Here is a 57671-nt window from a genome sequence, read left to right as displayed (position 1 = left end):
CGCCGAGCGCCAGCGGCCAGGTGTTGGGCGCCGGCGGCAAGCCGTGCTCGTTCGCACCGGCGTGACCGGCTTCCAGCAATGGCCACAAGCAGAACGTCAGGTTCGCCAGCGGCACCAGGTACAACAGTCCCCACCAGCCGGACCGGCCCATGTCGTTCATGCGGCGGCGCGTGACGATCAGGGCCGCCACCAGCAATGGGATCGACACGACAGGCAGCGCCAGGCGCGCTGGCCAACCGGTCGCCGGCATGAGCGACGTGGCGCCCATGAACAGCGCCAGCAGCAAGGAGAGATACATCAGATAGCGCACACGTCCGATTCTTCCCGTCAAGGCGAACATGCGTGGCGCGTACACCGGCTGGCGTTGGACAGGCAAGCGCATGTCTGCGCCGGGCGGAGCGTATGGATTGTTCAAGAGAGCACGACGGTAAAATAGGCAGGGATGGCGGTTCCCCTATCATACCGATACCGGCGCGATCGCGTTCGGACATAAAAAATCCCGGCGCGGCGGCCGGGATGGCAAGCCGTCCTCGTGACGTTCAGTTGGCCGGCTTCGGCTCGGCTTGCGCCGCGGTGTCGGTCGCGGCGGCTTCCTCGCCGACTTCATTGCCCACGCCCGCGACCGAATCCGAATCCGCCGCTGCGGCTTCCATCTGCGTAGCGATGTCCGCGCTGCTGGCGGGCGTCATCATCTTCTTGACCAGCTCGTCTTCGAATTTCATATAGCTCGGCATCGACGCGACCATGGCGACCGGGATCAGCCAGGCGGCGATCACCAGCGGACGGGTGTTCGGCGCCGGCGCCGGACCGTACTGGTTGCTGCCCTCGTTGCCCCGGCCGAACAGCACCCACAGGAAAAAACCGAGGTTCACGAGCGGAATGAACTGCAGCAGCGCGAACCAGCCCGACTTGCCCATGTCGTGCAAGCGGCGGCGCAGGACGAAGAACAGGATCACGAAGATCGGCAGCCACACGATCAGGGCGATGGCGATCAGCACCATGAAGCCGACCACCTTGGCCAGCACGGCCAGCGCCACGCCCAGCACCACCATCATGGCGATCGATATGACCGAGGCATACACCAGGTAACGCACGCGGCCGATGCGGCCGTTCAGTTGAAACATCTTCGGCAGGTAGGTCTGGCTGTTGGCGAAGGGGGACGTCATGTCGGCCGACGGGGCGGCATACAGATTGCTCATGTGGGACTCCGGAAAAATTGATTTCGCTGATAAAGTAGCAATATCATACCGGCAAGATTGATTGTATCAATAGAACTATCGTCAAGTTTTTCCGGGAGCGTGGTGCCAGCGCGACAAGCGCCGGCCGTCAAGGACGGGCCGCCCCCGCAGGCGCGCCGCGCACGCTGAAGCGGGTCGTCGCCACCACCTTGTCGTCGGCGTCGACCAGCGCCAGTTCGTGTTCGCCGGCGACCGGCTGCCAGGCATGGCCGGCGCCGGCCGCGCCCAGCGCCACGCCGTCGAGGCGCCAGGACAGGCCCGCCGCGCCCTGCGCGCGGAACACCACCCGCTCGCGCCCGGCCGGAATGTCCGGGTCGAGCGCGATCACGCCGTCCTGGCCCGGATACACAATGGCGCTGCGGCGCTGCGCCGTGCCGACCAGGGTCAGCTGCGCGCTTTCGGTGCCGCGTACGAACCATTCGCGGCGCGGCGCTTCCAGCGCGGGCTGGTAGCTGACCATCTGCTGCACCAGCCCGGGCGGCGCGGCCGGGGCGCGGCTGGGCAAGGCGCGGTGCAGGCGCTCCATCACGTCGCGCCATACCGGCGCGGCGCCGCTCACGCCCGAGACATCCCACATCGGACTGCCGTCGAAATTGCCGACCCAGACCGCCACCGTGTATTTTTCGGAGTAGCCGACGCACCAGTTGTCGCGCATGTCCTTGCTGGTGCCGGTCTTGACCGCGCTCCAGAAGGCGGTGGCCAGTTCGTTGCGCAGCCCGAAGGTCAGGCTGCGCGCCGCCCGGTCCGACAAAATGTCGCCGACGATGAAGGCGGTCTTGGCATCGAGCACGCGCGTCTTCGGCTGGGGCGCGCGCGGCAGCAGGGTGACGCCGCCGTGCAGGCCGCCGTTGGCCAGGGTGCGGTAGGCGTTGGCCAGTTCCAGCAGCGAGACGTCGCCCGAGCCGAGGGCCAGCGAAAAGCCGTAGAATTCGGCCGGCTCGGACAGGCTGGCCATGCCGAGCGCGCGCAGGCGCGCATGGAAGCGCTCCAGGCCCGTCAACTGCAGCATGCGCACGGCCGGCACGTTGAGCGAACTGGCCAGGCTGGTGCGGGTGCTGACCCAGCCCTTGAACTGGCGGTCGTAATTCTGCGGCACGTAGGGACCGGCGGCGGTGGCGATCTCCAGCGGCGAATCGTCCTGCGGCGAGGCCGCCGTGATCCAGCCGCGCTCCATCGCCAGCTGGTACAGGAAGGGTTTCAGGGTGGAGCCGGCCTGGCGCAGCGCCAGCACGCCATCGACTTCGCTGGCGCCGCCGTTGGCGACGTAGGCGACAATCTCGCCGCTGTCGTTATCGATGGCCACCAGCGCGCCTTGCGTCACATGGCGCTCGCGCAGGGCGGCCAGGTGCGCGCGCAGGGTGTCGGCGGCGTCGCGCTGGATGCCCGCGTCGAGCGTGCTGCGCACCTGGCGCGCCGTGCCCGTCCCCATCCCCTTCAGCAGGCGCTGCGCCACGTGCGGCGCCTGGGTCTGCGCGGCGCTGGCGGACGGTCGGCTGAAGGCGGCCGCCACGTCCCATTCGATGCCGGCGCACTTGGCCGCCGGGTTGATCTCGCGCGCCAGCAGGCAGGCGCGCTGCGCCACCACGCGCGGCGCCGCCGAGGGCGCGCGCAGCAGGCTGGCCAGGATCGCCGATTCGGCCTGGTTCAAGCCCGACGGCGCCTTGCCGAACAAACCCTGCGATGCGGCGCCGATGCCTTGCAGTTCGCCCCGGAACGGCACCAGGTTCAGGTAGGCCTCCATGATCTGGGCCTTGCTCCAGCCGGCTTCGAGTTCGCGCGCGACCCTGGCCTGGTCCCATTTCTGGCCCCAGCTGCGTCCCCCGGCGCCGGCGCGCAGGCGCTCGTCGACCAGCGCCGCCAGTTGCATGGTGATGGTCGAGGCGCCGCGCGCGCGGGTGCGCAGCAGGTTGTCCCAGGCGGCCTTGCCGAGCGCGCCGACATCGACGCCATCGTGCTGCATGAAGCGGCGGTCTTCGGCGTGCACCAGCGCCAGGCGCGTGGCCGGCGAAATATCGGCCAGCCCCACCCACGGCGCGCGCCGCACCGTCATGTCGGTGCGCAGCGCATCGATCGGCACGCCATGGCGGTCCAGCAGCTGCACGTCCGAGGCGCGGTAGGCCGTTTTTACCTGCTCGGGCGTGGGCACCGCGCCCACCTGGCCGGCCCAGGCCAGCGCCAGCACGGCGGCCAGGCGCCGCATCAGCGTCCCACCTCGATCGCCGCGTTGGGCAGTTCGCCCGCCACCTCGGGGCTGTACAGCGCTTCGACCCGGGTCGGCGGCAGCGTGAAGCGGCCCTGGTTATTCAGGCGCACGGTGTACTCGATGCGCCATCTGCCTTTGGGGACGAAGTCGTAATACGCGCGGAAGGCGTCGAAAGTGCGTTCCTCGAAGACCGGCCGCACGCCAGCGGCATCGCTCTCGGCGCCGGGCAAGGCGATGGCGTCGCGTGCCAGGCCGTTGCCGAGCAGGGTGGCGCTGGCCGGAATCGGGTCGTCCAGCGCCACCCAGGTCATGTCGGCCAGCGCTTCGAGGTCGAGCCGCACGCGGTAGGTGTCGCCGCGCGACCATGCGCCCTTGACCTTCTGTTCGAGCGGAGTGATGGTCTTGGCGATCGTGTAGCCGTTCGCCAGCGGCGCCTTGAGTTCGACCGCCGCCAGGCTTTGCACGATGGCCCAGGGTTTGCCGCTGCCGTTGTGCGAGAGGACCAGGTCTTGCTGGCCCGCGCCCCACGGGTGGTGGATGACGGAGACGCCGCGCGCATTCCAGTTCGCTTCCCTGACCGTGTTGCCCAGGCCCGCGCTGCTGCTGCCGGTGACCGCCTCGCGTTCGAACTTGCGCGAGAATTTGTCCAGCGCCAGCACGCCCCAGGCGTTGGCCAGGGTCGAGCCCCAGCGCCCTTTCTGCTGGCGTCCCAGGGTGCCGCGCGCCAGGCGCCCCATGTCGCCCTGCCAGGCCGCGTCGTCGATCACGGCCAGCAGCAGGCGGTTGGCGTTGGTGTCGGGCGAGGCCATCAGCCACCACCAGTTATCGTTCTTCTCGGTCGAGAAGGACAGGCCCGCGCCCTGCAGGTTCAGGCGCGCGCGCAGGACCTGCTGCACCTGCGCCAGCTGGACCTCGCGCTGCGCCAGCGCGGGGCTGCGCTGGAGGATCGCATACCAGTCGATGACGGCCGAGGTGGGCCACAGGTTCGGCTCGATCGTAAACGATTCGAGCAGTTCCGGCGCCACCGGGCGCGTGCGCGACAGCGCTTCCAGCGCGGCGATCTTGCGCACCGCCGTGTCGACCCGGGCCACGCGCGCGGGACGCGTGAGCTTGCCTTCGACGAACTGGCGCAAGCCTTGTTCCATGCGCTCTTTCAGCGCCGGCGCGAGCGCGAAGCCGGCTTCGGCGCCGACCGACAACAGGTAGGCGGTCAGGCTGTCGCTGCCCTGCACCTGGCTCGGGTAGTACTTGACCAGGCCATCGGCGTCGAGCTGCGCCGGCAAGGCCGCCGCCAGCTTGTCCCACAGCGCGCTGTCGCGCAGGGCCACGGCGCGCGAGGCATCCTGCTCGATGCCGCGGTACGGATAGGCCGTCATGTAATCGCGCACGCCGGGCAGGCTCTCGCCCAGGCGCGCCACGAAGGTGGTGCGCACCCCGCCCTGCCCCGCGATGGCGCCGGCCGGGGCCTGCACCTTGACCGTCTGCGGCTGCTCGATGCGCACCAGGGTCGATTGCACCGTGCGCACCGATACCGCCGGCAGCACCTTCTGGCCGATGCGCAGCTTGTCGCTGGCGCCGGCGCTGCGCGCGTCGATGGTCCAGGCAAGCGCACCGGCGCCGGCCGGCACCTGGTAGTCCCAGCCGGCTTCCTGCGCCGCGCCCGGCGCCAGCGTCAGGCTCTGGCGCGCCAGCGCCTTGGGCGCGCCGCCGTCGGCCGCCACGCTGGCGCCGACATCGACGGTGAGCGCGGCCTCGGTGGTGTTACGCAAGGTGACGCCGGCGCGCAGGCGGTCGCCTTCGCGCACCAGCGCCGGCAAGCCTGGCAGCACGATCAGGTCCTGGCTGCTGCGGATCTCGGTTTCGCCGGTGCCGAACATGGCGCTGCCGCCGCTGGCCACGGCCACGATGCGGAAGGAGGTCAGCGTGTCGTTGAGCGTGAGCGGCACGCGCGCTTCGCCTTTGGCGTCGAGCACGATGCGGGCCTTCCAGAACAGCAGCGTGTCGAACAGCTCGCGGCTGCCCTGGCCGCCGCCGCCGCCGGCAGGCAGCGCCTTGCGTCCGAAGTGGCGCTTGCCGATCACCTGCATCTGCGCGGTCGCCGTCTGCACCTGCAGCATGCGTTCCTGCATCATGGCGTTCAACAGGCGCCAGCTACGGTTCGGCATCAGTTCCAGCAGGCCCGCGTCGACCGCCGCCAGCGCCACTTCGGTGCCGGCCGGGGCGGGCGAGCCGTCGGCGCGCGTGACTTTCAGGCTCACCGTGGCGTTCTCGCGCACCTTGTAATCCTGTTTGTCGGTCGTGACCTTCACGCTCAGTTCGTGCGCGCTCCAGCCCACCCGCACCGGCGCGATCCCGAGCTTGTACGATGGCTTGCCCAGGTCGACCATGGCGGTCGGCTGCACCCCGGCCACGCGGCCGCGCACCACCAGCGCCGACACGAAGGCGTTGGGCGCGTACTTGCCCAGCATGGGGATGGTGAATGTCGGCTCCTTGCCGTCCAGGCGCCGCACATAGGTGTCGAGGATGCCTTCGCGTTCGACCGTGATCAAGGCGGTGGCGTCGCGGAACGGGCTGCGCACCTGGAAGGTGGCGTCCTGGCCCGGCTCGTAGCGCTTGGCCGAGGGCAGCAGGTCGATGCGGTCGTTGTCGCCGGCCTGGAACCACCAGTCGCCGGCACCGGCCACCCACAGGTCGCGCTGGGTGACGGCGCTGCGCTGCTGGCCGTCGACGGCGCGCGCGCGCAGAATCAGGTTGCCGTCGGCGGGCGTGCGCACTTCGCAGCGCAGCAAGCCCTTGGCGTCGCTGCGGCCCTGGCAGGCCGGGCCCACGCGCGTGACTTCGCTGGTGTTTTCGTAGGCGTAGAAACCGCCGATCAGGCGCCGCCGGTGCGTGTAGCTGGTGCGCTGGAACAGGTCGACGTCGACCGCGACATCGGCCACCGGCTTGCCGTTCACGCCCAGCACCACCACCTCGAAGCTGGCCTTGTTGCGGGCCGCGACCGCGTCGTCGGCGCGGATTCCGAGCACGTACGACGAGGGCCACAGGGCGATCCGGGTCGAGGTCGACAGCGTCTCGCCGTTGGCGTCCTGGTAGGACAGTTCGGCCACCAGGTCGCGCGCGCGCTCGCCGCTGGGCAGCTGGTCGATGCGCACGCGCGCGCCGCCGGCCTTGTCGAGCACCAGGGCGCGCGTGCGCACGTCGCCGGCGGCGGGGGCGCCGTCGTCGCTGTCGCTGTCGGTGATGTAGTCGTGGTCGTAGCGTCCGTCGTCCTGCACGCCTTCACGCACGTCGCCCGCACCGAAGGTGAAGCTGTCGTAAGCGGGGAAGGACAGCATTTTTTCTTCGGTCAGGGTGCGCAGCTTGACCGGCGCCTTGGCGGCCACGCCGCCGGCCAGGTAGCCGACCTGCAGGTCCAGGTCGAAGGCGCTGGCGCCGACCAGCGGCGCGGACGGACCGTTCAGCAGCGCCTTCATGGTCGGCACGCGGAACTGCTCGACGCGGAAGGAGCCGGCCTGCTGGGCCCCGATCCGCACGTCGTACACACCGAGTTTGGCGCCGGGCGGGATGACCCAGTCGTATTCGGCCGTGCCGCTGGCATTCCAGCGCAGCGGCAGTGTGTAGGAGGTGCCGCTGCCCTGGTGCGAAATGGTGAAGGTGCTGGCCTTGGCCTCGACGCCGGTGGTGTCGAATTCGATGCCGCGGCTGGTGCTGCGGCGCAGGAAGTGCTTCATGTGCACCGTTTCGCCGACCCGCAGCAGGCTGCGGTCGAACACGGTGGCGACGATGCTGGTGCTGCCGCCGGGGTTGAACGGCAGGTTGAAGCGCCACGATTCGATGCCGTTGTCCCAGTCCGACAGGGTGAAGGTGTAGTCGGCGCCGCTGCGCGCGCTGATGAACATGCTGCCGTTGCCGCGGCGGCAGTCGCCGCGCGCGAGCGGCCTGTCGATGCGGGCCACGCCGGCGTGATCGGTCGTGCCCTGCCACAGCAGCTTGCCGCCGCAGTCGCGCACCGCCACCGCCGCCTTGGGCACGGGACGGCCCTTGTCGAGCGAGGTGACCCACACCAGCGAAGAATCGGCGCCGTGCTTGAAGTGGGCCGCCATATTCGTCACCAGCGCGCTGGCGCTGACGTAGGCGGTTTGCTGTTTGTCGAACAGGGCCACCCCCAGCTTGGGGCTGGCGAATTCGACCACGTAGAAGCCGGGCTTGGGCAGCGGGATGCCGATCACTTCGAACGGGCGTCCGCTCGCCGGCGCGGGCAAGGTGAACGCTTCCGGCTTGCCGCTCTTGAGGCCCGCAAACACGGATCTGGTGTGGACGTCGGGGGCGTTGGCGTTCATGCGATTGAGCCAGTCGATGACGTCGAGGTCCTGGCGCTCGCCCTGCACGTCGACGCGCAGCATGGCGCCGGCGCCGCGCAGCTTGCCCGCCAGCTTGGTTTCCACATTGCGCACGGTGACCGGCAGCAGGCGTTCGGTGCGCGCTTCGATGATGCCGAAACTGGCCGGGAACTTGATCAGCGGCGGCAGCACATCCATCCGGATGGTCATCGGGAACTCATGCTGGTTGACCAGCGCGCGCCCGTCGTCGTTCTTGAACCCGGGCGGCAGCGCCAGTTGCAGGACGCTCTTTTCGGGGAAGGGACCGTTAAATTGCAGATAGCTGAGCGGCGCGCCGCGCGCGCCGCCGCTGTCCCGGTAGGGGCTGTACAGCTTGCCGTCCGGACCGGTGAGGGTGATCTTGTCGGCCTCGGCGCGCGCGACCGGGTCGTTGAAGGACAGGCGCAGCGGCATGAGCGGCACGCAGGGGCCGCCGGCGGTCAGGAAGTCGCAGCTGAATCTGGCCGTAAAATCGGCCCCGGTCTTGAACGCCAGCGACTGGTCGGCGCTGGAGGCCACCCCGCCCATGCCTTCGATCCCGGCGGCCCAGACCAGGGTGACGCCGGCGCTCGGCGGCAGCTTGCGCTTGCATTGCAGCAGCGCCAGCGGCAGCTCGTCCTTGCCCTTGGGCTGGGCGCCGCCCAGCTTCACGTAATCCTTGAGGTAGCGCTCGACGTAGCCCTTGCGCGCGGCCAGCACCTGCTCGCGTTCGGCGCCGGCCAGCACGCGCACGCCGATCCGCTCGTTGATGCCGTCCACCGTGCAGTACGCCTTGGCGGCGATGCTGGCTGGTCGCGCCGGCGCGTCGAGCCCGAGGATGAATACCTGCTGCTCGTCGGCCAGGCCGCCCCTGGCCGGGGCGCTGTCGCGCACGCTCGGGCCGCCCGTATCGAAGCCGAAGCGCGCCGTGCCGGCCAGCGGCCGGGCCGCCAGGTCGCGCAGCTCGGGCTTGAGCGTGAAGCTGCAGCGCACGCCGGGCGGGACGTCGCGCGCGAAGTCGTAGGTCCAGATGCGGGCGTCGATCCAGCGCCCGTTGCCGGCCTCGGCGCAATCGATGGCGAAGGGTTCGGCCAGGCGGGCGTCGCCGAAGGCCACCATGGGGGCGGAGAAGCGCGCCGTGACCTGGCGCACGGCCTTGACCGTGCCGGCCGGCGTGAACGCCTCGACCGTGGTCTGCGCCTGCGCCGCCAGCGCCAGGCAAGCGAGGGGAAGCAGACTCAAAAGTGTGGACGGGGCGCGCATGGTTTCTCCAGGTAGGACGATGTTCCAGCTTGGACCCGCGCGTTATCGGCGGGCTTGGCAGGAATCAAGACAAGGCGGCGAGTGTTGCAAACATCGGGGACGCTGTCAACGATATTAACGTTTTGATACGCCCGCTCACGGACGAGCTGGTGTGCAGTACAGCAGCTTTATGGTTAGAATGGTCCGTTACATTGCCGCCGCACAGCATCTTCCGCGCGCAGCGCCCACTCAAGAGGCCCGCATGACCCTGAATTTCCCCGTGATCCTGAACCTGGCCATCGCCCTCGGCGTGTGCTTCCTCCTGTATAAGATGCAGCAAGCGCATGCCTCCTTCACCAAGCGCGTATTTACCGGCCTCGGCCTGGGCGTGCTGCTGGGCGCGGCGTTCCAGCTGATGTACGGGGCGCCCTCCCCCACGATCGCCGAGACCGGCGCCTACCTCGACATCGTCGGCACCGGTTACGTCAAGCTGCTGCAGATGATCGTCATGCCGCTGATTATGGTGTCGATCGTCGCCGCCATCCTCAAGCTGCGCGACGCCTCCTCGCTGGGCAAGATCAGCGCGCTGACCATCGGCATCCTGATGGCGACCACGATGGTGGCGGCCGGCATCGGCATCCTGATGGCCAAGCTGTTCGGCCTGTCCGCCGTCGGCCTGACCGCCACCGCCGCCGAAGTGGCGCGCGGCGACTATTTGAAAGGACACCTGAACACGGCGCAGGCGATCTCGCTGCCGGGCATGATCATCAGCTTCATTCCCGCCAATCCCTTCCTCGACATGACCGGCGCGCGCAAGACCTCGACCATCGCGGTGGTGCTGTTTTCGATTTTCGTGGGGATGTCGGCGACCGGCATCGCGGCCAGGCAGCCGGAGATCTTCGACGCCTTCGAGCGCTTCATCAAGGTGGCGCACGCCATCGTCATGCGCATGGTGACCCTGGTGCTGCGCCTGACCCCGTTCGGCGTGTTCGCGCTGATGACCCAGGTGGTGGCCGGATCGAGCCTGGAGAGCATCGTCAAGCTGCTCGGTTTCGTCACCGCCTCGTACAGCGCCCTGCTGCTGATGTTCTGCGTGCACCTGCTGCTCATCAGCGCCTCCGGCCTGAACGCGGCGCGCTACGTGAAGAAGATTTTCCCGGTGCTGGCCTTCGCCTTCACCTCGCGCACCAGCGCCGGCTCGATCCCGATGTCGGTGCAGACCCAGACCAGCCGCCTCGGCACCCCGGAAGGCATCGCCAACTTCGCCGCCTCGTTCGGCTCGACCATCGGCCAGAACGGCTGCGCCGGCATCTACCCGGCCATGCTGGCGGTGATGATCGCGCCCACCGTCGGGATCGACCCGATGACCCTGAACTTCATCGTGCCGCTGATCGCGATCATCACGGTCGGCTCGGTCGGCGTGGCCGGCGTGGGCGGCGGCGCCACCTTCGCCGCGCTGATCGTGCTGTCGGCCATGGACTTGCCGGTGGCGCTGGCCGGCCTGCTCATTTCCATCGAGCCCTTGATCGACATGGGCCGCACCGCCCTCAACGTGAGCGGCTCGATCGCCGCCGGCACCGTCACCAGCCGCGTGCTCGGCCAGACCGACATGGCGGTCTTCAACAGCGATGCCGCCGCGAATCTCGATGCCGACGAGAAAGCAGCGTAAATCGCGCGTAACGTGCGCTGAGCCGCTGCCGAATCCGTCTATGATGGCGCCGTGTCAACATGTCAACGACAGGCGAATCGATGGAACAAAAGTGGCCCCAACAGATCTGGCTGGTCAGGCACGGACAAAGCGCCGGTAACGTGGCGCGCGACGCGGCGGATGCGGCCGGCGGCTTGCATATCGACATCGCCGAGCGCGACGTCGACGTGCCGCTCTCGGCCCTGGGCGCCGAACAGTCGCGCGCCCTCGCGGCCTGGTTCGCGGCCATGCCGGAACACCAGCGGCCCAACGTGGTGCTGCATTCGCCCTATGTGCGCGCGGCCGACACCGCCCGCATCATCATGGAACAGCTGGGCCGCGACAGCCTGATGGCGGTGCACGTGGACGAGCGCCTGCGCGAAAAGGAATTCGGCATCCTCGACCGCCTGACCACGCTCGGCATCGAGCACAAGTACCCCGAGCTGTACGAGCAGCGCCAGCACGTCGGCAAGTTCTATTTCCGCCCGCCCGGCGGCGAGAGCTGGTGCGACGTCATCCTGCGCCTGCGCAGCATCATCGACACCATCACCCGCGAGTTCTGCAAGGAACGCGTGCTGATCGTCGGCCACCAGGTGACGGTCAACTGCTTCCGCTACCTGTTCGAACGGCTCGACGAGTCCTCGATCCTGGCCTTCGACCGCGCCGGCGACGTGCCGAACTGCTCGGTGACCTCGTACAGCTTCAATCCGCACGACGGCAAGCACGGCAAGCTCGGCTTGCAATTGACTAACTTTGTCGCTCCGCTGGAAGCGGCAGGCACGCCGGTCACGGCTCAAAAAGATGTGCCCGCTGCTCCGAAAGCGTAGGCGCGCCGGTCCCATGGACATGCCGCTCGCCAGCACCCACATGATCACCATCGACAGTGCGGCCCTGCGCGCCTGGCCGCTGCCGATGCCGCCGGCCGAAGGCGACAAGGAACGGCGCGGCCACGTCCTGGTCCTGGGCGGCTCGTGCGAAATGCCGGGCGCCGTGATCCTGGCGGCCACGGCGGCCCTGCGCGCCGGCGCCGGCAAGCTGACCATCGCCACCGGCGCCAGCGTGGCCCAGCTGGTGGCGCTGGCGATGCCGGAGGCGCGCGTGATCGGCCTGCGCGAGACGGCCGAAGGCGGCTTCGAGCGCGAGGCGCTGGCCACGCTCGACCCGCTGGCGCGCAAGATCGACGCCGTGCTGATCGGACCCGGCATGCAGGATGAAGCGGCCACGGCGGCGCTGGTGCGGGCCCTGCTGCCGCGCCTGGCGGGGATCGGCGTGGTGCTCGACGCCAACGCCATGGGCATCGTCGCCAATCCCGACCAGGGCGGCGATGCGGCGCCGTTCCGCTTCGCCGAGCCGGTCATCCTGACCCCGCACGCGGGCGAGATGGCGCACCTGAGCGGCATGCCCAAGGAAGACATCCTGGCCGACCCCGACAGCGCGGCGCGCACGGCGGCGCAGGCGTGGAACGCGGTGGTGGCGCTGAAAGGCGCGCGCACCGTCATCAGCGCCCCCGAAGGCGGACCCTGGCAGCACGAAGGCGGCAATGTCGGCCTGGCCATTTCGGGCTCGGGCGACACCCTGGCCGGCATCATCGCCGGCCTGGCCGCGCGCGGCGCGACCCTGGCCCAGGCCACCTGCTGGGGCGTGGCGTTGCATGCGCAGGCCGGCGAACGGCTGGCCTTGCGCTTCGGCGCGCTGGGCTACCTGGCGCGCGAGATTCCGGCCGAAATTCCGGCCCTGATGGAGCAGGCCGCGCATTCCGCATCGTGATGGCATCGGCGCGGCCGGTTACAAAGTTTGATCCGGATCAAATTGCGCGGACATGGAGCTCAATCTACATCAGAAGCGCAAATAAAGATGAACCGGCGCAGAGCTTGAAAGTCTAAATTTTACAGTCGAATCGCGCATCAGAAAATGGGACCGCGTTACCCACGACGTCGGTTCCCTGATGGTCCTGGCCGGGCGGCGCGGCATGTCCGGCAGGATCGACCTGGCGCCGTTGCCTTCGGCAAGCTGGATGGACAGGCAGCGGTACTCAATTGACGTGACCGAGGAGTAAACAATGAAACCATTCACAAGCGCACCAAAAATCCTGTTGACCGCGGCGCTGCTGGCGTCGATGCTCGTTGCCTGCAAGCGCAACGACACCCCTGCCACGGGCACGGGCGACACCACCACGACCACCACCACCCCGGGCACCACCTCGGGCACCAGCGGCACCGGCGGCACGACCGGCACGGGCGATACCGGCACCGGCGGCACGGGGACCGGCGGCACGGGGACCAGCGGCACGGGGACCAGCGGCACGGGCACCGGCGGCAGCGGCGGCACGAGCGGCGATACCGGCACCGGCAGCTCCGGTACGGGCACGGGCGGCACCGGGACCTCGGGCACCTCGGGCACCTCGGGAACGTCCGGCACCGGCGGCACCACGGGCACGGGCGGCACCACGGGCACCGGCACCACGGGCAGCACCGACACCACGCCGCCGCCCGACAAGGACAAGCGCTAAGCGCGCGCCGGCACGGCCAAGCTGCATGCCGCCATCGAACCGCATGGCGGCCTCAGGCGGCGTTGCCGGCGTTGACCGTTCCGGATGCGGCGCTGCCTCAGCAAGCGGCGGCATCGTTCGTCACGCCGGTCCAGCGCTCGCCGTCGCGGCTGTAAGCGACATGCCGTTGGCCGATCGACCAGAGCATGCCATGTCCGGCCATCAAAAAGGACGCGCAGCCCAGGCCCGATGCGCCGATGTCGCACGGACTCAGCGCCGTCCCGGTCCACCGGTAGACGCCCCTGTTGCTGGCCACGTACAGATGGCCGTCGAACCAGGCGCAGCCCCACAAATCCTGGCGCTGCTCGCCCGTGTCGAGCACGCGCCACTGCGCATGGCGGCCGGCCAGGATCAGTCCACCCTGCCCGACGATGTACACCAGCCCATCGCCGGCGCACACCATCCGGTGCAGGACCAGCGTGCCTGGGGTGGCGAGCCGCTGCCACTGCTGTCCGTCGAAACACCAGACTTCGCCAGCCATGCCGGCGGCGTAGATTTCCTGCTGCGAATAGCCATCGAGGCAGTTGAAGCCGAGGATGCCGTCGGTATTGAGGATCGACGCGCCGAGCGGCTCCCAGGCGCCGCTGTCGTGGCGGCGGAACACCTGGCGCTGCATGCCCACCGCATAGTTAATGCCTTCAATCATGCGCATGGCGCGCAAGGGGCCGTGGCGATCGGGGCCGGCGATGGTTTCCCGCCGGCGCCCACCGGGCGCGAAGACGTGGATATCGCCTTCCGGTCCCATCGAGTACAAGGCCAGCGGATCGGCGCATGCGGTCAGGGACGTGGTCGGCCAGTCGATCATGAAATGCGCACATGCGCCATCGCGCCACCGGATCACCTTGGTGCCCTCGTCCACCAGCGCACTGACGAACACCAGGTCCGGCCGCACGATCACCCCTTCCAAGAAAGCCATCGCTTCCTCATGCATTGACATCCTCCTTGGCGCCTGGCGGCGCGATTGTTACAGACTGGCATCGGCGCATGCGCGCCCTTGCCCTATTCCGGCATGCCATGGCGGACCCAGGTGGCGCCATCGAACACCAGCACGCTTTCATTGCCGGTGCACCAGAGCGCATCGCCGCAGGCGGACAGCCGGTTGAAAGTCTTGCGCCCGTCCAGCGCAATGGGGCACGGGGCCAGCGTGGCGCCGTCGTAGACGAACAGGGTGGCGCCGCCGGCGAGGTAAAGCCGTCCCTGGAACCAGGCCATGTCGTTGAACACCGCCGCGCCGCCAGCCGCTGTGCCGGCCACGGTCCAGCCATCGGCCCTGGCGCCACGGAACAGGCGGCCGCACGAGCCGGCCAGGTAGACCTGGCCGTCGCCGCCGCACAGCACAGCGTTGAGCTGCGCCGTCGTGGGCGAAGCGAGCGCGCTCCAGCTGGCGCCGTCCCAGTGCCACAGCGCACCGTTCCAGCCGACCGCATACAGATCGTCGTGCGCAAAGCCATCGATGGCGAGCAGCATGCGCTCGACCTGGCCGTCCAGCGGAGCGTACAGGCCGGCGTCCTGTTCGTGCCAGCGCCCCTCCTCGTCGCTGTAGCGGTACAACTGGTTTTGCGTGCCGGCCGCGTAGAGGACGCCGTCGACCTCGTTCATGCACGCGAGATAGCCGGCCTTGGGCGTCAGGGCGGCCTCGCGCGGCAGCTGGCCCCGCGTTCTCATGCGCAAGCGACCGGACCTGCCCAGTGCGCAGATATCGCCCAGCGCGCCAGCGCCGGCACGGCGTGCCAGAAAGGCGTACACCGGCGTGTCGATATCTTCCACGTGATACCAGGTCCGGTCCCGGATCATCATGATGCGCGAGATCGACGGGTCGCCGCCCTCGCAGTACAGATGGGTGACGAACAATGCCTGGTCGCCGGTGTCGGCGATCACGCAGGTGATGTAGCTGTCGGGGTGCGCATCGGCCATCGGATGATCTTCTTTCTATGTTGGGCGGGGAGGCCGCGGCCTTAATCGATGCGCGACCAGGTGTCGCCGTCGAACGCCATGATATCTTTGGGGCCGATACTCCACAGCACGCCGTCGGCTGCGCTCAGGCCATAGCAGGTGGCGGGCCGGTCGGCGCCGAAGTCGATTTCGCGCAACTGGCCGCCATCGAGGCGGTACACGGCGTGAGCGCTGGCCGCGTACAGCGCGCCGCCGAACCAGGCCAGGCTCCACAAGTCGTCGCGCACGGGCTGGGCCAGCACTTCCCAGTCGGCGCCGCGGCCGCGCACGAGGGCGCCATCCTGGCCGCAGGCGTAGACAAGGCCGTCGGGCGCGCAGCACAGCGCGGTGAGGATCGCCTTGACCGGACTGCGGCATGGCTGCCAGCGCTTGCCGTCGCACTGCCAGATCTCGCCATGCCAGCCGGCGGCATACAGGTCATCGTGCGCAAAACCGCCGATCGCTTCGAAGCCGGCGACGGCCGCTCCTGCGCCCTTGCCCGGCAAGCCCTGCTCCAGGGCGCGCCACTTGCCCCCGGCATCGCGCCGGTAGACCTGGTACTGCATGCCGCAGGCATAGGCCTGGCCGGCGACGCTGCCCAGGCCGCGCAGCGGACCCCGGCGCGCGCCGGGAATGCGTTCGTGGTGGGTGTCCCCCGAGCCCATGCACAGCACCTCGCCCTGGGCGCCGAGAAACAGCGCCTGTTCCAGCGGCTGCCGCACCAGCGTGGCCGCTACCGCCTCCCATTCTTCGATATCGTCGTCGGCGTCGCCCACGCGCCAGGTGCCGGCATCCCACTCGGTGAGGTAGGCATGGACGACGCGCCGTTCCCCCAGCTCGTCGGACACGGATGCCACGTAAGCGAGGTCGTGGTAGCGCACCACGCCGGCGATATGCGAAAAAAGGGCGCTCCAGGGCTGGGCCACGCGGTCTCCTGACAAGAGGGTGAAGTCGAGCCGGAAAGTATACGCGCTGTGCCGCCGGGAAACCAAGTGCAAAATGAAAAGGTCCGCCCTGCGCCGGGCTGCCTCAAAAGTGCAGGTTCAGCCTGCGCTTGTACACCGCGAGCCGGTTGCGGGCGCGCGTGACGAAATGCTCGTAGAACAATAGCTCGGAGTAGAGTTCGCCATACTGGCGCCCGGTCTTCGGATCGTCCAGGCGGGCCGTCAGGAAATAGCCATCGCTGGCCGGGAACCTGGTCCAACCGGGCGGCATGCGGCTTTCGTCCATGCAGTCGCCCACCAGATAGCCGTAGAACCGCTTGATGCGCCCATCGGACTTTGCCGCCAGCAAGCGCGCATATTGCGCCAGGTCGTTGATGTGCTCCTGCAACTGCACCCCGGGGGCCTTGAACTCGATGATGATCGCGGCGCCTTCCTTGTTGAATATGGCGATATCGGGACGTTTTAGATGATGCACTTCATTATTGATGCGGAACAGGCGTTCAAGGCTGTCGTCGATATCCGCGTCGAACAGCTGTTTGCCATCCCAGGAAATCGAGGACAAGGCCTTGTCGGAAGCGATGTGATCGTAATAGTGATATTCCTCGTTGAGTATCCAGATGTCGTGATCGACGGTATCGTCGCTGTCCTTCCCTGTCGGGAAAAAGATATTGTGGAGTATTTTTTCGTGATCGCGCCGTTTTCCCGGCGCATCCTGCTGGCAGTCGAGCATGCGTTCGGTGGCGCGCTGCAGGATGTCGAGCATGGCGGTGCGGCGCACGACCAGTTGCGACAGGTTCGCCATGTCCATTTTCTGCAAGCTGCTGGTGTAGCGCCACGATAGCTCGCTGAGCACGTCGCGAAAGTCGCTGCTGCGGGGATCGAGCTTGAGCAGTGCCTGCTTCATGTCGATGATGCTGGAGGTATCGTGCACGATCTCGTCCTGGAACTTCCTCAGCGCACGTTTGGCGATATTTTCCTCGGTATCGCCGTAGTGAATCTTGATGTTCGCGGACTCCAGCATGGACCTGGAAATGCCGAATTTTTCTTGCGTCGCGTCGATCAGTTGGTCACGATCGAAGTCCGGCGGCGTCAGGATGGCATAGACCGTGTCTTCCAGCGACTCGATGATGTCCTGCATCGAGAAATCGTCGTCGAACTCGCGCGCAGGGCCGCATTCCTTCGGCAGGTCGAAACCGTCGCGCTGCACGTTGACCGTCCGGTCGAGCACGTCTCCCTCGACCAGCAACAATTCGATCTTGCCGCCGATCGGCCTGCGCCGGTCCGCCGCAGAGCGCAGGAAATGCCTGCTCAGCGACATCACCATCGCGGCATTGGCGCACAGCGCCACCTCGTGCTCGAGCGAGGGACTGTCCGCCGGGTCGAGCGCATAGCGGGTAAGCGTCAGCGCGCAGGCGCCGATATCGGCGCGATGCCCGCAACGCAAACCGATGGGCACGACCCCGACCGCCGTGGGCAGTTGGCCTGACGCGATCAGCTGTTCGGATCGGGCGGCGCCGGCCACCTCGACAATCGCGACCGTGAAGTCGCCGATGATTTTCTTGAGCACGATAAAGCGCTGCAAGAAAGCCGTGTAAAGGACATCGTGAATGGTCCGAGCGGAAAAATCGCTGCGGAAGGTCGACGGATCGAACAAGGCGGCGAAGCTGCGCTTGGTCATTCGCTTGAGCATCACGCACGTCTCGACATCGCCGTCCGGCTCGGACTGCGTGACGAAATCGGCCTCCGTGATTTCACGCGCCTCGGCGTTTGCCCTGAGGGTACGCCGCCAGCGGCCGCCAGCGGATGCGATCACGCTGTCGATATGCAGCTGCGAAAAGTAATGAAAAAACTGAATCCGTCCGGCGCCCTTGCACTTGCCGATGCCCTGGATGTTCAGATAGTCTTTATACGTCGTGTCTTTCGTCACGAACGCCTTGACTTGCGCGTCACCGAAGCCCGCCCCGTTATCCTTGCACCAGACCACGATCTGGTCATCCGCATCTGGAAACAGGGAACTGTTGACGAACTCCACGCCGATCTCGATGCGCAGGCCTGGCGCTTGCGGGTCCGCACTGCGGCGTATCAGGTAGGAGTCGATTGCGTTGGACAACAGCTCCTCGAACACCGCATACCGATTACGGCTGATGGACGTGTTCTTGAGGCCGCCTTTGATGTCGAGCGTCATGGTCAATCGTCTTGTCGATGGTTCGGCGCTCCAGTATGAATCCGATTCGACCGGCGTGCAATGCGCAGCACGCCCGCCGGCGCATCGCTGACGATGCGCCGGCGGGGTTTTCCTTAGCCGCGCTTGTCGAGCGCCACCGCGCCCGGCGCCGCCACCACCGTGCGGCGTCCGGTCGCCAGGCGCACCAGCCACATGAGCACGCGGTAGATGAAACGGATAAAGGTGAGGAAGAAAATCACCTCCACCAACGTCATCACGAACGCCAGGAACACGCCGAAGCGTTGCGTACGGCGGTGGAACTTGAGGCTCATGCTGTCGACCTTGATTTCGATGCTGTCGTAGAAGGTCGGCACCACCAGCAGGGTCAGGATGGTCGAGGTGATCGTGCCGCCGATGATCGCAATCGCCAGCGGACGGTAGAACTCGCCGCCCTCGCCCAGCCCCAGCGCGACCGGGAACATGCCGGCGATCAGCGCGAAGGTGGTCATCAGGATCGGACGCAGACGCGCGCGCCCCGCATCCATCAGCGCATCCTCGCGGCTGTGGCCTTCGCGCTCGCGCGCCCGCGCCGCGTCCAGCAGCAGGATGGCATTCTTCGCCACCAGTCCCATCAGCATGATGATGCCGATGAAGCTCATCAGGTTGAGCGTGTTATTGGTGATCAGGAGCGCCACCACCACGCCGATCAGCGACAAGGGCAGCGACAGCATCACCGCCAGCGGCGCCGTGAAGGAACCGAACTGCATCACCAGGATCAGGTACATCAGGCCGATGCCGGACACCAGCGCGATGCCCATCTCCGTGAACAGTTCGTTCTGGTCCTGGCCGGCGCCGCCCAGTTCGCGGGCATAGCCGGGCGGGTAGTCGAAGGTATCTGCCAGTTTCATGGCGTCGGCCGTGACTTCGCCGGTCGAGCGCCCCTGCGCATTGGCCGACACCGAAATGATGCGCTTGCCATTTTTGTGAGAAATCGCCGATGGCCCCTTGCCCATGGTAATGGTGGCGATCTGGTCGAGCGGCACCATCTGGTTGGTGCCGGTCACGGCGATCGGCAGGCGTTCGATATTGTCGGCGCTGACCCGGTCGTCCGGATGCAGGCGCACCGCCACGTCGCGCGTCTCGCCGGTCGGATCGACCCAGTCGCCCACCTCGACTCCGGCAAACGCCACCCGCAGCGATTGCGCGGCATCGTTGACGGAAATCCCCATCGAATTGGCCAGGCCGCGATTGAGTTCGATCTGCAATTCGTTCTTCGGATCCTGTTCGGACAGGCCGACGTCGATCGCGCCCGGCACCAGGCGCAGCTTATCCATGTAGGCGGTGGCGATTTCGAGCAGCTTGCGCGAATCCGGTCCGCTGAACTGGATCTGGACCGGCTTGTTGGCGCCGTTGTTCATGTCGTCCAGCACCACGTATTCGGCGCCGACCAGTTGCGACACCTTGCTGCGCAACTCGACGGCGATTTCCTTGGCGCTGCGCGAGCGCGTTCCACGTTTGCCGATATCGACATACACCTTGCCGCCGCCAGTGTTGATGAAGCTGTTGGTATCCTTGGTTTCCTTGATCGAGCGCGCCAGTTCGGCCGCCCGTTCCAGCTTGGCGCGCGAATACTCGACGCTCGACGAGGCCGGCGTGCGCACATCGATCAGCAACTGGCCGTAGTCCGCCTTCGGCAGGAAATCGGTGCCGCCTTTTGTCGCCTGCAGCGCCAGCGCACCGACGAAGGTGGCCACGGCGATCAGGGTCATCCAGATGCGGTGATGCAAGGCCCAGGCGATCACATGGCCGTAGCGGTCGGCCTGGCGGTCGAACCACTCGTTAAAGTGGTGCAGCACCAGCGACAAGCCTTTTTTCGGCGCCGTGTGGTGATCCGGCGGATCGCCCCAGTAGGCCGACAGCATCGGATCGAGCGTGAAGGAAATGACCAGGCTGACCAGCACCGAGCAGGTCACCGTCAGGGCGAACGGACGGAACCATTCACCGGAAACGCCCGGCATGAAGGCCACCGGAATGAACACGGCGATGATCGAGAAGGTGGTCGAGGCCACCGCCATGCCGATTTCGGCCGTGCCTTCGAGGGCGGCCTTGCGGCGGTCGGAACCGCGCTGCATGTGGCGCACGATGTTTTCGCGCACCACGATCGCATCGTCGATCAGCACGCCGATCGCCAGCGACAGCCCGAGCAGGGTCATGAAGTTGAGCGTGAAACCGCACAGCCACACCGCGATAAAGGAAGCGATCACCGAGGTCGGCAGGGACAGCGCCGTGATCAGGGTCGAGCGCCAGGAATTGAGGAAGGCATACACCACGAAAATGGTCAGCACGGCGCCGAACACCAGCGATTCGATCACATTGTTCAGGCTGCTCTGCGCTTCTTCGCCGCCGTCGCGCGTGACTTCCAGCTTGGTGCCTTTCGGCAGTTCTTTTTCGAGTTCCTTGATCAGCTTCTTGGCCCGCTGGGCGACGCTGACGGTGCTGGCGTCGCGCGAACGGGTCAGGGTGATGCCCACGTTCGGTTTGGCGCTGCGGATACTCAGGTTATTGACTTCGGCAAAGCCGTCCTGGATCTCGGCCACCTGCGCCAGGCGCACGACTTCCTCGCCGCGCCGCTTGACCACGATCTGCTGGAACTCATCGGGCGACTCGATGCGGCCCACCAGGCGGATGCTTTTTTCGTCGAGCTCGCCGCGAATCTTGCCCACCGGCGCATTGGTGTTTTGCGTGCGCAAGGCGTTGACCACGTCGGAGACGGCCACATTGTATTCACGCAGCTTTTCGGCGCGCAGCAAGACCGACAGTTCGCGCCGCAGGGCGCCGTTGACGCTGACGGTGGCAACGCCGTCGATGCCGCGGAAGCGGTCGGCCAGCACGTCCTCGGCCAGGCGCGAGATGTCCGCATGCGTCTGGCTGGTGGAGGACAGCGCCAGGTTCAGGATCGGCTGGGTGGCCGGGTCGAGGCGCTGCAGGATCGGTTCGCGCATTTCCGTCGGCAGCTTGTAGCGCACCGTGGCGATGGCGTTGCGCACCTCGTCGGAGGCTTCGATCAGGTTCTTGTCGAAGTTAAACTCCAGCCAGAACTGGGCATTGCCTTCGTTGGCATTGGCGTGCACGTCGGTCACGCCGGAGATGCTGAGCAGGGACTTTTCGATACGGTTGATCACTTCCCGCTCGACCGTGTCGGGCGACGCGCCAGGATACGGAATATTGATCTGCAAGACCGGCACTTCGACGTCGGGATTCTGGTTGACGCGCAGCTTGGTCAGCGCGATCAGGCCCATGCACATCAGGGCCAGGATCAGGACGATCGTCGCGATCGGCCGCTTGATACTGAAATCGGAAAGGAACATGGCTTATTTCCCCTGCACGGCCGGCGCGGCGGCGGCGACCTTGGCCGGCGCCATCTGGACTTTCTGGCCTTCCTTGAAGGAGGAGCTCGGGTTGCGCATGACGATGTCGCCGGCGGCCAGGCCCTGCTTGACTTCATAGTTGCCGGTGCGGGTGTCGCGCGGGCCGATCGCCAGGTCCACCTTGCCGAGGGTCATGTCCTTCAGGCGCCAGGCATACGATTTGTCGCCGGCCTTGACCAGCGCGCCTTCGGGCAGCATCAGCGCGGCCTTGGTTTCGGCCTCGATGCGCCCTTCCCCGTACAGGCCGGACACTTTCGGCACCGCCGAGCCCGGCGCAAAGGCGACCAGCACCTCGACCTGGCGCGTGACTTCGTTGGCGGCCGGGTCGACCCGCTTCACGACGCCGCGAAATTCCTCGCCGGCATAGCCGTTGATGCGAAAGCTGACCGGCTGGCCGACCTTGACCGCGCTGATGCGGTCGGCCGAGACGCGGCCTTCGAAACGCATGCTGGTCGGATCGATCACTTTCAGCAATTCCTTGCCGATGGAAGCGGTGTCGCCGGCCGAGACCTTGCGTTCGCTGACCACGCCGTCGAAGGGCGCGCGCACCACGGTGCGGGCCAGTTGCTGGCGCGCCAGCGCGGCGCGCGACTTGGCGGCCGACACTTCGCTCACCGCATTGTTGCGCCGCACTTCGGCGTCGTCCATGGCCTGGGCCGAGGTCATGCCCGAGGCGCGCAGGGTTTTCATGCGTTCGAGCTGGCGTTCGGCCTGGTCGAGCGCCTGGGCGGCGGCGCGGGCCGTCTGGTCGGCCGAGCTGAGGCTGTCGCGGATGGCGGTTTCGTCGAGCTTGACCAGGATGTCGCCGCGCTGCACCAGGTCGCCGTTTTCCTTGAGCACCTGCAAGACCACGGCCGAGACTTCGGCGCGCAGGTCAGCCTTGCGTTCGGGCTGGACCGAGCCGGTGACGACCGGTCCGGAGGCGAGTGCATTGCTTTGGATGGTGAGCAGGTCTTCCGGAGCCACCAGCAGCTGGACCGGTTTGGCGTCCTTGCCGTCCTTGGCGGGATCTTTCTCGCCTTTGCCGCAGGCGGAAAGCGCCGTGGCGATAGCGAGGACGAGCAGTGTTTTGCGCAGCATGGGATTCTCCGGGATCAATTCGGTCAGACGTCTGTATTCGGAATGAAAACAACCAGCGCCAAAGTATCCTTGAGACGGATATCGACGTCAATTAGCGATCTTTCAACCTGCCGGATTCGATGGCTGAACTGCAAATTTGCGGGACTGAACTGCAAAGTTGCCGTTATGAACTGCGCCTCCCCGTGCCAGCCCGGGGCCGCTTTACATGCGCCCGAACAGGTGAAACACCACGAAGCCCATGCCGATCCCGGTGCCGATGCCGCCGCAGATTTCGACCAGGGTGTGTCCCATGCGTTCGCGCAGGTGGGTGTGGCCGGCGGCGTTGCCGGCCAGGCGGTTGATGGCGGCGGCCTGGCGCCCCACGTGCTGGCGCAGGCTGTTGGCATCGATCATCACGATAAAGGCCAGGGTCACCGCCACGCCGAAGGCCGGGCTGCCCATGCCCTCGCGCAGGGCGATCAGGGTGGCCATGCTGGTCACCACCGAACTATGGTTGCTCGGAAAACCGCCATTGCCGACCAGATTGAAGGCCCAGCGCCGCTGGCGCGCGCTGTTGATCAAAAATTTGATGGGACCCACCACCAGCCAGGTCAATACGGGCGTGATGAGGTAGCTGATATCCATGCATGTTCCTTGTTGTCGATCAAGCGCAAAGTTGCTGCGCAATTGACAATTATCGCAGATCGCGCCCGCAGCGAGGCTGCCTAAAAAGTTCTCGAACGATCACTCTAGATGCCGTGCGGCAATTTGTGAGAATGTGTGGTAATCTGACGCTCGTGCTGTTTTAATCCGAAACCCCGATCGCAGGATGTCGAGCCTGGCGCCGTAAGGCCAGTTCTCCCCGGACACTCTGCCATGCATTGTGAGAAATCATGAAAAGCCTGACGCTGAGCCTCGTCCTTGCCAGTTTGTGCGCCCTCCCTGTCCTGGGCAGCGCCGCCACCGCGACCGCCTCCTTCCAGGCCAGCCTGACCATCATCGAAAGCTGCGCGATCGACAACAGCGCCAAGGGTCCGGCCCCGGCCCCGACCATCTCGTGCAGCCATGCGAGCGCCTACCGCATCGATGCCGCGCCAGCCGGCGCGCCGATGCAGCAAAATAGCAACGGCAACATTCTCACCGTCACCTTCTAATCTTTCGCCTTCAGAACACCACCGTCGCCGTCACCGTGTCGCTGTAGTCGCCCGGCCGCGGCGATGCCTGCACGGGAACGCGCCCGTACAGTATCATCGGCACCACCTCTCCCGTTCCCGTTCCGGACAACATGCTCGTGCCCAGGGTGCCATCGCCCCACAGCGGCCCGTCGAGCGATCCCGACAACTGATAATTGATGCGCTCGCTGCCGCCCACCCGGCGCATCTGGCGCGCGCCGACCGCGCCGGCCACGCTGCCGCCGTTCAGGGCGATCTGGAAAGCGTTGTTGTTCACACACTGGACCGACAGGCTGCCCTGGGCCCGCACCGGGCCGGCCAGGAAGCTGCCCGAACCGAAATGCAGGGGCGCGGTGCTGATATTGCAATTATTTACCACGGTCGCCTGCACGTTGAACGGAAAACTGGCCGACGCCCCGCCGCCGCAGGCCGGGGTCACCAGGTTGAAGAAGGTATAGGTGATGTTGGCCGCGGCGGCGAAGCTGGAGCTGTATACAGTGTCCGAATTGCCAACGGTTTTCACGGCGCGCAGGGCGGGACCGGCCGGAATCTTGCCGAACAGGGTGAACGGCGCGTTGAGCGTGCCGCCGATCAGCAGGTTGGGCGAAATCAGCACCATGGCGATCGGGCTGGTCCCGGCGATTGCGCTGCCGCCGGCCACCGAGGCCGGCGAATAAGTGGCGTCGCGGTACAGATTGTATTCGAGGCGGTTGGCGCCGTTGCCCAGGGTGCGCGGGCTGGCGCTTGTCGCATTGGTGCCGATCCCGATGTTAATGCAGACCAGCACCTTGGGCAGCAGCAGGATGTAGGGCGGCAGCGGCGTGAGCAGGTTCCAGGTGCATTTCACGTTGCCGCTGGCGCTGGCATAGGCGTCGGCCGGCGAAATCGGGCTGACCCCGGCAAACACCACGTCCGACATGGTCACGCTGCAGGTGTCGGCGCGCGCCTGGCCGGCCCACAGCAGGCAGGCGAGCAGCGCCAGGCTGGCCAAGGCGCGCCCGGCCCTCATCGCGCCCCCGCGCCAGCCGGCGCGCAGCGCAAGGGGCCGATGGTGGGCAAGGTCCCGGCGTCGGCCCGCACATAGCGAAACGTCACGCTGCACGCCGTCTCGCCCTGCCCCACGTCGAGCGTATTGTCCTGCCCCAGGTTGTCGACGAAGGCGATGCCGTCGTGGCCGACAATCGTTTCCAGCCCGCTTTCGCGGTGGCGCAGCGGGGTGCCGGCCGCCAGCGGCGCGCCGTCGGCGCCGCGCAGCAGCACGCTGGCGGCGCGGTAGCGCTCCACCGGAAAGCGCGCCAATACCCCCGACAACTGGCGCGGCACCACATTCATGCTTGTGGTCGCCACGCGCGCGTCGGCCGCCAGTTCGGCGATATCGATGGCGACCCGGTTGCTGCCGTAGGCGTTCAGGTTCGGCACCAGGAGGTGGCCGCCGCTGTCGGTCACGCCGATGCGGCGGTTTTCGTGGATCACCGGCACCCCGGCCACGCCGCCGGTCGAGACCAGCGCAAAACCGCTGCCGACCTGGCGCGTGGCGGCCAGCGCGCCGTCCATCAGCACCACCGCGCCGGAAGCGTCGAGCGAGGTGGCGCGCTTGCCTTCGCTGACCTGGGCCAGCGCGCCGATGCGCCCGTACGAGCCCAGATACTGCAGCTGCCCCTGGCCGAGCGCGCCCGCGCCGGTCTGGCTGTGCTGCAAGTCCCAGCCCAGGCCGCCGTCCAGCGGCGGGCTGCGCAACAGTTGAACAGCGCGCCGGGCGATCCCGTTCTGGCGCCCTCCCCCGGCGCTGGCCGAGGTACGGTTGCCGAAGGCGAACGACACATTCAGGTAGACCCCGCGGCTGGCGCGCTGGCGCAGGTCCTGGAAGGCGCTGGCGCTGATAAAGACGCGCTGGCCCAGGGTCGCGCCCCAGGACAGGCTGGCGATATGGGCCGCGGCCGCGCTGCTCTTGTAGCCGACATAGCTCAGGCCCACGCTCTGGCCGCCGAACAGGGCCGCGCTGAGCGCCACCCGGTCGATGCTGCGGGTAATCACGCTGCCGTCGCGCGAGGCCAGGTCGGCATAGCCCGGGCTGGCGCGCATGCTGTACAGATCGACCCCGGCGCCGCGCCCCAGGTACTGGTAGCCGAGCGCGGCCAGTCCTCCCCGCGAACGCCCGGCGCTGGCGGCCAGCGTCGCGCTGAGCACGCCGCGCCCGTCCAGGCTGGCGAGGACGCCGGCCCCGCCGTTGAGCAGGCCGGCGGCCGCCTCGCCATGCCCCTCCAGCGTGATCAGCGGGCTCAGGCCGTAGCGGACCGAGGCGCTGGCCACCGGCTGCGAGGCGTAGCCGAAGGAGCGGGTGCCGAAGTCGCGCCGCAGCACGCCGGCCTCGGCCGAGTAATCGAACAGGCCGGGCGCCAGCAGGCGCGTGTCCACATACAGCGAGACCACCTTCAGTTCTTCGCGCCCGAGCGCGTCGCGGGTGACGATGCGCGCCTCGCCGGCGCCGCTGATGCCGGCCACCTGGTTCACCTCGAACGGACCGGCCGGCACCGCCGAACTTAACTGTTGTACGCCGTTGACATACAGGTTCAGCGCCGACGGCACCAGCGCCGAGCCGCGCAGGGACGCCACCGGAAACGTGGTCAGCTCCGGCTGCAGGGCGAAATTGCGGCGCCACTGAACCCCGCCCAGGCGCACCGAGCGGCTCCACGGGAGGGACGAGGAAATCAGGTCGCCGGCCTGGAAGGCGCGCAGGGTCAGCGGGTCGGCCGTGCTCCAGGAGGTGTTGTAGCGCAGGTAGCGGCTCTTGCCGCGCTCGATGCTGGCCAGGCCGCTGGAACTGAACACCCCGGCATCGTTGAAGTAGCGCAGCTCGTTGGCGGCCAGGACGGCGCGCGTGGCGCCGGTCTGCACCAGCGCATCGTAGTTGAGAACGGCGCCGCTGCCGCCGCCGACGCCGTCGCTTGGGGCCGGGGAGCGCGCATCGAGCTTGAACGGGGCGCGCAGCGCGTCCGCCACCTGCAGGCTGATGCGCTGGGCGGCGACATCGTACTCGTAGCGCAGGCCGGGGATGGCATCGAGCAAGACTTCCTGCTCGCCCGGCATGGCCAGCGGATCGAGCGCAATGCCCAGTTCGCGCAAGCTGGCCGCGCTCGCGCTCAGGCCGGCGGAGCTGTTGTTAAAACGCACGATCAGACCGGTTGCCAGGGTATTCATGCGTACCTCCAGGTACAGGGTTTCAGGCGCCGGCGCCTGGGCCGAGGCGGGCGCGCAGGCCAGCGCCAGCAGCGCCAGCAAGAGGCAGGCGCCGCATCGCCTAGTCCCCCTGCGCACTGGCCTGGACCGGCTTGGCGTTGATGACGGCGCTGACGGCCAGCGCGCCGGACAGGTCGGCCGGCGGCGTGATCGGCAAGCGCCACTCGCGCCAGCGCCCGGCCAGCACATAGCCGAACAGGCCCTTGCTGACCACGAACTGGGCGCCGCCGGGCGTGGACAGGGTCAGCGCCCCGATCTGGGCATGGCGGGCGCCGCGGTTATCGACGCGCAAGGACCAGCCGCCCTCTTTTTTGGACACGCGCCAGGTCAAGGCCTCGCTGCCGGGCGCGCCGGGCAGCACGAACACCGGCACCGAATAGCGCAGGCGGATATCGACCCCGGTGCTGGCCGGGCCGTCGTCGCGCGCCAGCTCGTCGATCAGCACGCGGTAACTCAGTTCGGCGCCGGGCGCGGCCGCGCCGGTGCGCACCAGGCGGATGGTCTGGGCCGCGCGCGCGGCGATCTGCACGATCGGCGGGCTGGCCACCAGTTGCTGGGTCGGGGTCAGCACGTCCTCGCCCCCCTGCTGGTCCCACACATACACCCGCACCTGGCCGTAGATCGGCGCCTGGCCCAGGTTTTGCAGCTCGATCCCGGCCGCGCCCTGGTCGGCGCGCAGGCGCAGGGTGACCGGCGAAATCTGCAGGTTGGCCGCGCGCGCCACGCTGCCCAGGCAGCTTGCCAGCAGGATCAGGAAGAAAAAACAGCTCGTCAGGCGCGCGCTCATTACCTTGTCAGAAGTAGACCGTGGCCGTGATGGTCGATTTATAGGTATCCGGCGCCGGCGTGGCCTGGGCCGGCACTTCGCCGTAGACGGTCAGGGCCTGGGCGCTGCCGGTACCGGTGCCGCCCAGGGTATTGGTGCCCTGGGTATCGCCCCACGGGGTGCTGCCGGCCGCCTGGAACAGGTTGAAGCGCACGGTCGCCGCATTGCCGCCGGTACCGGAGAGGAAGCGGTTGGTGCCGGACGAACCGGCGCCGCTGCCCGCATTCAAGCCCACGTTATACGGCGTGGTATTGCTGCAGGTAACGTTGATGCTGCTGTTGACCGACACCTTGGTGGCCAGCACGCCCTGGGCCTGGCCGAAGTCGAGCGGCGTGGCGGCAACGATACAGTTAGCCACCACCGTCATCGTCACGTCGAAGGTCGAGGTGTTGCTGCCGTTCGAATACGTGGCCGCGCTGGTGGCGACAGGAATGCTGACGGCGGCCAGGATGGCGACGGTAGCGGCGCGGGTCAAAACAGTTCGAAACATGAAACCTCCCAGTGACTAAGTCATGCGCCGGCCACGCGGTGGCAGGCAAGGAAAGTCTCGGTAGGAACGGCGATGTCAGGGACGCGCTTACCAGGACGGCGGCCGGCGCCGGGCGCGCCTTGGTCGGGGGCGCGCAATGGGGCGGAACGGTCGCATGCTCGTTGTCGATCTGCCTGGGCATGCCGGGTTCAAGGGCACACTTTGTCTAGCACAAAGACACATTGTCGGTATTTCGTATTGCTGCAAATCAATGCATGAACAGATTATGGCGAGCTTGCCGCGTTTCGGCTTTTGCCAAGCGAGAAAAAGGTTTTGAAGCACGCGAAAAATCCAAAATAATTCAAAAAGTGGGCATAATGAATATTCACAATTGACTAAAAACCTAGCCACGTGACGACAAGCCCCGCCCCTCGCGCAAGGATACTGATCGTGGACGACTCGCCCTTCGAGCAACGTCTGCTGGCGGACCTGCTGGCCGAGCGCGACTACCTGATCAGCTCGGCCTACAACGGGCGCCAGGGCTACGAGGTGGCGGCCAGCGCCCATCCCGACCTGATCCTGCTCGACGTGCGCATGCCCTATATGGACGGGTACGCCGCCTGCCGCCTGCTCAAGGCCAATCCCGACACCCAGGACATCCCGGTCATCTTCGTGAGCGGCGCCGACGCCGAGGAAGAGCGCGTGTTCGGGCTGTCGGTCGGCGCGGTCGACTTCGTCACCAAGCCGTTTTCCGGTCCGGAACTGGCGGCGCGCATCCAGGTGCACCTGTCGCTGATGCGGCGCGCGGCCGCGCCGGCGCCGGCCGGGCGCAACGACGACGCCGAGCCCGACATGGTGCTGGTCAACGCCGCGCGCCGCCTGATCGACGAGGACCTGGCCAATGTCCCCAGCCTGGACGAAATCGCCGAACGGGTCGGCACCTACCGCGAAAAACTCTCGCTCCTGTTCCGCGAACGCATGGGCACCACCGTGTTCGCCTACATCCGCGACCAGCGCCTCGAACGCGGCGCGCGCCTGCTGCGCGACACCGACATCGACGTGCAGGGCATCGCCCTGATGGTGGGCTTTAACAATGCAGGCAATTTCGCCACCGCCTTCCGCGAGCGCGTCGGCGTGCCGCCGAGCGCCTACCGCAAGGCCAGCCTGGACGGCAACAGCCACTGAGCGGGCAGGCCCGCCTTTTGCGCGCTCATCGGGCAGGAAAACCTATTAGAATGACATCAGACCGCCGCCCTGCCGGCGCCCGCCATTCGATTCGAAGTTTTCCTAGGGAATTTCCGCATGCGCCATTTCAGACTCTCCTTCCTCGTCACCTTCATCCTCATGTGCGTCGCCGCCTGGTGGGGCTATTCGCGCGGCGGCATTCCCGGCATGCTCACCGCGCTGTGGATTTCCGCCGTGCTGGGCGTGCTGGAAGTGTCGCTCTCCTTCGACAACGCGGTGGTCAACGCCTCCGTGCTGCGCCACTGGAACGCGTTCTGGCGCAAGCTGTTCCTGACGGTCGGGATCCTGGTGGCGGTGTTCGGCATGCGCCTGGTGTTCCCGCTGGTCATTGTCTCGGTCGCCACCGGGCTCGGCTTGCTCGATGTCTGGACCATGGCGATCAACACGCCCGACGAATACTCGCGCCACCTGACCGAGAACCACGCCGAAGTGGCGGCCTTCGGCGGCGCCTTCCTGCTGCTGGTATTCCTCAACTTCTTGTTCGACGAAGAGAAGGAACTGCACTGGCTCGGCCTGCTCGAAGAAAAGGTGGGCAAATACGGCAGCGAGAGCCTGTCGGTCATGCTGACCCTGTGCGCGGCCTTCATGGCCATGTACCTGGTGCCCGAAGCGCGCAAGCTGAGCGTGCTGATGGCCGGCGTATTGGGCGTGGTGATTTACGTGGGGGTGAACTGGATCAGCACCCTGCTGGAAGAAGAGGAAGCCGACCCCACCCTGGGGCAGATGGTGTCGCGCGGCAGTATCGGCGGTTTCCTGTACCTGGAAGTGCTCGACGCCTCCTTCAGTTTCGACGGCGTGATCGGCGCGTTCGCGATCACCAGCGACGTCGTCATCATCATGCTGGGCCTGGCCATCGGCGCCATGTTCGTGCGTTCGATGACGGTCTACCTGGTCGACAAGGGCACCTTGCAGGAGTTCGTGTACCTGGAACACGGCGCGCATTACGCGATCGGGATCCTGGCCGTCATCATGTTCGCCAGCGTGCGCTATCACATTCCGGAGTGGTTCACGGGGCTCTCGGGCGTGGCCTTCATCCTGGTGTCGCTGTGGTCCTCGCTGCGGTACAAGAAGCGGCAGGAGGCGCTGGGGGTGGCGTGATGGCGCCGCCCGCCGCCGCCCTTGCTGCGGCGCGGCGGGCGCGGCCGGCGGTCTAGAGTTTCTCCAGCTGCTGCTTCACATACGCCGCGCCGGCGCTGGCCGGCGCCAGTTCCATGAAGGTCTTGTAGGCGAGTTTGGCCTTGGCCGCGTCGCCCGCCTGCAGATGGGCGTCGCCCAGGTTGCGGTACGCCACCGCGCGCGACGGGTCCATCTTCACGGTATTGTCGAACCAGCGCGCCGCCTCGGCGAACTTGCCCTGCTTGTAATACACGAAACCCAGGTTATTGGCCGCCAGCGCAAAGTCGGCGCGCAGTTTGAGGGCCTCGGTGAACTCGGCCTCGGCCGCCGCATACTGCTTTTCCCTGAACAGCTGCAAGCCGCGGTCGTTGGCGCGCTGGGCCAGCTGGCGCGCCGAGGACGGCACCGCCAGCGGCGTCACCAGCTTCTGCTCCTTGCCCTGCAAATCCCTGACCGCGACCGGCGCCACCGTCGGCGCGGCACCCGGCTTGTCGTCCGCCCTGGGCGCGTCCGGGCGCGCCGCGTCGAGCTTGGCGTTGAGCGCGATCGCCTCGCTCGACAGCTGCGCGGTCTGGGGATTGAGGAACTCCGCCTCGACCGGCAGTTCGAACACGAAGTCGCCCCCTTCCGAGCCCGGCAGGCTGCCGAAGGCCGGGGTCTGGTTCGACACGCCCGCCACCGCCGGCGCCACGTAGGCCGCCAGTTCGGTGGCCGTGATCAGGCCGTCGCCATTCAGGTCGCCCTTCCCCGCCAGGCCCTGCAGCAAGGTCCAGGTGAACACCGAATGCCCGTTCGGCCCGCCGTCCGACACCAGCTGGTCGGCCCCGCCGGCGGTCAGCATCTGGCGTCCGATGCGGCGCGCGTTATCGCGCAAGAAGGCGCCGGCGCCGCCGCCGCGCGTCAGGCCCAGGCCGCTGTAACAGGCATCCATCACGAACAGCGCATGCTTGGCGCTCAGGCTTTCGGCGATATTCTGGATCTCGCTCATGGGAATCGCATCGGTGGCGAACTGGGCCGGGTCGGAATCGTAGGGCACGATGTAGCCGAGGTCGCGGCCCGAACTGAGCTGGCGGGTCGCGCCATGGCCGGCGAAGAACACGAAGATGCGGTCGTTCTTCTGCACCCCGCCGTGCGCCAGGCGGTCGTGGAAGGCGCCGAGGATGCCGGCGCGGGTGGCGTCGGCATTGTTGAGCGAGACCACGCGCTCGGCCGCGAAGCCGAACTTGCCGATCAGCGTTTCGCGCACGCCCTGGGCATCGCGCACCGCGTACTGCAGCTTGGGCCACTTGGGATAGCTGTCGATCCCGATCACGATGGCCCAGGAATTGGCGTAACCGGTGCTCACCGCCACTTTCCCGGCGGGCGCGGCGGCCGTGTTGGCCGTACTGGCCGTATTGGCGCTGGTGAAATTGCTGCCATCCCAGCCGGCGAACTGATAGCCCTCGGCGATCAGGCGGTCGAGCACGGCGGGCAGCGCCTTGACCGTGCGCGCGTGGATATCGTGGAACAGGATGATGCCGCGGCCCTCCTTGTCGACCGTGCGCAGGACCCGTTCGGCGATCGAGGCCGGGACCGGATCGGCCCAGTCGAGCGAATCGATATTCCACATCACCGAGCGCAGATGGGCGCCCTCGAGCGCGTGCAGGCCCTCGCTGTTGCGCGCGCCGTAGGGAAAGCGGAACAGCGGCGAGCGGCCCGCGTCGATGGCCTTGAGCAGCACATCGGTGTTGAGGATTTCGGCCTTGAGCCTGTCGCCGGTTTCCTTCGACAGCTGGGCGTGCGTGTAGCTGTGGTTGGCCAGCGTGTAGCCGCCCGCCTTGAGCTTGCGGCTGACCGCCGCGCCATCGGACAAGGTGGGCTTGCCGGCGGCATCGACGCTGCCCAGGTTGCGGCCGACGTTGAAGAACACCGCCGGCACCCCGTACTGCTTGAGGATGGCCGCGATTTCCTCGCTGTAGCGCTTGTGCGGGCCGTCGTCGAAGGTCAGCACCACGGTTTTCCTGGGCAGGGAATTGCCGAAGATTTCGTTCGGATCGGGCTCCACCCTCTTCGCCTCGGGAGGCAGGGCCGAGGCCGGATACGGCATGACCACGCCCTGCTCTTTCAGGATGGCCTCGCGCGTGTAAAGGGTCTGGAGGTGGGCCAGGTAGCTGTCCCAGCGCTCGCGTTTGAGCTCGATCGCGCGCGACTCGTAGCGGCCGAAGACTTGCCGGATTTCCTTCTCATAATTGCGTTCGATCTCGGCCAGGGCATCGAGGTCCTCGGACAGGCGCTTGTGGATCTTAATGGCCGGCAAGCTCGAATCCTTGGCCACCTCGGCCAGCAAGCCTTGCAACAGCTCGCGGAAGGCCAGGCGGTCGGCGTCGAACAGGGATTTATCGGACTCGATGTAGCCGAGCAGGCTGCCGATGGCATCGAAGCGGGTGGGCTGGGTTGACGCCAGCAGCGCGGCGAGCTCGCGTTCCAGCGCGTCGGTGCGGGTCTGGTTCTCGTGGAACAGGTTCTGGCCGATACGCTGGGCCTGTTCGCGCTCGTTGGCGGGCATGGCTTTCTCGTCGGCGAGCAGCACGATGATCTTGCGGTAATTGGCCAGCAAGGCCTGCATGCCCGTCATCAGCGGCGCTGTATCGACGCGCGCTGCGGGGGTGGCGGCTGTGTTGGCGGGAGCCGGTGGCGGCGGCGTCGGCGCCGGCTTACGTGCGGCAAACAGCAAGCTCGCCCCGGCCGCGCCCGCGATGGCAAGCGCGGCGGCGATTTTAATGGGAGTGGAAGTCACGACAGACACACCTGTTGGAAGAAGTCCGTCGATTGTATTGCAAATGTCCAAGCCCCACCAAATTCCCACACCCCGCCGTTCAACAACCCTACAACCGGGGTCAGAGCTCTGACTAGCAACAATGTTCGTTTCTCAACCGGGGTCAGAGCTCTGACTCGAAACTTTGCAAACCCCGAAAATCAAAAAACGCGTTAAATCCACTTTCGAAGGCAATCGTCTGCCAACAGTCGACAATCCGATCATTCTTTTGCTCAGCTTGCTTAACAATGTTTCGAATTAAAGCTCTGACCCCGGTTCAAAAAGGAAAGCAAACGAATACGTGTTGCCAGTCAAAGCTCTGACCCAAAGCTCTGACCCCGGTTGGAGCGCGCAGTTATTGGTAGCGGGCGAAGATGGTGGCGACGGCGTCGTCGGCGATCAGGCGGCGGATGGCTTTGTCGACCTCGGCCAGCTTGACCTTGCCCTTCGGCGAGACGGCGCATTGGCCCATGTAGCTCTTGACCGGCAGCGGCGGGTGCAGCACCAGCACCGGGTCGCCCAGCTTTTGCCGGTAGTCGAGAAATACCCTGGCCGTGACCACGTGCCTCACCCGCCCCACCGCCAGCTTGCGCAGGTTGATCAGCGAACTGGCGCTGTCGTCGCGGATGAAGCCCTTGCCCAGCATCTCGTCGAGCTCGGGATGGGAGTAGCCCAGCACCGTGCCGATCGCTTGCCCCGACACGTCGGCCACACTCCGCGGCCGCGTCACATTGCGCGCCGTGATCAGCACTTCGGTAATGGGAATGAATGGCTGGCTCCAGCCGAACGCGCCGTTCAGCCATTCGGGCACGTAGCTGCACAGTACGTCCGCGCCGCCGTCTTCCAGCGCGCGCACGATCCGCTTGCGCGGCAGCGCGACGAACACGGCCGTGCGGCCCATGGCCGCCGCCAGCGCCTGGCCGATGTCCTTGTGGATGCCTTCGGCCAGCCGGCCGCGCTCGAAGCGCGCCATCGGCATGTCGGTACTGGTGTCGACCAGCACGGATAGTTCGGCCGCCTGCAAGCCCAGCGGGATCGGTAGCAACATCGACAGCAACAGCTTGGAAATCGTCATGCCGCCGATCTTACCTCATCGGGACCGGCCCCGTGGACAGCCGCCCGGTTCCGGCGCTCGCCGGCGCCGGCGCTCAGCCCTTGTTGGGCGCGGTCAGGCGCCCGAGCACCTGGTGCGTCATGGTGGCGGAGGTGGAGCGCTGGGCCGCGCCGGTGGCGCTCTCGCGCTTTTCGTCGTCGATCGCGCGCCGCGTGACCATCAGGGTGCGCGTGTCGGCTTCGAGGCGGCGCGCTTCGAGGGCCACCAGTTCGCGCCGCGCATCGGCCATTTCCTTGGTGGTCAGGGCGCTCTTGCGCTGCATGTCGGCCTGCGCCTGGGCGCTTTCGAGCAGGACGCGCTGGGCGTCGCGCTTGTCCTGCGCGGCCAGGGCGGCGATTTCTTGCGCGACCTGGAACTGGCGCGCCATGCTGGCCGCTTCGTGTTCGGCTTCGGCCCGCGTGCGCGCCGACAGGCAGGCCGCCTGTTCGGATGCCAGCCGCGCCGCGATCGCCTGCTCGGCGCGCTGGTCGGCCGCCAGCTGCTGGCGCTGGGTCGCGAGCTTTTGTTCGATCAGCGCCAGCGAGGCGCGCTCGGTCTGGAGGCTGGCCCGCTCGGCTTCGGCGCTGTCGCGCTCCAGGGCCAGCGCTTCCTCGGCCAGCGTGCGTTTTTGCTGTTCGGCCTCGGCCCGCGCTTGCTGGACCTGGGCCCGCTCGGTGGCCACGCGCGCCTGCGCGGCGACGGCGTCGGCGGCGCGCGCCGCCTGTTCGGTTTCGACCTGGGCCTGCTGCGCCAGCACGCGCGCGGCCTCGGTTTCGGTGCGGCGGGCCTGCTCGGCGCCGCTGGCGGCGAGGGCCTGCTGGCGCTTGGCGGCCAGGGTCTGCTCGGCCAGCATGACGGCGGCCCGTTCGCTGTCGGCCAGCGCCCGTTCCTGCGCCAGCGTTTCTTCGGCCAGTGCCAGTTTTTGCTGCTCGGAGCGGGCCCGCTCGCGCTGCGCTTCGGCCAGTTCGGCGGCGACGCGCGCCTGCGCGCTGGCGGCGTCGGCCGCGCTCTGCGCCTGCACGCTCTCGGTTTCGGCCTGCTGCACGCGCTCGCGCACGGCCTCGGCTTCGGCCCGCCTGGCTTGCTCGGCGTAGGCGGCGGCGACCGCCATCTGGCGCTGGTCGGCGGCCATCTGTTCGGCCAGGGCCAGGGCCGCCGCTTCGCTCTCGGCGCGGGCGCGTTCGTCGGCCAGGGCTTGCTCGGCCACGGCCAGCTTTTGCTGTTCGGCGACCGCGCGCGCGCTCTGGGTCTGGGCCAGGTCGATGGCGGCGCGGGCCTGGGCGGCGATGGCGTCGGCGGCCTGCTGCGCCTGCACGCTTTCGATTTCGGCTTGCTGCACCAGGCGGCGCGTGGCTTGCGCTTCGCTGCGTTTGGCTTGCTCGGTGGCGGCGGCCAGCTCGGCCAGTTGACGCTGTTCGGCGGCGTGCTGCTCGGCCAGCGCCAGGGCGTTGCGCTCGCTCGCGGCGCGCGCGGCTTCATCGGCCAGGGCTTGTTCGGCCAGTGCCAGCGCCTGTTCGGCCATGGCCAGGGCTTGCTGTTCGGCGTCGGCACGCGCGCTTTGCGCCTGCGCCTGCGCGGTGGCAGCGCGCGCCTGGGCGGCGAGGGCCTCGGCGGCGGCGTGCGCCTGCGCGCTCTCGATGTCGGCCTGTTCGGCCAGCACGCGCAGGGCCTCGACTTCGGTCCGCTTCGCTTCGGCCAGGCGCTGTTCGGCATCGGCCTTCTGGCGCAGCAGCACCGCTTCGGCCTGTTCGGCGTCGGCGCGCGCCTGGGCCACCTCGGCGGCCCGGGTTTCCGCATCCAGCCGTTCCTGCAAGCTGAGCAGCGCGGCTTGTTCGGCCTCGGCGCGGGCTTGTTCGGCCTGCGCCAGCGCGGCCGCCTGCGTCGCTTTCTCGGCGGCCAGTTCGCTGGCGCGGCGCTGCAGGTCGACCTGTTCGGCGATGGCGGCTACGGCCGCCTGTTCGGAGGCGTTCTGGGCGGCGGCCAGGTCGGCCGCGGCCTGGGCCAGGCTGGCGCGTTCTTCGGCCAGGGCCCGTGCACGTTGCTGTTCTTCGGCGTCGGCCAGGGCGGCGGCGGCGGCGGCCTGGTCGGCCTGGGCGCGTTCCGCCGCTTGCGTGGCGGCCAGGGCTTCGGCCTCGACCCTGGCTTGCACGACGGCGCTGGCGTCGGCTTCGGCCCTGGCGCGCGCCAGGGCGACTTCGCGCAGGCGCTTGTCGACTTCGATGCGTTCTTCGGTGGCGGTCAGGATGCGCGCTTCGGCATCGCGCCGGGCGGCGGCGCCGGCGGCGGCCATCTTTTCCAGCCGCTCGCGCTGGGCGGCGGCGTCGCGCAATTCTTTTTCGGATTGCAGGCGCAGGTGCACCGACTGGGCCGCCACGCGCTCGGACTCGGCCTGGGCGATGGCGATCGCTTCGCGTTCCTGTTCGATGTGGGCCAGGGCGCGCGCTTCTTCCAGCGCGCGCGCTTCGGCCACGGCGCGGGCAAAGGCCGAGTCGAGGGCGATCTGGTCGGCTTTTTCGCGCTGGACGGTCAGTTCCAGCGCCTCGGCTTCGGCTTCGGCCAGCAGTTCGGCGGTCTGGCGCGCGCCCTTGGCCTGGCGCTCGCGTTCGCGAGCCAGGGTGGTCATGCGGGCGTCGGCGTTGGCGATGTGCAGCACTTCTTCCTGGGCCGCGTGCACGGCGGCGACCCGCTCGACCGCTTGCAGACGCGCCTGCTCGGTCTGGGCCAGCAGGGCTTCGGTGGCGCGCGCCGCCTGTTCGGCCAGCTCGGCTTCGGCGGCGATCTGTTCGGCGGCGCGGCGGCGCGCTTCTTCCTCGGCCTTGAGGCGGGTTTCGGCGGCCAGCTTGATCTGGGTGTCGGCTTCGACCCGGGCGCGCAGTTCGGCGGTCTCCTGGCGCACCGCTTCCAGGCGTTCCAGGCTGGCCTGGGCGGCCGCGCGCAAGGTTTCCAGGCGGTCGCGGTTGGCTTCGATGGCTTCTTCGGAGGCTTGCGCGTTTTGCAGGGCGGCGGCAGCGGCGGCGGCGTCCATGGCGGCGCGCTCTTCGGCCAGGCCGCGCGCGCGCGCTTCGGCATGGGCCCGGCTTTCGGCGGCGCACGAGGCCTTGGCTTCGGCTTCGACCCGGGCGATGGCTTCGTGGATGGCGCGCATTTCGGACTGGGCGCGGTCGGGGGCGGCTTCGGCGGCAGCCGCCGGAACGGCGCTTGCCTGCGGCGCGGCGCCGTCGGGCGGCAGCGCGATCGTCAGGTTGGCATCGTCGTGCGGGGCTGGTGTGGTTTCCATCTTGTTCTCGCTTGGGCTACCGTCCCGGCATGGGAAGGCCTGACGTTGATTATCTGTCAGGCCGCCCCGCCCCGGCGCACGGATCAGACGCGGAAAAACCGGTCAATTCGACCATTTGCTCTACAACAACGTCACCACAGCGCCGGCTCGTCCATCAGGGCGATCTGTTCGCGCAGTTCGAGGATCCGGTCTTGCCAGTAACGTTGTGTATTAAACCACGGAAACGCAACGGGGAAGGCCGGGTCGTCCCAGCGCCGCGCCAGCCAGGCCGAGTAATGGATCAGGCGCAGGGTGCGCAGCGCTTCGATCAGGTTCAGCTGGCGCTCGTCGAAATCGGCAAAATCGTCGTAGCCGGCCAGGATGTCGCTCATCTGGCGCACCATGTCGCGCCGCTCGCCCGAGAGCAGCATCCACAGGTCCTGGATGGCGGGGCCGGTGCGGCTGTCGTCGAAGTCGACGAAGTGCGGACCGTCCGGGGTCCACAGCACGTTGCCGGCGTGGCAATCGCCGTGCAGGCGCAGCCGGGCCGATTCGCCGGCCCGCGCGTAGCAGTGGCGCACCCCGTCCAGGGCCTGGTCGAGCACGCTGGTGTAGGCGGCCAGCAGTTCGGGCGGGATGAAGCCGTTCGCCAGCAGGTAGTCGCGCGGTTCGCGCCCGAAGGTCTCCGGCGTCAGCGCCGGCCGTTCCCTGTAACTGGCCAGGGCCCCGACCGCGTGGATGCGGCCGATGAAGCGGCCGGTCCATTCGAGCACGGCCGGGTCGTCCAGCTCGGGCGCGCGTCCGCCGCGCCGGGGGAACACGGCAAAGCTGAAGCCGCCGAAGCTGTGCAGCGTGCGGCCATCGAGCGTGAGCGCGGGCACGACCGGGATTTCGCGTTCGGCCAGTTCCTGCACGAAGGCGTGCTCTTCCAGGATGGCGGCATCGCTCCAGCGCTGGGGACGGTAGAACTTGGCCACCAGCGGGGCGGCGTCTTCCATGCCGACCTGGTAGACCCGGTTTTCGTAGCTGTTGAGCGCGAGCAGGCGGCCGTCGGCGCGCAGGCCGACGCTGTCGAGCGCGTCGAGCACGCATTCCGGGCTCAGCTTGGCGAACGGGTGGATGGCGGGTGTGTCGGGGTCGGAAAAGGGCGTCGTCATGGCCGCTATTGTACGGCGCGCCGCAATTTAACAGTACGTCCCGCTGCGCGAACGCGTTAAACTAGCGGCTTCAACGATCAACAAGAGCACGCCATGCAACTCGACCAGCCCCTTTCAGAAAAAGAATTCGACGAACTCGACCAGTTCCTCCTGTCCGACCGCAGTGCGGAAGACGCCATGACCATGGACACCCTGCACGGTTACCTGACCGCCGTCGCCATGGGTCCGGAAACCATCATGCCGGCCGAATGGCTGCCGAAGGTGTGGGGCGAGGATGCCAAGAGCGTCCCCAAGTTCAAGAACGCCAAGGAAGAAGAGCGCATCGTCGAGCTGATCATGCGCTTCATGAACGAAGTGCTGGTGACCTTCGAGATCGCGCCGAAGGAATTCGAGCCGCTGTTCTGCGAAGCCGAGCACGAAGGCACGATGCTGCTCGACGGCGAAGCCTGGTGCTGGGGCTTCTGGGAAGGCATGGAACTGCGCCCGGGTTCGTGGGACCCGATCTGGGAATCGGACCTGGAGCCGCTGATGCGCCCGATCTACCTGCTCGGCGCCGACGAGATCGAGGAAGAAGAGCTCAAGGAAGTCGATACGCCGATGAAGGGCCACAAGCTGGCCCTGGAAATCCAGGCCAACCTGCCGGCGATTCACCGTTTCTGGGTACCGCTGCGCAAGGCGCCGGTCGGCACCGTGAAGCGCGACGAGCCGAAAGTCGGCCGCAACGACGAATGCCCTTGCGGCAGCGGCAAGAAGTACAAGAAGTGCTGCGGCGCCGATCCGGTCGCCGAGTAAGCACGTAGTTTCCCGGTGCGCGTGGGGCGCCCTGCCCTGCCCTACGCCGCCGGCGCCAGTTCGGCCGGTTCCGCCAGGCGCCCCTGGTATAGCGCCGCCACCAGGTCGGACTGGGTGACGATGCCGGCGAAGCGGTCGTCGTCGTCGACCACGGGAATGTGGTGCAGGCCGGCGTTGGCCATCAGCGGCACCAGCTCCACGATGGGCGTCTTCACGTGCGCCGTGGCCACCCTGGCCGTCATGATCTGCCCCACCACTTCCGGCTTGTCCGAATGCGTCAGCCCGCTGCGTTGCAGCAGCGCGCGCAGGCGTTGCCCCAGGCCCTTGTATACGTCCAGGTCGCTGTGACGCAGGAAATCGGTCTGGGTGACGATCCCGATCACCCGCCGCGCCCGGTTCAGCACCGGCAGCGCGTGCACCTGGTGATGGCGCATCAGGCGCCAGGCCTCGGCCAGCTCCGTGCCGAATTCGAGCGTGACCACGTCGGTCGACATGATCTGGCCGCAGCGGATCACGCCGAAACGCCGTCCGTAGGCGGCCGTTTCGGTGGCCAGGATGATGCCTTCGAGCTCGTCGCGGCTGACGTCGAGCACCTGGCCGTAGCGCGCCAGCACGGCGTCCAGGTCGGCGCTGCGAAAACCGAGGCGCGCGGTGGGTGCGACGTCGGCCGTATCGTGCACATTGTGCAGGGCCGATTGCTGGCGGTGCGGATAGCGCCGTCCGGTCAGGTTGTTGACGAGCAGGGCGCCGCCCACCATCAGCACGCAGTTGAGCGCAACCGGCGCGAGGGCGAAGGCGAAGCCCAGTTCATGCACGGCGGGACCGGCCAGCACCGCCGTCAGCGCCACCGCCCCGCCCGGAGGATGCAGGCAGCGCAAGGCGAACATGGCGGCAATCGCCAGGCCGCCGGCCAGGGGCGCGGCAATCTGCGGCGCGAGGCCGGACTTGACGCAGGCCACGCCCACCAGGGCCGAGACGACGTTGCCGCCAATCACGGCCCAGGGCTGGGCCAGGGGACTGGCCGGCAGGCAGAACAGCAGCACGGCGGAGGCGCCCATCGGGGCGATCAGCCACAGTCCGGCCGCGCCGCCGGTCCAGGTGCCCAGTGCGCCGGTCAGGATCAGCGCCAGGAAAGCGGCCAGGCTGGCACGCCATTGTTCGAGGCGGCCGGCACTGTTGGGCGGGGGTAAAACAGCGGTGAGCCAGGCGGCGCGCGGATCGGGCATGAGGGGTGGACAGGAACGGGGAAGCCGCAATTACATCACAGATGAGCCAATAAGGTGCGCAGGCGCACCATTTTCGCGCAAGGGATGCCCATGATGGTGCGCCTGCACCGTCGCCTGGCGGTCCTGGTGCAGGATGATGACCTTGCAGAAATGCAAACCGGCCCGGCCTGCCATCCTGTGAAGGAAAGCGGGTCGGGCCGATGCATTTGGCTTACCCGGGCATACCCGGGCTTGGCCGGGCCTGGCCGGACCAGTTACTGGCCGCGCGGGCCTTTGTCGGCGCCCTGGTGATCCTTGACGCCGTCGTTCTTGTGCTTGCCGGCGACTTCTTCTTCCTGGGCACGCTGACGGTTCTTGTTGGCATCCTGCTGGATCTGCTGATCTGCGCGCTGTTGCTGCTCGGTTGGATCGTTGCTGTGCTTGCTCATAGGGCCTCCTGTTTGTCTGAAGCACAACCATACCCTGTCCCTTCCAACCGTTCCGTTCGCCACCCAACGTAAGCGCAACATTGCCGTGCGCGCCACCGCTCAAGGCGGCAGGCGCGCCAGCACGCTCCGGAACGGCAGCTTGCCCTCATGCGGCGGCTGGAGCAGCGCGTCGATGCCCTGGTAGGTCTCGCTCGCCAGCGCCCAGCCCAGCGGCGTGTCGTTGGCCGAATGCATGCCGAACCACAAGAAGCGTTCCGGCCCGGCCGGCAGGATCACCGCCATGTCGCGCAACCCGGCCGTCACCGCGAAGGTGGCGCGCGCGGTGCGGGTATTGAACAGCCCCAGCGGCGGCGCCAGCAATTCCGACAGGAACGTGGTGTCCATGCGCGCATTGGCCGGGTCCTGCTTGCCCGACGGCGCGATCGCGTCCGGCGAATTGCTGATGACGATGACGGCCGTGTCGATGTCGTAGCCGCGCTCGCGCCACTGCGCCAGCCTGGGCCGCATCGCGAACAGCAGGTCGCGCACCGATTCCACGCCGGAATTCTCGAAGTAGGCCCCGTCGATCACCCTCCCCCACGGCCGCCGCTCGCGCCCTGGCGCGCACGCCACCAGCGCCTTGCCCTCGCGGCAGGCCGATACCGTCCCGGCCGGGCTGATATAGCTGAAGCGCGCGCTGTTGTGCACCGCCGTGGACAGGCTCATGCGGCGCAGGTCGAGCACCGGGTCGAGCGCGTCGTAGGCGTCCGGAAAGCGCCCGTCGATCACCAGGTCGCTGGCGATGATGCGGTTGCCGCCGTCGACCAGGGTGGCGTTGAGCAGGAGCGAAGGCACGTTCATGGCCGGATCGCCGGCCCACAGCTGGTCGAAGCGGCGCGCGAAGCGGTCGTTGCCGGTGGCGCTTTCCCAGCCTTGCGCCCAGGCCGCTTCCATCGCGCGCGCCCGGTCCGCCGCCGGAATCGCGAACGGCAAGAAGCGCTGCAGCATGTCCGGGTACAGCGCGTAGCCGAGCGTGGGCGACAAAAAATCGCGCTGCAGCACATTGCGCATGCAGGCCTGGTAGGCGCCGTCGCGCGCGCCCCGTGCACAGGGGGCGCGCGCGAGGCCGGCGCTGCCGGCGTCGGCCACCAGCGCGGCAAAGGCGCTGCCGCCCAGGCTGCCGCCGGACACGCCGCTCAGCGCGAACAGATGGCGTCCGAAGCGCGCGCCGCTGTCGTCCTGCAGCTTGGCCAGCACCATGCCGGCCCAGTAGGCGGCGCGGATGCCGCCGCCTTCGGCCGCCACCACGAACAGCGGAAACGGCCGGCCCGGCAGCAGCGCGCCGCTGTCCACCCGCGTTTGCAGCCAGGCATCGAGATGATCGTCGATGGCGCGCCGGACCGGCGGCGGCTCGCCCGCGCTCGCGGGCAGCAATCTGACCCGGTGGTTGTCGTTCCACAGGCTGAACGCGACAAACAGCAGCAGCGGCAGCGCCGCCATCGACGGCAGTCTGGCCTGCTTGAAGTAATACGTCAGCACCAGGTCGCCGAACAGGATCCAGCTGGCAAAAGCGAAGCACAGCAGCGCCGGGGCGCTGACCAGGCGCGTCACTTCGACCGGCCAGATCCAGACGGCGAGCAGCAGCACGAAGGTGAGCACGATGGCAACGGTCACCGTCAGCACGGTGCGCTGTTGCAGCGATTCGAAGCGGATCGATGCGGTTTCGCCGTCGAAGCCGCGAAAGCGCGAGGCGAACCAGGCGCGCCGCTTGACCACGAACACGCCCATGGCGAAAGCGACGCCGAAGCAGGCCAGCGCCAGCACCGGCTGGCCCATGCGCTGGAACTGGATCGACAGCACGCTGGCCGGCACGATGCCGAGAAAACGCGGCAGCCACATGCGGATGCGGTTGACGAAGGGCGTGTCGGTGCGGTCCAGCAGCGAGGTGCCGTCGAACACCCGGCCGAGGGTCAGGCGCGCGCTGTACCAGGCGGCGGTGGACCAGGCGGCGACCGAAAAGATGAACACCGGAAAGGTCCAGCCCGGGTGGCTGACCAGGCGCAGCGATTCGGGGCCTTGCGGGATGAAGGCCAGGCCGGCGGAACAGAGCAGGGTGAGGCTGAAGCTGTAGACGCAGCGCCACAGGATGGAGCCGATTTCCTTGCCGCGTTCGCCAACCACGCGCACGATCGTGACCATGTCGTTCTCCTTGAATAATCCGCGATGCCCCTGCGGCAAGGGACGCGGGGACGACGATGCCGAGGCTGGCGAAAAACGGTGAGCGCTAGCGCATCGCCAGCGGCTGGCGCTTCGCCGGCGGCGGAAAGGCCCGGTCCAGGTCTTCCAGGTCGAAGGCGGTGAGCGCCACCTCGGCCGCCGCCCGGTTGTCGCGCACATGCGCCGGATCGGCCGCCTTGGGAATGGCCACCACGCCTTCCTGGCGCAGCAGCCAGGCCAGCGCCACCTGCGCCGGCGTGCAGCCATGGCGCTGCGCCACCGCCACCAGCGCCGGGTTGGCCAGCAACCGGTCGCGTTCGCGGCCGGCCGACTCCAGCGGCGAATACGCCATCACCGGCATGCCCTGCTTGCGCGACCACGGCAGCAGATCCCACTCGATCCCGCGCTTGACCAGGTTGAACAGCACCTGGTTGAGCGCAATCCCGCGTCCGCCCGGCAAGGCCTCGGCCTCCAGCATGTCGCCCATATCGAAATTGCTCACCCCGAAGTCGAGGATCTTGCCTTCCTTCCTGAGCGCCTGGAAGGCGTCCAGCGTCTCCGACAGCGGCACCGCGCCGCGCCAGTGCAGCAGGTACAGGTCGATGCGGTCGGTCTTCAGGCGCTGCAGGCTGCGCTCGCAGGCCGCCTTCACGCCGCGACGATCGGCATTGTGCGGATACACCTTGCTGACGATGAACGCCTGCTCGCGCCGCCCGGCAATGGCCGCGCCCACCACTTCCTCGGCCCCGCCCTCGCCGTACATCTCGGCCGTGTCGATCAGGCCCAGCCCCAGGTCCATGCCCAGTTGCAGCGCGCCGATCTCGGCCTGGCGCCGCGCCGGGTCTTCCCCCATGTTCCAGGTGCCTTGTCCGAGCGCGGGGATGACGCTTCCGGACCGCATCGTCACAGTGTTCATGTCGCTGATCCCATCGCTGTTGCGTAAAGATTATTCTAGAGGAAAAAGCCACGAACTGTTCGAATGTGGGCGCCGCCACACGCCAGGCGGCGCGGGGAAACAACAGGCAGGGATAGCTTGCCCCGGCCAGGACGGCCGGGACTGAGGCAAAGCAGCTTACAGCTTGATGAAATGCTCGCGGTAGTAGCGCAGCTCTTCGATCGATTCGATGATGTCGGCCAGCGCCGTGTGCTTCTGGTGCTTCTTGAAACCGCTGACGATTTCCGGCTTCCAGCGCTTGCACAGCTCTTTCAGGGTCGACACGTCCAGGTTGCGGTAGTGGAAGAACGCTTCCAGCTTCGGCATGCCGCGCACCATGAAGCGGCGGTCCTGGCAGATGGTGTTGCCGCACATCGGCGACTTGCCGGCTGGAACGTAGTCCTTCAGCCAGGCGATCAGGGCCGCTTCGGCCTCGGCTTCGGTCACGGTCGAGGCCTTGACGCGCTCGATCAGGCCGGAACGGCCATGGGTGCCCTTGTTCCATGCATCCATCTTGTCCAGCGTGTCGTCCGACTGGTGGATGGCGAACACCGGGCCTTCGCCCAGGATGTTCAGGTGCATGTCGGTGACGACGACCGCCACTTCGATGATGCGGTCGCTATCGGGCTCCAGGCCCGTCATTTCCATGTCCACCCAAACCAGGTTGAACTCATTTGGGCGCTGTAACGCGGCCGGTGCTGCTAAATCAGTGGCATGTGACATAATTCTCTCTTGGCCTAAACAATCCTGCATTTTCTCACAGGCACAGAATGTCTTCACTCGCGTTTTCGATATTGTTCGTTTCTTTCTTCATTTTGAGCCTGTTGCTGCGCTTTTGGCTGGCGACCCGCCAGTTGCGCCACGTAATGGCCCACCGGGGCGCGGTGCCTGCCGATTTTGCCGAAAAAATCCCCCTCGCCGCACACCAGAAGGCGGCCGACTACACCGCCGCCAAGATCCATTTTGGCCTGATCAGCCTGGTTTTCAGCAGCGCCGTGCTGATCGGCTTCACGCTGCTCGGCGGCCTGCAATGGCTGGCCATCGCGCTCTTGCCGCACACCGGCAACGGGATCGGCTTCCAGATCGCCCTGTTCGTCGCCTTCGCGGCCGTGAGCGGCGTGCTCGACATGCCGTTCGACTATTACCGCCAGTTCGTGCTGGAACAGCGCTTCGGCTTCAACAAGATGAGCGTCGGCCTGTGGATCGGCGACGCCCTCAAGGGCACCGCCCTCGGCCTGGTGCTGGGCCTGCCGCTGATCTGGGTGGTCCTGACCCTGATGGAAAAAAGCGGCAACCTGTGGTGGCTGTACACCTGGCTGGTCTGGATCGCCTTCCAGCTGATCATGATGGTGATCGCCCCGACCCTGATCATGCCGCTGTTCAATAAATTCGAACCCTTGAAGGACGACAGCCTGCGCCAGCGCATCGAAGGCCTGATGGCGCGCGTCGACTTCGCCGCCAAGGGCCTGTTCGTGATGGACGGCTCCAAGCGCAGCGGCCACAGCAACGCCTTTTTCTACGGTTTCGGCGCCAACAAGCGCGTGGTGTTTTTCGACACCCTGGTCGCCAGCCTGACCCAGCCCGAGATCGAAGCGGTGCTGGCGCACGAGCTGGGCCACTTCAAGCTGCGCCACAACCTCAAGCGCATGATCGTCGGCGCCATCGTCTCGCTGGGCTTCCTGGCCCTGCTCGGCTACCTGAAAAACCAGATCTGGTTCTACAGCGGCCTCGGTTTCGACCCGCTGCCGGGCGTGCCGAGCGACGCCGTGGCCCTGCTGCTGTTCATGCTGGTGCTGCCGGTGTTCACCTTCCTGTTCTCGCCGCTGACCTCGATCAGCTCGCGCAAGCACGAATTCGAAGCCGATGCCTTTGCCGCCAGCCATACCGACGCGCGCCACCTGGTCTCGGCGCTGGTCAAGATGTACGAAGAAAACGCCTCCACGCTCACGCCGGACCGGCTGCACTCGACCTTTTACGACTCGCACCCGCCGGCCAGCATCCGCATCCATCAACTCAACCTGGCGGCCCGATGACCCTGCTCACGCAAACCTGCCGCGCCAACGCCGCCGCACTCGACGCCGGCGACATCGCCGCCCTGCTGCCGCAGGTGCCCGCCTGGACCATCGCCGACGGCAAGCTGCAGCGCAGCTTCGCCTTCAGGAATTACTACGACACCATGGCCTTCGTTAACGCGCTGGCCTGGATCAGCCACCATCAGGACCATCACCCGGAACTGATTGTCACCTACAAGGAGTGCGCAGTGCGCTACAACACCCATTCGGCCGGCGGCGCGCTGTCTGACAACGACTTTATCTGCGCGGCCAGGGCCGACGCGCTGTACGCGCAGCGGGGCGGCGCATGAGCGGCAAGACCGCGCCGAAGCCGGCGGCCTCCGGCCCGAGCGGCACCATCATCGCCGCCCACGGGCGCCATTACCTGGCCGACGTCGACGGGCGCAAGCTGCAATGCGTCACGCGCGGCAAGAAGACGAATATCGCCGTGGGCGACGTGGTCGACCTCAAGATGACCTCCGGCGACCAGGCCGTGATCGAATCGATCACCGAGCGCAAGACCTTGCTGTACCGCTCGGACCAGTACAAATCGAAGCTGCTGGCGGCCAACCTGAGCCGCCTGTTCATCGTGGTGGCGACCGAGCCTGGCTTTGCCGACGACCTGATTTCGCGCTCGCTGGTGGCGGCCGAAGCGGCCGGCATCGAGGCCCACCTGATCCTCAACAAGACCGACGTGGCCGACCTGCTGCCCAAGGCGCGCGAGCGCCTGCTGGCGTACACCTCGCTCGGCTACCCGCTGCACGAAGTGTCGGCGCGCGCCGATCCGGCGCATGCGGTGGCCACCCTGATGCCGCTGCTGGAAGGGCAATCCTCGATTTTCATCGGCCAGTCGGGCATGGGCAAGTCGTCGCTGATCAACCTGCTGGTGCCGGACGCCGACATCGCCGTGCGCGAAATCTCGGCGGCGCTCGACACCGGCAAGCACACCACCACCTTCACGCGCCTGTACTGGCTGGGCGAGCATGCCTCCATCATCGATTCGCCGGGCTTCCAGGAATTCGGCCTGTATCACCTGAGCGAAGGCATGCTGGAACGGGCCTTCGTGGAATTCGGGCCCTACCTGGGCGGCTGCAAGTTCTACAACTGCCGCCATCTGATCGAGCCGCAATGCGCGATCCTGACGGCGGTCGCGGAAGGCAAGATCGCCAGATTCCGCCACACGCTGTATGGACAGTTGCTGCACGAGTCGGCGCAGACCCTGTACTGATCGGCGGTCCCGCCGCGCCCCTTTTCAGCATACAATGGCAACACCATCGTAAAGGGATCCCGGCAATGGAGATGTTCACCGTCGATGTCAACGTTGCACAATGGGAGTCCGCGCTGCCCTCCCTGCGCGGCATGGAGCGCTTGCCGGTGCTGCTGCCGCTGGCCTGGCACCTGCGCCAGCGCGACCCGGCGCGCGCCCTCATGCTGGCCGGCGAAGCGCTCTCCCAGCTGCCCCTGTCCGACCTCCCGCCCGACCGCTGCGCCAGCCTGGAGGCGCGCATGCACCTGCTGCACGCCGAATGCGAATGGCTCGACGGCGCGCTCGACCTGGCCTGCACCCATGCGCAGGAACTGCTGTCCCGCTTCACCCTCCTGAACGACCATGCCGGCTGCGCCGACAGCCACTGGCTGCTGGCCTGGATCGCGGTCGACCGAGGCGACCACGACGCCAGCGACGCCGCCTTCGCCCAAGCCGCCGCCAGCGCCCGCGCCGGCGGCGACGCGCTGCGCTGCGACGTGGCCGAAGCGGCCCTCGCGCGCTGGGCCGTGCTGCGCGATCCCAAGGCCGCCGTGGCGCGCTGGGGCGCGCGCTTCGAGGCCGACAGCACGCGCCTGCACCCCTCGCTGGCCACCTGGGTCAACGATTTCCATGGCCTGGCCGCCAGCCAGGCGGCCGACTTCGGCGCCGCCGCCGGCCACTACATGCGCTGCTACGAATCGGCGCTCGACACCGGCCAGGTGCGCGCCGCCATCACCGCCGCCACCAACATCGGCGAAGACTTCACCATCCTCAACGACCACCACTCGGCGCTCGAATGGGTCCAGTGCGCGCTCGAACTGGCGCGCCCCACCGGCTGGCCGCGCAGCGTCGGCGCCTGCCTGATGCACAGCGCCGACACCCTGCGCCGCCTCGGCCAGCTCGACGCCGCCCACGACATGCTGCGGGAAGCGCTGGTGATCCTGACACCGCTGGAAAACGCGCGCAGCTACGCCATCGCCCTGCAATACCTGGGCGACCTGTCGCTCGACCAGGGCGACTACGCCGGCGCGCTGGACGCCTTCACCCGCCTGGCGGCGCGCGCCGAAGTGCTCGACCAGTCCGATTTCCGCAGCATCGCGCGGCGCGGCCAGGCGCACGCGCTCTCGCACCTGGGGCGCGCGGCCGAGGCGATCGCGGTCGCCGCCGACGCCGCCGCCATGGCCGCCGCCCCCGGCTACGCCTACAACCAGATCGCCGCCCTGCGCGTGATGGCCCTGATCCATGCCCAGCACGCGCTGCCGGCGCCGCCCGGCATGACCGAACCGAACCCGGTGCTGCACTATCTGCAGCAAGCCTTGTCGGTGGCCTCGACCATCGACGGCTATACCGTGCCGGGCGACCTGTACGACGCCATGGCGCGCGAATACGCCGCCGCCGGCGACTACGCGCGCGCCTACGAGGTGGCGCTGGCGGCGTCGGGCTCGCGCGAGAAAACCCACAGCCAGGAAGCGACCAACCGCGCCATCGCCATGCAGGTGCACCACCAGACCGAGCACGCGCGCAGCGAAGGCTACCACCACCGCGAACTGGCCGAATCGGAAGCGCGCCGCGCCGAAGTCCTGCAGCGCACCAGCGCCACCCTGGAGCGCCTGTCGGCCATCGGCCAGGAGATCACCGCCCACCTCGACGCCGCCGCCGTGTTCCAGGCGCTCGACCGCCACATCCACGGCCTGCTCACGGCCAGCACCTTCGCCATCTACCTGATCGACGCCGCCGGCGCCACGCTCAACCGCGCCTTCGGCGTGGAACTCGGGCGCGCGCTGCCGAACCACGCGATCGCGCTGTCCAAGCGCGAAGCCTATTCGGTGCGCTGCCTCGACGAGCGGCGCGAAATCTACATCGAGCACTGGCCCGACGCCGAGCACCGCAAGGTGGTGCCGGGCACAATGGTCAACATGAGCGCGCTGTTCGTGCCGCTGACGGTGGGCGAGCGCGCCATCGGCGTGATGACGGTGCAGGCGCCGCAGTCGCACGCCTACGGCGAGAACGAGCGCATGATTTTCCGCACCCTGTGCGCCTACGGGGCGATCGCGCTCGACAACGCCGAAGCCTACCGCCAGTTGCAGGATGCGCAAACGCAGCTGGTATCGCAGGAAAAGCTGGCCGCCCTCGGCTCGCTCATGGCCGGCGTCGCGCACGAACTCAATACCCCGATCGGCAACAGCCTGCTGATCGCCAGCACCATGCAGGAAAAGACCGCCGAAATCGAAGCGCTGCTCAATGGCCCCGGGCTGCGCCGTTCGGAACTGGCCGCCTTCATCACCGATTCGCAAAAGGCCTCGGCGCTGGTGCTGCGCGGGCTGACCAGCGCGGCCGACCTGGTCAACAGCTTCAAGCAGGTGGCGGTCGACCGCACCACCGAGCAGCGCCGCTTCTTCAACCTGCAGCAGGTATGCCACGAAATCATCGCCACCATGATGAACCGCATCCGCGCCGCCAACCACGGCATCGCGATGGAGGTCTCGGATGCGATCGGGATGGACAGCTATCCGGGTCCGTTCGGCCAGGTGGTGACGAACTTCATCAACAACGCCCTGCTGCACGCCTTCGCGCCCGGCCACAGCGGCAGCATGCGCCTGACCGCCTCGATGCCGGCCGAAGGCCGCGTGCTGGTCGAGTTCCACGACAACGGCGGCGGCATCCCGGCCGAGCACCTGGGGCGGATTTTCGATCCCTTCTTTACCACCAAGCTGGGCCAGGGCGGCAGCGGGCTGGGGCTGTCGATCAGCTACAACATCGTCACGTCCCTGCTGGGCGGGCAGATTTCGGTGCTCAGCAGCGCGCAGGACGGCACCAGCTTCGTGCTCGACCTGCCGCTGACGGCGCCGGCGCATCCGGCCTCGGAGGTGCCGGCGATTTACTGAGGCGTTTGGTACCGTGCGCACGGCGTATATATGTCAGCGATGGAGGCGTGACGCGATCGGGACGGATCGCTATTGGTCGGTTCGCTTTTGCGTAGCGGGCCGGGTACGCCGATGCACCGCCGCGCCGGGCACGCCGATGCACCGCCGGTCGAGATCGACACTGCCAACGTCGTCTCTTCGGGAGTCGCCCTGCTTCATGTGGACATGCCGTAGCAGTGGACTGCGAGCAAGATCACGCAAGCAGATCCGGCCGAAAACGCGTGGCCGGCTTACCTATCGGCCGATTCTGGCGGAGGGTTTTTTAGGCGATGCGCGATGAGGAACCAGGTGGTGACGACAAATATGAACACTGGTGCCCAGTCTTGAACAAGCTCCGGCATCCGCTCGTGATAGTAGGTATGCAGCAAGAGCCAAAAGGCACTACATGTGAGCAGGGCCACGGCACAGATCACAGCCACATCACGCCAGAATTTGTAGGAACCGGTCTTCATGGATCATGGCAAGATGGTGAATGGCGCAAATGTTGCGTCGGAGTAGATGCCCAAGAGAGCCATGACGCTGTTCCCGCCGCCCTCGCCTGCATAGTCGATGCCTGCATCTGCAAAAGCCTCGTCAGGATCACGATACGCCGTATCTGCGTTTCCAGCAACCCGCCCCCCCATTTCGGGCACATACCACCACACCTCTTCGGGTGTCGACTGCGGACCGGGGGTCAAACTTCCAGCCTCCATCAGGGCATTTCCCCATCTTGTAAAATCTTCCAAGCCCCTCGGGCACGTCTTGACCGCCTAAAATAACGCTTGTTGCGAAATCAATATACTCTTTCACGGCTGGTATGTTGCCCAGCAAGGTGCCGGCTTCCCAGCCCGACACGCCAGCGGCGGCGACGCCAGACGCGGCCGCACCCAGAGTGGCAACGGCCGTCCCACCTGCCACAGGTCCGGCTTTCAGGGCAAGGCGTGCGCCATACCCCACTGCTAATGATGGTGTGGGGCTACCGCTTCGGTTTCTCGCTCAAGGCAAAGCGCGGTTTTCGCATCGAGCGGCGCGGGCCGCGCCCGCCTCCGGATGCCCGGGCGCGCCATGCGGTATAGTATGTGGTTGCCCCCGGCAAATTTTCAAAACCCTTATAATTGATCCGCAACCCTACGCCAGGGCCCGGCCGCCTGCGGCTCACGCATTCAATGTTGTGTCTATGCCTACAAATAAACCGATCAAGCACTTCCTCCAGTTTTCCGACTTCACGCTGGCCGAATTCGAGTACGTCATCGAGCGCGCCAAGATCATCAAGCGCAAGTTCAAGAACTACGAGGTCTACCATCCCCTGATCGACCGCACCCTGGTCATGGTGTTCGAGAAGAACTCGACCCGCACCCGCCTCTCCTTCGAAGCCGGCATGCACCAGCTGGGCGGCGCCGCCATTTACCTGAACACGCGCGACAGCCAGCTCGGACGCGGCGAACCGGTCGAAGACGCCGGCCAGGTCATGAGCCGCATGTGCGACATCATCATGGTGCGCACCTTCGGCCAGGACATCATCGAGCGCTTCGCCGCCAATTCGCGCGTGCCGGTGATTAACGGCCTGACCAACGAACACCATCCCTGCCAGGTGCTGGCCGATATCTTCACCTATGTCGAACACCGCGGCTCGATCGCCGGCAAGATCGTCACCTGGGTGGGCGACGCCAACAACATGCTGTACTCCTGGCTGCAGGCGGCCGAAGTGTTCGGCTTCCACCTGAACGTCGCCACCCCCAAAGGCTACGACATCGACCACTCGCTGGTGTCGACCACCCGCTTCACCGTCTTCGACAACCCGTCGGACGCGTGCCAAGGCGCCCACCTGGTCAACACCGATGTGTGGACCAGCATGGGCTACGAGAAGGAAAACGCGGCCCGCCTGGCCGCCTTCGACGGCTACATCGTCGATGCCGCCAAGATGGCGCGCGCGGCGCCCGACGCGCTCTTCATGCACTGCCTGCCGGCCCACCGCGGCGAGGAAGTCGCGGCCGAGGTCATCGACGGACCGCAGTCGGTGGTCTGGGACGAGGCCGAAAACCGCCTGCACGTGCAAAAGGCGCTGATCGAATACCTGCTGCTCGGCCACATCCCGGGCAGCCCGGAATAACAACACAACATCGTCAACCCAAGATTGGAATCTCCATGAGCGACATTAAAAAAGTAGTCCTCGCCTATTCGGGCGGCCTGGACACCTCGGTCATCCTGAAATGGCTGCAGGATAACTACAAATGCGAAATCGTCACCTTCACCGCCGACCTCGGCCAGGGCGAAGAACTGGAACCGGCGCGCGCCAAGGCGATCAAGTTCGGCATCAAGCCGGAAAACATCTACATCGACGACGTGCGCGAAGAATTCGTGCGCGACTTCGTGTTCCCGATGTTCCGCGCCAACACGGTCTACGAAGGCGAGTACCTGCTCGGCACCTCGATCGCCCGTCCGCTGATCGCCAAGCGCCTGATCGAGATCACGCGCGCCACCGGCGCCGACGCGATTTCGCACGGCGCCACCGGCAAGGGCAACGACCAGGTGCGCTTCGAACTGGGCGCCTACGCGCTCAAGCCGGACGTCAAGATCATCGCCCCGTGGCGCGAATGGGACCTGCTGTCGCGTGAAAAACTGCTGAAATACGCGGAAGACGCCGGCATCGACATCGACATGAAGCACAAGAACGGCGGCGCGCCCTATTCGATGGACGCCAACCTGCTGCACATCTCCTTCGAAGGCCGGCACCTGGAAAACCCGAGCGCCGAAGCCGAAGAATCGATGTGGCGCTGGACCGTCAGCCCGGAAGCGGCGCCGGACCAGGCCGAGTACCTCGACCTCGAATACGAAAAAGGCGACATCGTGGCCATCAACGGCGTGCGCATGACGCCGGCCGCCGTCCTGACCGAACTGAACCGCCTGGGCGGCAAGCATGGCATCGGCCGCCTGGACCTGGTGGAAAACCGCTACGTCGGCATGAAGTCGCGCGGCTGCTACGAAACCCCGGGCGGCACCATCATGCTGCGCGGCCACCGCGCCATCGAATCGATCACCCTGGACCGCGAAGTGGCCCACCTCAAGGATGACCTGATGCCGCGCTACGCCTCGATGATCTACAACGGCTACTGGTGGGCGCCCGAGCGCGTCGCGCTGCAGACCCTGATCGACCACACCCAGCAGACCGTCAACGGCTGGGTGCGCCTGAAGCTGTACAAGGGCAATGTGATCGTGGTCTCGCGCGATTCGAAGACCGATTCGCTGTTCGACATGAACATCGCGACCTTCGACGAAGATGGCGGCGCCTACAACCAGGCCGACGCCGGCGGCTTCATCAAGCTCAACGCGCTGCGCATGCGCATCGCCGCAGTGGCGCGCGAAAAGCGCGGGCAGTAAGCTTTTACCAGGGCCGCCGAGCCTTGATCCGTCGTCCCCGCCGAGGGCCGCCTTGGCGCGGGGACGACGTTTTTAAGCCAGGCAAAATGTTCCCTCCCCAGCAAAAATTTCCTGTCCCCACAGCGAAATGTCCCGTGCCATCCCTCAACGATGTTACATTTATAGTGAACAACATCGTACCCGGAGACACCCATGTTGAAAGACCTGAGCATCAAGAACAAGCTGTTTCTCGGCTTCGGCGCCATCGTCGCCATCATCCTTGCGCTGCTGATACTGGCCTATAACAATTTCTCCAAGATGTCCGATGCCAGCCGCTGGGATCGCCATACCCTGGAAGTGCTGCTCGAAACCAACAAAATCGCCACCAGCGTGCTGGAAATCCAGGCCGAAGTGCGCGGTTTCCTGCTGACCGGCGAAGAACGCTTTCTCACGCCCCAGATCGACGAGGAAAAGGCCCTGCTGGAAAACGTCCAGCGCGCCATTCGCCTGACCGCCGACAACCCCAACCAGAATGCCCGCATCCGCAAGCTCGACGAGATGACCGCAAACTGGCTCAAGAATGTGATCCGGCCCATGATCGCCAAGCGGCGCGCCATGGGCAAGGTAGCAGATGCCACCGAGCAAATCACGCGCTGGCCTGAACTCAACAACGGCTTCGAGACGGTCGGCCAGGTGCGCGCCCTCATCGCCCAGATTGCGGAAGAGGAAAATGCGCTGCTGGCGGCCCGCACCGCCGCCTCGGTCCAACTGCAGCAGACCATGTCCCTGCTGCTGAGCCTGGGCGGCGCGGTGTGCGTGGCGCTGGCCTCGATCGTGGCCTGGATGCTGGCGCGCGCCCTGCTCAACCCGCTCAACAACCTGACCGAGGCGGTCGGCAAGATCGCCGCCGGCCAGCAGTCGGCGCGCGCGGCCGTGGTCTCGCGCGACGAACTGGGCAAGGTCACCGAAGAATTCAACCGCATGGCGCAGTCGATCCAGGATGCCCAGGCCAACGAAGCGGCCGCCACCAACACCCTGCGCGCGAATGTCGACGCCCTGCTCGACGTGGTCTCCAAGGCCGCCATCGGCGACCTGACCGGCACCGTGACGATTACCGGCAGCGACGCCATCGGGCGCATGGGCGAGGGCCTGAAAACCATGGTCGGCAACCTGCGCATCCTGCTCAACAACGTGCAGAAGGCCGGCATCCAGGTCACCACCTCCGCCACCGAGATCGCCGCCTCGGCCAAGCAGCAGGAAGCGACCGGCATCGAACAGGCCCAGACCAGCATCGAAATCCTCTCGACCACCAAGGAAATCTCGGCCAACACCACGCAGCTGCTCAAAACCATGGAAGACGCCACCGCGGTGGCCGACTACACCACCAGCGCCACCGCCGACGCCCAGCAGAACCTCAAGCGCATGGACAGCACCATGCAGCACATGGTCTCGGCCACCGACTCGATCAACGCCAAGCTGGCCGCGCTGTCCGAAAAGGCCAGCAACATCAACAGCGTGCTGATCACGATTACCAAGGTGGCCGACCAGACCAACATCCTGTCGCTGAACGCCGCCATCGAAGCCGAAAAAGCCGGCGACGCCGGACGCGGTTTCTCGGTGGTGGCCACCGAAATCCGGCGCCTGGCCGACCAGACCTCGGTGTCGACCTGGGACATCGAACAGATGCTCAAGGAGATGCAGTCGGCGGTATCGGCCAGCGTGATGGGCATGGACAAATTCTCCGAAGAGATCCGGCGCAGCGTGGGCGAAGTGCGCCAGGTGGGCGAACAGCTCTCGACCGTGATGGACCAGGTGCAAAAGCTCGCGCCCCAGTTCGACCTGGTGCTGCAGGGGATGCAGTCGCAGGCGGTGGGCGCCTCTCAGATTTCCGACACCATGATGCAGCTCAACGACGCCACCCAGCAGACGGTCGAATCGCTCAAGGCCACCAGCGAAGCGGTGCACCAGCTGCAGTACGCCGCCAGCGACCTGCAATCGTCGGTGGCGACCTTCTCGGTCAATACCTGACCCGGGCATCGCCATGAAAGTGATGGTCTTTCACATCGGCGCCGACCGCTACGCCCTGCCCCTGTGGGCGGTGGCGCGGGTGCTGCCGGCGGCCGCCCTGAAAGCCATTCCGCTCGCTCCCGCCTACGTGGCCGGCCTGCTCGACCTGCACGGCGCGCCGGTGCCGGTGATCGACCTGTCCAGCCTGGCCGGCCTGGCGCCGCGCCAGCTGTGGTACGACTCGCGCATCATCCTGGTCGACTATGCGCTGGCCGGCGGCGCCACCCGCCCGCTCGGCCTGCTGGCCGAACACGTGGTCGGGGTCGACAGTGTCGACAGCGACGCCATGCGCGATCCGGGCGTGGCCGGCGCCCCCTTCCTGGGCCGGGTGGCCGCCAGCGCCAAGGGCATGCTGCAGCTGGTGAACCTCGACGCCCTGCTGGCGCCGGACGTGCGCGCGCTGCTGTTCCAGGACGCGGGAGCGACCCCATGATGGCGCGCGACCTGCTCCAGCAAGTCACGGGCCTGAACCTGACCGAGGCCGTGGTGGGGCGCGCCGTCGAACGGCGCATGCAGGCCACCGCGCTGGAGGACGCGCGCGCCTACGAACGCCTGCTGGCCGGCAGCGCGCAGGAACTGTCGGCCCTGACCGAACTGGTGGTGGTGCCGGAATCGTGGATGTTCCGCGACGCCGAAGCCTTCGTGGCCGCCACCGCCTTCATCGGACGGCGCCTGGCCGCCAGCGCCGCGCGCCCGGTGCGCATCCTGTCGGTGCCCTGCGCCGGCGGCGAGGAGCCGTATTCGATGGCCATGTCGCTCTACAGCGCCGGCGTGGCCAGCGCCGATTATGCGATCGACGCGGTCGACCTGTCCGAGGTGGCGCTGGCGCGCGCGCGCGCCGGCCTGTACACCCGCAACGCCTTTCGCGGGCGCCACCTCGATTTCCGCGAGCGCTTCTTCAAGCCGGCCGGCGCCGAATTCCAGATCTGCGACGAGATCCGTCGCCAGGTCAGCTTCGAGCAGGCCAACCTGCTCGATCCGGGCTTTTCCAGCCGCCCGGGCTACTACGACGTGATCTTCTGCCGCAACCTGCTGATCTACTTCGACGACCCCACCGTGGCGCTGGCCATCGCCAGCCTGGCGCGCCTGCTGGCCGGCGACGGCATCCTGTTCGCCGGCTACGCCGAAGTGCCGGCCTTCTGCCGCAATGGTTTTACGTCCCTGCGCGCGCCGGGCGCCTTTGCGCTCGAAAAGGACGGCGCCCATGCATCCTGGCCGGCGCGCATCCCGGCGCGCCAGCAGGCGCGCGTACCGGCGGCGCCAGCGCGCGCACGCAGCGCCACGCCGGCGGCGCCGCCCGCCG

41 protein-coding genes (1 of these 41 running past the window's edge) are annotated in these 57671 nt (G+C 67.2%); 17 read left to right on the top strand and 24 right to left on the bottom strand.

What is annotated here, in order from left to right; genetic code table 11:
* The 4 genes from EJB06_RS19150 to EJB06_RS19135 all read right to left on the bottom strand — a co-directional run.
* Positions 1-382, bottom strand: partial view of a DUF805 domain-containing protein gene (locus EJB06_RS19150; RefSeq protein WP_126075627.1) — the 5' portion only. It extends 101 nt beyond the left edge of the window; only the first 382 of its 483 coding nucleotides appear in the window; it begins with the start codon at positions 380-382; its stop codon lies beyond the left edge, outside the window.
* 157 nt (positions 383-539) lie between these two features.
* Positions 540-1199, bottom strand: coding sequence for a DUF805 domain-containing protein (locus tag EJB06_RS19145; RefSeq protein ID WP_126075626.1), 660 nt, complete (start codon positions 1197-1199; stop codon positions 540-542).
* Between the two features lie 127 nt (positions 1200-1326).
* Entirely contained in the window at positions 1327-3438 is a 2112-nt protein-coding gene (pbpC, locus tag EJB06_RS19140) for a penicillin-binding protein 1C (protein WP_126075625.1), read from the bottom strand.
* Positions 3438-9062: an alpha-2-macroglobulin family protein gene (locus EJB06_RS19135; protein WP_126075624.1), complete on the bottom strand. Its 5625-nt coding sequence runs from the start codon at positions 9060-9062 to the stop codon at positions 3438-3440. Before EJB06_RS19135 ends, pbpC begins: the two co-directional genes overlap by 1 nt.
* A 241-nt stretch (positions 9063-9303) precedes the next feature.
* Here EJB06_RS19135 and EJB06_RS19130 point away from each other — a divergent pair, with 241 nt between their 5' ends.
* The 4 genes from EJB06_RS19130 (at position 9304) to EJB06_RS19115 (ending at position 13237) form a co-directional block, all read left to right on the top strand.
* Positions 9304-10710 carry an L-cystine transporter gene (locus EJB06_RS19130; protein ID WP_126075623.1) on the top strand — a complete coding sequence of 469 codons (1407 nt, stop codon included), beginning with the start codon at positions 9304-9306 and terminating at the stop codon, positions 10708-10710.
* Positions 10711-10790: 80 nt separating this feature from the next.
* On the top strand, positions 10791-11555 hold the full coding sequence (locus EJB06_RS19125) for a histidine phosphatase family protein (RefSeq protein ID WP_126075622.1): 765 nt from the start codon (positions 10791-10793) through the stop codon (positions 11553-11555).
* 13 nt (positions 11556-11568) lie between these two features.
* Complete coding sequence (locus tag EJB06_RS19120) at positions 11569-12495, top strand: NAD(P)H-hydrate dehydratase (protein WP_229427161.1); 927 nt, start codon at positions 11569-11571, stop codon at positions 12493-12495.
* 292 nt (positions 12496-12787) lie between these two features.
* Positions 12788-13237: a hypothetical protein gene (locus tag EJB06_RS19115; RefSeq protein ID WP_126075621.1), complete on the top strand. Its 450-nt coding sequence runs from the start codon at positions 12788-12790 to the stop codon at positions 13235-13237.
* A gap of 97 nt (positions 13238-13334) precedes the next feature.
* Here the strand turns inward: EJB06_RS19115 and EJB06_RS19110 are convergent, their stop codons facing one another.
* The 7 genes from EJB06_RS19110 to EJB06_RS19080 all read right to left on the bottom strand — a co-directional run bounded on the left by EJB06_RS19110 (position 13335) and on the right by EJB06_RS19080 (position 23448).
* Positions 13335-14192, bottom strand: a complete 858-nt coding sequence (locus EJB06_RS19110) for a beta propeller repeat protein (protein WP_126075620.1) — start codon at positions 14190-14192, stop codon at positions 13335-13337.
* 83 nt (positions 14193-14275) lie between these two features.
* Positions 14276-15190 (bottom strand): beta propeller repeat protein, encoded by a 915-nt coding sequence (locus EJB06_RS19105; RefSeq protein ID WP_126075619.1) that lies wholly within the window; start codon positions 15188-15190, stop codon positions 14276-14278.
* Positions 15191-15231: 41 nt separating this feature from the next.
* Positions 15232-16134 carry a hypothetical protein gene (locus tag EJB06_RS19100; protein ID WP_126075618.1) on the bottom strand — a complete coding sequence of 301 codons (903 nt, stop codon included), beginning with the start codon at positions 16132-16134 and terminating at the stop codon, positions 15232-15234.
* Positions 16135-16237: 103 nt separating this feature from the next.
* Positions 16238-18529, bottom strand: a complete 2292-nt coding sequence (locus tag EJB06_RS19095) for a hypothetical protein (protein ID WP_198420866.1) — start codon at positions 18527-18529, stop codon at positions 16238-16240.
* Positions 18451-21684: an efflux RND transporter permease subunit gene (locus EJB06_RS19090; protein ID WP_126075617.1), complete on the bottom strand. Its 3234-nt coding sequence runs from the start codon at positions 21682-21684 to the stop codon at positions 18451-18453. The genes EJB06_RS19095 and EJB06_RS19090 overlap by 79 nt, the downstream gene beginning before the upstream one ends.
* A gap of 3 nt (positions 21685-21687) precedes the next feature.
* Positions 21688-22824 carry an efflux RND transporter periplasmic adaptor subunit gene (locus tag EJB06_RS19085; RefSeq protein ID WP_126075616.1) on the bottom strand — a complete coding sequence of 379 codons (1137 nt, stop codon included), beginning with the start codon at positions 22822-22824 and terminating at the stop codon, positions 21688-21690.
* Between the two features lie 201 nt (positions 22825-23025).
* Positions 23026-23448, bottom strand: a complete 423-nt coding sequence (locus tag EJB06_RS19080) for a divergent PAP2 family protein (protein WP_126075615.1) — start codon at positions 23446-23448, stop codon at positions 23026-23028.
* 248 nt (positions 23449-23696) lie between these two features.
* On the opposite strand from EJB06_RS19080, the gene EJB06_RS19075 reads away from it, so the two are divergent.
* Positions 23697-23957, top strand: coding sequence for a Csu type fimbrial protein (locus EJB06_RS19075; RefSeq protein WP_126075614.1), 261 nt, complete (start codon positions 23697-23699; stop codon positions 23955-23957).
* A 10-nt stretch (positions 23958-23967) separates the two neighbouring features.
* On the opposite strand, the gene EJB06_RS19070 is transcribed toward EJB06_RS19075, so the two are convergent.
* The 4 genes from EJB06_RS19070 to EJB06_RS19055 are packed head-to-tail and all read right to left on the bottom strand — an operon-like array spanning position 23968 to position 28528.
* On the bottom strand, positions 23968-24984 hold the full coding sequence (locus EJB06_RS19070) for a Csu type fimbrial protein (RefSeq protein WP_126075613.1): 1017 nt from the start codon (positions 24982-24984) through the stop codon (positions 23968-23970).
* A complete protein-coding gene (locus EJB06_RS19065; protein ID WP_126075612.1) occupies positions 24981-27254 on the bottom strand; it encodes a fimbria/pilus outer membrane usher protein in 2274 nt (757 codons plus the stop codon). The genes EJB06_RS19070 and EJB06_RS19065 overlap by 4 nt, the downstream gene beginning before the upstream one ends.
* Positions 27255-27273: 19 nt before the next feature.
* On the bottom strand, positions 27274-27999 hold the full coding sequence (locus EJB06_RS19060; RefSeq protein WP_126075611.1) for a fimbrial biogenesis chaperone: 726 nt from the start codon (positions 27997-27999) through the stop codon (positions 27274-27276).
* 7 nt (positions 28000-28006) lie between these two features.
* Positions 28007-28528 carry a Csu type fimbrial protein gene (locus tag EJB06_RS19055; protein ID WP_126075610.1) on the bottom strand — a complete coding sequence of 174 codons (522 nt, stop codon included), beginning with the start codon at positions 28526-28528 and terminating at the stop codon, positions 28007-28009.
* A 429-nt stretch (positions 28529-28957) separates the two neighbouring features.
* Between EJB06_RS19055 and EJB06_RS19050 the strand changes: the two genes are divergently transcribed.
* Both EJB06_RS19050 and EJB06_RS19045 read left to right on the top strand, forming a co-directional pair.
* On the top strand, positions 28958-29692 hold the full coding sequence (locus tag EJB06_RS19050; protein WP_229427160.1) for a response regulator transcription factor: 735 nt from the start codon (positions 28958-28960) through the stop codon (positions 29690-29692).
* Between the two features lie 117 nt (positions 29693-29809).
* Positions 29810-30850, top strand: coding sequence for a DUF475 domain-containing protein (locus tag EJB06_RS19045; RefSeq protein ID WP_126075608.1), 1041 nt, complete (start codon positions 29810-29812; stop codon positions 30848-30850).
* Positions 30851-30902: 52 nt separating this feature from the next.
* On the opposite strand, the gene EJB06_RS19040 is transcribed toward EJB06_RS19045, so the two are convergent.
* The 4 genes from EJB06_RS19040 to EJB06_RS19025 form a co-directional block, all read right to left on the bottom strand.
* The gene (locus tag EJB06_RS19040; RefSeq protein ID WP_198420865.1) at positions 30903-33644 is read right to left on the bottom strand and encodes a polysaccharide deacetylase family protein; all 2742 of its coding nucleotides are present in this window, start codon (positions 33642-33644) and stop codon (positions 30903-30905) included.
* Positions 33645-34017: 373 nt separating this feature from the next.
* Complete coding sequence (locus EJB06_RS19035; protein WP_126075607.1) at positions 34018-34737, bottom strand: substrate-binding periplasmic protein; 720 nt, start codon at positions 34735-34737, stop codon at positions 34018-34020.
* A gap of 73 nt (positions 34738-34810) precedes the next feature.
* A complete protein-coding gene (locus tag EJB06_RS19030) occupies positions 34811-38032 on the bottom strand; it encodes a coiled-coil domain-containing protein (RefSeq protein ID WP_229427159.1) in 3222 nt (1073 codons plus the stop codon).
* 131 nt (positions 38033-38163) lie between these two features.
* Complete coding sequence (locus tag EJB06_RS19025; protein ID WP_126075606.1) at positions 38164-39168, bottom strand: serine/threonine protein kinase; 1005 nt, start codon at positions 39166-39168, stop codon at positions 38164-38166.
* A 93-nt stretch (positions 39169-39261) separates the two neighbouring features.
* Here EJB06_RS19025 and EJB06_RS19020 point away from each other — a divergent pair, with 93 nt between their 5' ends.
* On the top strand, positions 39262-39960 hold the full coding sequence (locus EJB06_RS19020; RefSeq protein ID WP_126075605.1) for a UPF0149 family protein: 699 nt from the start codon (positions 39262-39264) through the stop codon (positions 39958-39960).
* A gap of 41 nt (positions 39961-40001) precedes the next feature.
* Here EJB06_RS19020 and EJB06_RS19015 read toward each other — a convergent pair whose 3' ends face one another.
* The 5 genes from EJB06_RS19015 to orn all read right to left on the bottom strand — a co-directional run bounded on the left by EJB06_RS19015 (position 40002) and on the right by orn (position 45467).
* Entirely contained in the window at positions 40002-41186 is a 1185-nt protein-coding gene (locus tag EJB06_RS19015; protein WP_126075604.1) for an HPP family protein, read from the bottom strand.
* Between the two features lie 254 nt (positions 41187-41440).
* Positions 41441-41614, bottom strand: coding sequence for a hypothetical protein (locus EJB06_RS31940; protein WP_164557969.1), 174 nt, complete (start codon positions 41612-41614; stop codon positions 41441-41443).
* A 99-nt stretch (positions 41615-41713) separates the two neighbouring features.
* Positions 41714-43792, bottom strand: coding sequence for a hypothetical protein (locus tag EJB06_RS19010; RefSeq protein WP_126075603.1), 2079 nt, complete (start codon positions 43790-43792; stop codon positions 41714-41716).
* 85 nt (positions 43793-43877) lie between these two features.
* Positions 43878-44726: an aldo/keto reductase gene (locus EJB06_RS19005; RefSeq protein ID WP_126075602.1), complete on the bottom strand. Its 849-nt coding sequence runs from the start codon at positions 44724-44726 to the stop codon at positions 43878-43880.
* A gap of 156 nt (positions 44727-44882) precedes the next feature.
* Positions 44883-45467: an oligoribonuclease gene (orn, locus tag EJB06_RS19000; protein ID WP_126075601.1), complete on the bottom strand. Its 585-nt coding sequence runs from the start codon at positions 45465-45467 to the stop codon at positions 44883-44885.
* A gap of 47 nt (positions 45468-45514) precedes the next feature.
* Between orn and EJB06_RS18995 the strand changes: the two genes are divergently transcribed.
* The 9 genes from EJB06_RS18995 to EJB06_RS18955 form a co-directional block, all read left to right on the top strand.
* Positions 45515-46777: a M48 family metallopeptidase gene (locus EJB06_RS18995; protein WP_126075600.1), complete on the top strand. Its 1263-nt coding sequence runs from the start codon at positions 45515-45517 to the stop codon at positions 46775-46777.
* Positions 46774-47106 carry a 4a-hydroxytetrahydrobiopterin dehydratase gene (locus tag EJB06_RS18990; protein ID WP_126075599.1) on the top strand — a complete coding sequence of 111 codons (333 nt, stop codon included), beginning with the start codon at positions 46774-46776 and terminating at the stop codon, positions 47104-47106. Before EJB06_RS18995 ends, EJB06_RS18990 begins: the two co-directional genes overlap by 4 nt.
* Positions 47103-48023 carry a ribosome small subunit-dependent GTPase A gene (gene rsgA / locus EJB06_RS18985; protein WP_126075598.1) on the top strand — a complete coding sequence of 307 codons (921 nt, stop codon included), beginning with the start codon at positions 47103-47105 and terminating at the stop codon, positions 48021-48023. The genes EJB06_RS18990 and rsgA overlap by 4 nt, the downstream gene beginning before the upstream one ends.
* A gap of 65 nt (positions 48024-48088) precedes the next feature.
* Entirely contained in the window at positions 48089-50926 is a 2838-nt protein-coding gene (locus EJB06_RS18980; protein ID WP_126075597.1) for an ATP-binding protein, read from the top strand.
* A 1195-nt stretch (positions 50927-52121) separates the two neighbouring features.
* Positions 52122-53054 (top strand): ornithine carbamoyltransferase, encoded by a 933-nt coding sequence (gene argF / locus EJB06_RS18975; protein ID WP_126075596.1) that lies wholly within the window; start codon positions 52122-52124, stop codon positions 53052-53054.
* A gap of 35 nt (positions 53055-53089) precedes the next feature.
* The gene (locus EJB06_RS18970; RefSeq protein WP_126075595.1) at positions 53090-54322 is read left to right on the top strand and encodes an argininosuccinate synthase; all 1233 of its coding nucleotides are present in this window, start codon (positions 53090-53092) and stop codon (positions 54320-54322) included.
* Positions 54323-54514: 192 nt separating this feature from the next.
* Positions 54515-56329: a methyl-accepting chemotaxis protein gene (locus tag EJB06_RS18965; protein WP_126075594.1), complete on the top strand. Its 1815-nt coding sequence runs from the start codon at positions 54515-54517 to the stop codon at positions 56327-56329.
* A gap of 13 nt (positions 56330-56342) precedes the next feature.
* Positions 56343-56801, top strand: coding sequence for a chemotaxis protein CheW (locus tag EJB06_RS18960; protein ID WP_126075593.1), 459 nt, complete (start codon positions 56343-56345; stop codon positions 56799-56801).
* The coding region (locus EJB06_RS18955) for a CheR family methyltransferase (protein WP_164557968.1) at positions 56798-57671 on the top strand (874 nt) is incomplete at its 3' end. The genes EJB06_RS18960 and EJB06_RS18955, both read left to right, overlap by 4 nt.

The sequence above is a fragment of the Massilia atriviolacea genome, assembly GCF_003953935.1.
Lineage (GTDB): Bacteria > Pseudomonadota > Gammaproteobacteria > Burkholderiales > Burkholderiaceae_D > Telluria_A > Telluria_A atriviolacea.
Note: the sequence above shows the minus strand (reverse complement) of the source record. Positions and strands in the feature narration are given on the sequence as shown.

Bases quoted from the DNA above. Each gene is read 5' to 3' on its own strand.
- EJB06_RS19120 (WP_229427161.1), top strand. From the start codon at position 11,569: ATGGACATGCCGCTCGCCAGCACCCACATGATCACCATCGACAGTGCG.
- EJB06_RS19085 (WP_126075616.1), bottom strand. From the start codon at position 22,824: ATGCTGCGCAAAACACTGCTCGTCCTCGCTATCGCCACGGCGCTTTCC.
- EJB06_RS19045 (WP_126075608.1), top strand. From the start codon at position 29,810: ATGCGCCATTTCAGACTCTCCTTCCTCGTCACCTTCATCCTCATGTGC.
- EJB06_RS19130 (WP_126075623.1), top strand. From the start codon at position 9,304: ATGACCCTGAATTTCCCCGTGATCCTGAACCTGGCCATCGCCCTCGGC.
- orn (WP_126075601.1), bottom strand. From the start codon at position 45,467: ATGTCACATGCCACTGATTTAGCAGCACCGGCCGCGTTACAGCGCCCA.
- rsgA (WP_126075598.1), top strand. From the start codon at position 47,103: ATGAGCGGCAAGACCGCGCCGAAGCCGGCGGCCTCCGGCCCGAGCGGC.
- EJB06_RS19005 (WP_126075602.1), bottom strand. From the start codon at position 44,726: ATGAACACTGTGACGATGCGGTCCGGAAGCGTCATCCCCGCGCTCGGA.
- EJB06_RS18970 (WP_126075595.1), top strand. From the start codon at position 53,090: ATGAGCGACATTAAAAAAGTAGTCCTCGCCTATTCGGGCGGCCTGGAC.
- EJB06_RS18965 (WP_126075594.1), top strand. From the start codon at position 54,515: ATGTTGAAAGACCTGAGCATCAAGAACAAGCTGTTTCTCGGCTTCGGC.
- EJB06_RS19055 (WP_126075610.1), bottom strand. From the start codon at position 28,528: ATGTTTCGAACTGTTTTGACCCGCGCCGCTACCGTCGCCATCCTGGCC.
- EJB06_RS19025 (WP_126075606.1), bottom strand. From the start codon at position 39,168: ATGACGACGCCCTTTTCCGACCCCGACACACCCGCCATCCACCCGTTC.
- EJB06_RS18980 (WP_126075597.1), top strand. From the start codon at position 48,089: ATGGAGATGTTCACCGTCGATGTCAACGTTGCACAATGGGAGTCCGCG.
- EJB06_RS19015 (WP_126075604.1), bottom strand. From the start codon at position 41,186: ATGCCCGATCCGCGCGCCGCCTGGCTCACCGCTGTTTTACCCCCGCCC.
- EJB06_RS19145 (WP_126075626.1), bottom strand. From the start codon at position 1,199: ATGAGCAATCTGTATGCCGCCCCGTCGGCCGACATGACGTCCCCCTTC.
- EJB06_RS19070 (WP_126075613.1), bottom strand. From the start codon at position 24,984: ATGAGGGCCGGGCGCGCCTTGGCCAGCCTGGCGCTGCTCGCCTGCCTG.
- EJB06_RS19080 (WP_126075615.1), bottom strand. From the start codon at position 23,448: ATGGATATCAGCTACCTCATCACGCCCGTATTGACCTGGCTGGTGGTG.
- EJB06_RS18960 (WP_126075593.1), top strand. From the start codon at position 56,343: ATGAAAGTGATGGTCTTTCACATCGGCGCCGACCGCTACGCCCTGCCC.
- argF (WP_126075596.1), top strand. From the start codon at position 52,122: ATGCCTACAAATAAACCGATCAAGCACTTCCTCCAGTTTTCCGACTTC.
- EJB06_RS19030 (WP_229427159.1), bottom strand. From the start codon at position 38,032: ATGGAAACCACACCAGCCCCGCACGACGATGCCAACCTGACGATCGCG.
- EJB06_RS19125 (WP_126075622.1), top strand. From the start codon at position 10,791: ATGGAACAAAAGTGGCCCCAACAGATCTGGCTGGTCAGGCACGGACAA.
- EJB06_RS19075 (WP_126075614.1), top strand. From the start codon at position 23,697: ATGAAAAGCCTGACGCTGAGCCTCGTCCTTGCCAGTTTGTGCGCCCTC.
- EJB06_RS19060 (WP_126075611.1), bottom strand. From the start codon at position 27,999: ATGAGCGCGCGCCTGACGAGCTGTTTTTTCTTCCTGATCCTGCTGGCA.
- EJB06_RS19035 (WP_126075607.1), bottom strand. From the start codon at position 34,737: ATGACGATTTCCAAGCTGTTGCTGTCGATGTTGCTACCGATCCCGCTG.
- EJB06_RS31940 (WP_164557969.1), bottom strand. From the start codon at position 41,614: ATGAGCAAGCACAGCAACGATCCAACCGAGCAGCAACAGCGCGCAGAT.
- EJB06_RS19010 (WP_126075603.1), bottom strand. From the start codon at position 43,792: ATGGTCACGATCGTGCGCGTGGTTGGCGAACGCGGCAAGGAAATCGGC.
- EJB06_RS18995 (WP_126075600.1), top strand. From the start codon at position 45,515: ATGTCTTCACTCGCGTTTTCGATATTGTTCGTTTCTTTCTTCATTTTG.
- EJB06_RS19090 (WP_126075617.1), bottom strand. From the start codon at position 21,684: ATGTTCCTTTCCGATTTCAGTATCAAGCGGCCGATCGCGACGATCGTC.
- EJB06_RS19105 (WP_126075619.1), bottom strand. From the start codon at position 15,190: ATGGCCGATGCGCACCCCGACAGCTACATCACCTGCGTGATCGCCGAC.
- EJB06_RS19135 (WP_126075624.1), bottom strand. From the start codon at position 9,062: ATGCGCGCCCCGTCCACACTTTTGAGTCTGCTTCCCCTCGCTTGCCTG.
- EJB06_RS19110 (WP_126075620.1), bottom strand. From the start codon at position 14,192: ATGGCTTTCTTGGAAGGGGTGATCGTGCGGCCGGACCTGGTGTTCGTC.
- EJB06_RS19115 (WP_126075621.1), top strand. From the start codon at position 12,788: ATGAAACCATTCACAAGCGCACCAAAAATCCTGTTGACCGCGGCGCTG.
- EJB06_RS18990 (WP_126075599.1), top strand. From the start codon at position 46,774: ATGACCCTGCTCACGCAAACCTGCCGCGCCAACGCCGCCGCACTCGAC.
- pbpC (WP_126075625.1), bottom strand. From the start codon at position 3,438: ATGCGGCGCCTGGCCGCCGTGCTGGCGCTGGCCTGGGCCGGCCAGGTG.
- EJB06_RS19020 (WP_126075605.1), top strand. From the start codon at position 39,262: ATGCAACTCGACCAGCCCCTTTCAGAAAAAGAATTCGACGAACTCGAC.